Genomic DNA, 57,671 nt, shown 5'->3' with positions numbered 1-57,671 from the left:
ACACTTGTATAACTTGTCTTCCAAGAATCTAACTGCTTATACCAGTCTTGTGTTTTGGTACAAACATCTACATAAAACTGATCCATTGAGGAATATTTTATATTATACTGATTACTCCCCATTTTCCCCCCCCCAATTTATATAATCTTTCTGTATTTATATAACTTGTGAATACAATTGTATCTGTTGTATTCACTTTTATATAATTATAATCATCCCCAGATATTTCGATTGTATGTTTATTTCCATTTTCATCAGTTCCTTTTAAATAATAATGCAAACCAATAATCCCTTTATAGTTTTGCCTTTTTTCTATCCCTATATCATATAATTTAATTTGCTGAGGACCTAAAACTAAATCTAGTACAAAATTTTTAGTATTCCATAAACTAAATAAACAGAAAACTAAGCATACTAGGTATAAAAATATATTCTTTCTTAGTCCTATTTTAAATTTCTTAATTTTCAGAATTAAGTAAACAGATATCCCCCAAAGAATAATGCCATCAATAGCTATATCCACTAATGCTAAATTCCCTGTCTTTGGCATAAATACTCCACTTATAACAAACACTAAAAATGCTGATATATAAACCCAATCCAATTTTTTGATTTTTTTAAAATCCATTGGAATTCCTCCACAGCTTAAATAGCTTATCGTCAACTTTTATTATCTCTGTACCAACCTTGTTGATGGTACTTATATCTTTTAGTACAAGTTTTTTATATTCCTTAATTATATTTTGTAATATATTATAATCATCTACAAACTGTGAAAAAGCTATTGATTTTTCCCCTTGAGACTTCCATGATGTTATGGTACTATCTATTGCATTGCCTACTGTGGTCATCTTTGATGTAGTTTGTATAAATATAAGTTCATTTATTCCTATCAATCCCATACTTCCACCATTTCCTTTCAATTAAATAACTTTGCAATTTCATTAGCCAAACTATTAATTAAAGAACCCAAATATAGAATATCCCCTCTAAGCTGCTTATTTTGATTCTCTATACGGGTTATTTCATCACATAAAGCATCCAAATGACTGTCTATTGACTTTACATATGCACTATAAGAGCTTACAATATTTCCACTAATATTATTTTTAGTTTTATTTGCTTTATTACCTGTCCAATTATGTGAATAACTAGAAGATTCTACATAAGATTTAATGTTTTTATATCTGTCATTAGCATAGCTCTTTTGATTGGCCAATGTAGATTTCACATTATAAAGTCTATTTAACTTAGCTACATTATTATCATATGCTCTTTGCTTATTGCTCCTAGATGACTGATAGTTATACTTTTGGTTTTGTTTTTGCCAAATCAATTCACTATTGTCTTTAGCCATTCAAACCACTCCTAGCATTCTTAATTTCTAAGGTATTTCCCCTTTCAAAACCTGATTTTTCAAACCATTCATTTATGTTTTCTATCATAAGTTTGTCATCATCATCTGAAAATCCAGTGAAAATAATTTTCTTTATATCCTCATGATTAAAATACATAATCTGATCTCCAATTATTCCTTGTGGATAAAAGCTTCCTCCATAATCAAAAAACATAGGTGGATTCATATTCGCTGCAACCATCCCCCTTGCATTCACTATAATTTTTTGCACTCCACCATTCAAAATCACAATGCTGCCTAAAGGCAAGTATTCTATTTTATTTGTTTCCATATACTCCTCCTAATTTCATACCATTTACTTATTTTTATTACAATATCAAGCTTGAGTTTCTTCAGATTTCATTATTTAACCCACTTTATTTATATTAAACACATAAGTGTAATCTTTCTTAAATTTGTGTAAGTAATAGTCTAAAATTGGACTATTACTTACAATATTCTTTTCTTCAGCTTCTAAATTTCGAATAAGAAGCTATGTTTATTTTTATCAGTCCCATTACTTTCTAAATTGTGAAGCAATAGAGTTATCTGTTTCTTCAACAATTTGAGCAGTAGATTTAAGAGCAGTTGAAATCTCATCAATAAGTTCCTTAGCTTTTACAAAACCTGGACGTAATTCCCCAAATCTTGCAGCATAGGCTTGGCTTGCATTACCTTCCCACTCTCCTTGAAGATTTCTTAACAATGCATCCATCTTTGTAATAATAGATTGAAGATTGTTTGCCTGAGTTGTGTACTCAGATGCTCTTGACCTCATCTTTTCAGGGGTCATTCTAATTTGGTTTGCCATAATAAATTCCTCCCTTTTATATTATATATATCAATTGGTTTCCCAACTTGATAGCATAAAATTATTTATTATGATGTACTACTTTTATCTTTGTAACAGTGCTATCTTTTATGTAGTAAGCATCACCTAACTGTAATTTCTTTCTATTTGCTTTTATTTCTTCATAAGTCACATCAAAAACTTTTAACATATCTAAATCATCTAGAAGCAATAAATGTTGCTCTTGTTTTATCATTCTAAGTGGTTCTGGTGCATCATATGAAACAGGTGCATTTTCATAGTTAGAATAAATTACACAAACATTTAAATCTTTAAATCTTGTAACCATTTCTGTATACTGTCTCATAGCATCCATATCTTCGAATATTTTTTTAGCTACATCATTATTTTGAATAATTAAAACCAATAATTCATCCTGTAAAAAAGTTTCTTCAGATATAAGCATTTCAGAATATCTTTTATCTAAGATTTCATACCACTCATTAAGTTTTTCAATAATTCTATCAGCATTTAATGAATATTCCTCTACTATGTCAATATTCTTGAATTCTGCATATTTTCTAGATATATCATCAAAAATACAAACTCTAACAGGATATTCTTTACTTTGTTTACTGAAATTGTCTATCATATATTTAACAAAATTAGCATGTCCTTTATTTGATTTACCACAAATTCCAAGTGCTCCAAGATGAGCAAAATCAAGGTAGAATGGTTTAACTTCTTCATAAGTAATACCAATTGGAAGTCTATAGTTATCCCTTGTTGCTCTATACTCTCCTATCAGCCCTTCTTCTGAAAGAATATTAGGGATAGTAGGAATTTTTTTAGCTTCTATTTTTATAGTTGAAGTATTAATTTCATTAATAAATGCTTTTATACTATGAACACGTTCTATTTCTTTTTCACCTTCAAATGCCAAATAAGTCTGACATTCCAAAATTCTTTTATCAATTTCAACAATGCAACGTCCTGGATTATCATCTGGTTGAATGGATACCTGTTCAAGTAAATTTGAATATTCATTAGTGTCATTACAATGCATTACTATACGATTTGAAAAGTTAGACATATATCTATAGCCTATCCCAGATGTTTGAGAATTGGCTATAATCGCTGTAATTCCAACTGACAGTCCATCACGAATTATAGTAAGTAGGGTATCGTCATTTTCTAAATATAATTCAATTAATCCAGTTAAGTTATCTATAATAAGATAAATCTGTGCTAAATCTGAATATCCTGCTTCCTTGTATGCAGAAAAAGAACTTACTCCAACAGAAACTAACTTTTCTTTTCTTGTTGATATTTCCTCATATAACAATTTGAATAGGTTCTTTAACTTTTCATCTTCTGATGAGCAAACAACCCCCCCCACATGTTTTAATTGTTCAAAGTTTTTCAATACCATACTACCAAAATCTATAATATAAATATTTGCCTCAGCTGGCGAATTCATAATAGCTATTTCCTTGATCACACACTGTAACAGATTTGTTTTCCCAGTTTGTGCTGATCCTATTATTAAGGTATTCTTACTGTTCATATCCATTAATGTTTTCCCTTGATATTGTGCATCTGGATCATCATAAATACCTATATCTATAAACTTATTATTATTATTTATAATACTTGGACAATTAATAACAGTATTTAAATCATCTAAACATATATTGGAAAGAGATTTAATTCCATTCATGTTGCAATAATTAGATATATAGTCAACAATTGCTTCCAATTGAGTTTTAGACTTTAATTCCTTTTTATTCTTCTTACTTACAAAAACACATTTTTTTCTTCCACTTTTCTGTAATTCATAAATTGAAAATTCTCTGAAATTATTCTCATCCATTCCTTCAGAATAACCACTATATGCAGATTGAAATAATTCAAATATTTCATTATTTCCAACTTGTAAATAAGCTCTTCCAGGTTCCTTTATCTCAGCTGCAAGAGGAGATTTAAGGACTTCATTACTATCTTCTTTATTTTGAACCTTTAAGCAAAGCTTAAATCTAGAATTACTCCAAATTTGTTCATCAACTTGTCCAGATGGTTTCTGCGTAGCTAATATTAGATGAACACCTAAACTTCTACCTATACGTGCCGCAGAAATTAATTCCTTCATAAACTCTGGTTGTTCTGCTTTTAACTCTGCAAATTCATCTACTATAATAATTAAGTGTGGTAAAGGTTCATCTACTTCTTGAGCTTTATATTTCTTTATATATTTATCAATATGATTTACTTCTGATTCCGAGAATAATCTTTGTCTCTTTTTCAACTCAGCCTTAATTGATTTTAGTGAACGATCTATTGCCTTTCCATCAATATTTGTAATAGCACCTAGAAGATGAGGCATTGTTTTAAACTGATTAACCATACCTCCACCTTTAAAGTCTATGATTACAAATGCTACTTCGTAAGGATGGTACAAAGTTGACATTGATAAAATATATGTCTGTAAAATTTCAGATTTACCTGAACCTGTAGTCCCAGCAACAAGCCCATGAGGGCCGTGAGCTTTATCATGTAAATCAAGTAAAATCATTCCTGATTTCGATACTCCTATGGGCGCTGCCATAGATTTAAATACAGTAGACTTATTCCATCGTTTTAATAAATCTAAATCTTCTACGGACAAAATTCTAAGCATTTTAAATAGAGAAATGTTTTTAGTCAAAGAACTCTCCAATGTTATTTCTTCTGTATAAACTGGAGCTAATATTTCAACAACCTTATTTCCAATTTTGTCATCAACTGTTGGATATTCAAATTTTATTATGTTGTAATCTAGCACATTTATTAACTCTGCATTTTTATTATCCAAAATACTTATAATTGAATCACATCCTATAGGAATATTAAATTTATTATCTGCAAAGAATATAAAAGTAACACCAAGTTCATTTGCCTTGCCTATAAATTTGGATATAGGATGGCTATTAAAGCCACAGTTATCATAAAAAAATATAACTAAGTATTCATTAAATTCTTGGTTCTGTTCTCTTAATGATAATTCTTTATACAAATATTCAAAAATTAAATTTTTACTTTCTGTATCACAAGAAATATTCCTCATACTTGTCTCTGAATTGTGTACATGAGGAAGAAATCTCAACCAGTCAATTCTTGATGTACGTTCCTCTTCTACAATAAAAAACATTTTTACGTCTGTATAAAAATGCCTAGAAACTATGTCAATTACTATATTTTTTAGCAAAGAAAATCTATTTTCTTCATTTCCTACAATTCCAACTGCATTATTAGCCACTAAATCACATACTACAGGAGCCTGTTTTACCATTTTATATTCATTAAAAAGATTTTCTGGCTGATTATGAAGATCATCTTCAATTTCTAATCTTTCTTGTTTTTTATAGTCAATTTGTCTTTTTGCCTTAATATCCCCTGTTCCAATACGAATATTTAGAAAATCCTTATCATTTAACGTTCTCTCAAATAAATCGCTTGAGAAAGATTTTATCCTTTCAAGTTCTAAATCCTGTGAAATAAATATTTTTTCCAATTCATTTCGCTCACACTCTCGTATTCTTTCAATTTCAGTACGTTTCTTTTTTATATAAGAGTTATATTTAGCAATTCTCTCCTTACATTCTTTCTTATAATCTTTATTTCCTTGCATAACACCTAATATAGAGGTAACTATAGCCATTACCCCTGATACAATACTAAAAATAATCATTACTCCTCCCATAAATGCCATTGCACCTGAAGCAATTATCATTCCAATAGATGGCATCAAACTAATGAATAGATTATTTTTAGGTTTTTGAGGTTTGGATGGTGGATCTAATATTTCAATTTTAGTATCATCAACAACACTCTTAATTCTTGTATTTCTTATAAATCTAGGATAACAATTTTGATTTTGTTCATCTAAATAAGAAATGTCATTTATCATACAATCTTTTCTGATTTCAGTATAAATATGATTATCTTTATAATAAAATATAAAATCCGATATAGAGAAAAAATCCCCATTATATATTATAAAATTACTTTCTTCTCTATTACCATTATGATAAACACCATATGTGCTGTTTCTTACACATAATTGTAGAGTTTCACCATTGTTAACAACCAGAACATTATCATTTTTTACATATCTACTTTTTATGATAATGTTGCTACTATTGGATGTTCCTATGGTTAATTGATTAATATTACACATATTAATCTTTCGTTCAAAATGCCTTTGTCTATTTTCAAAATCAATAAGAAAATCCACAAAAAAAACATCATTATTTGATTCTCTATATTTTACAATAAAGCGTTCTCCATGCTGTAATGACTTTGTCATTAATTTTCTTACATCACCTACTGTAAAATATAGATTATCAGAACAAGTTACAGTCCATTCCTCTTCAGTTCTTATGAAAAAAAGCTCTATTGGTTCAAAGAATAAATCTTTATGTAACCTGGTATCACATTCGATTCCTGTACCAACTCGAATTGACTCCTTTTCAGAAGAAAGCTCAATTTCTTTATATAAATTTTTGTTGGAAATTATTATTTTATATTTATTTTCCATTTAGCTTCTCCTACTCTGTAAAATTTATAATACTGCCATTTCTTATTCCGTATTCATCAAGTGTTTTATTTCCTCTAAGTAATGCTATTGGTCTTTCTGCCTTTAAATAGCAGTTCTTAATATCAGAAACATCTATTTTTAAATCATATGCTGAATTCAAAGCTGTTACCAATTCATTTGCAGTTATAAAGAGTGGAATCTCTAAATCAACGCTAAAATCCTTCTTTGTTATATTGAAAATCACTATTGCTTTATCCTTTTCCATAGAAACCTCCTTAAATCACAAGAAATGCAGTTTTTTGAATTCCAGTATCCTTTGATAAATCCTCACAATTTAACTGATCATAATTATCGAAGTGTTCAATATACTCATTTACAATAAATTTTAATGGTATATTTGAAGTAACAATTGCATTATTTTCATTTTTATTAAAGTTATTGCATACGAATATATACTTATCTGAATTCGTTCCATTTATATTGTCAACAAGTATATTAGTTGCAAAAATCGATGTACTTGTTTGTTCATTAACTACAATCACTTTATCGGATATATTTAATAGTTTCGCATTATCCTCATCAAAAGCAGTATCTGCATCTATTACTATATAATCATAATCATTTGACTTCTTTGCGGAAGTTACAATTTTCTCATATATTGAATAAGTAAGTCCTAACGACATAAGTGCTGCTTTAAAAGGAGGAAGATAACTGAAAGTCTCCTTTCTTAAAACATGTTTTATATCTGAATAAATATTTTCATTTCCTCTTACAAGCTTTGCATATATATCAGCTGAGGATATTACACTTTGATTTTTAAGAATTCTATGAAAGCTTTGTAATCTTCCAGCATTAATGTAAAGTACCTTCTTATAGTTCTTTGTTAAACTAGCACTTATGCCTAATGATACTGTTGTTTTTCCAACACCACCACAAGCTGAGCAAACAAGAACTACTTGTGATTCTTTCTTTACTATTTCATTTATGTTTAATTTTCTTGCACTTTTTGCAGTAATCTTATTGAAGATTTCCTTTATACTTGTGTATTTAAATAATCTATTAATATTTAATTCATCTGTTTTACCTTCCTCATATTGTTCCATCATAAGAAATAGATTACTAATGTTATGTTTTTTTAAAGATGAATCATAAAATTCTTCAGACACTATTAAAATATCTGCACTTTGAGGTTCTAAAAATAAGTTTTTAAAGTATTCTTCGTCTGTAATAATTTCTAAATCAACTTTATTAAAAAATTCCTCCAGGAACTTTAGCTGAAGGGGGATTATGTAGCTTAAGTCCGTATCAGCTATAATAATTCTTGGTTTTGCCATTTTCTACACCATCCTAATCTATAATAATTTGAAAATCACTATTTGCTAAACGAATCACATCCCCACTTTTAATTGGATGGGGCTGATTAGGCAACAATTTTAATCTATTAACATAAGTACCATTTGCACTATTTAAATCTATCACCATAAATTCACCATTATCATTTATTATTTTGCAATGAACTCTACTGATTGCTTTATTAAAGGTAATTACTCCATCTGCCATGGAAGGATTTTTACCTAAGATATATTCATTTTTATCTACTAATATTTCAACTGATGTAGGTGCATTTATTGCCACAATACGTATATTTTTATTAATTGAGTCATTATTTATCTTCCCCTTCTGTTTTGTGGATGTTACTTTTATACCTTTAGTTAAATCGTATAGATCTTCCAAAGAATAAGTTCCATTAGATAAATCTATAGAAAATTGCATTGCTTTTTTATTTGAAAGAGAAGGCAATTTATTTATCAGCTTAATTAAGCTTGTCCTTAATTCATTTTCAAATTCATCATAATTATTAAATACCCTAGTACTTATTGGAATATACACCAAACTAACCTTTAATGTACTTACATCAATGAAAATTTTTTCAAAAGAAATATCGATATTCTGGCAAGATAAAAAGCCGTTATTTTTCACTTCAATAATACTAGCAAAAAGATTGGATGCAATTGCCATAAAAGTATCAGTATTAATAGAAGCTAGCATGGAACCAAAGTTTTTCAAATTACCTGTCATATAGAAAAACTGTATTTTTCCATTATATAAAGTCTTCATACACTTAATGAATCCACTGTTTATTTGACTTTGTAAAACTTTATAGTCAGTCATCAAAAATTCACTATTATCATTTAGTATATATGCAAAATTAGCACCACAATCTAACTCAGTAATCACTTTATTTTTTAGTAGTCTATTCATCTTTTATCCACCCCTTATATACCTATTTATCACAAATAATACCTAACTAATTCAAGATATTATTTCTAACAAATAGACTAGACATGGAGCTGTCACTTTAGTTATTTTTTTATATTCTTTATTAATTTTTTGTGTGACAACACCATGCTTAAGTCCTATTTATAAAATTATTTATTTACCTTCTTCAACTTGATGTTTTCTTTTACCGTAAATTGAATACCAAATCCCTGCTGCTATTACTAAAGATCCAACAATTGAACTCCAAAATAAAAGCTTATTTGCATACCATCTTACAAAGGTATTTGTAGATACTGTTACTACTTTTCTAAACTCATATGCACTTGTAAAATCCTCCGCCTCTGTGTCAGTAATGTTTCCAGCCATATCTTCTATAACGATACGCACTTCTTTTTTAGCATTACTTTCAGTAATTACGAAATCACCTGAATAATTATTCATATCAGCTGAAAAGTCAGTAATTGTATCACCTTGTTGTTTACCTTCAACATATACATTAATTGACTTTAATCCAATAGCATCAAATGCTGTATATTTTACTGTTACTTCCTTAGCATTTATAATATCTTTTTCAAGACCTACAACACTTGTTAATTCAGGTGCAGTACTGTCAACTCTAAAGGTAATTGACTTATCTTTATAGTTTGTATTTTCAGGAGAATTTCCTGTAGCATCTTTAGAAGCTATTGCTACCTTATAAACCCCATCTTTAGAGAAGTTTTCTTTGTTAATTGTATATTGATACTGGAACCAGCCACTACCACCAACCTCAGCTTGATTACTTATTTCCGGAGAAATATTGTACTTAACTCCTTCTATTGGATTTCCATCACGAGTAATCTGAATTGCAAGTGAGTCACCTACTAAACGGTCTGCATTATACTCAGTAATTACTAAGTCATTTTCAATCACTTTAATATATGCTCCACCATTTGCAATTAATGATACAAGATAATCACTGTATTCATATACGGAACCAAATCTATTTGCAGTAAATGTTACTGTTTTTTCACTTTCATTTCCTGCTTTATCATTAACCTTTACATATAATGTGTAGATACCATCATTTTTTTGTTCTTTCTTGAATGTGTCATTTGCTCCTGAAGCACCTTGTCCACTAACATTTAAGTTTTTTATAAACTCCTTAGTAACATCTACATTCTTCTCACCCATACGAGTTCTTGTTAATCTAACTTCGTAATTATTGTAATTAATATCAGAGAAGTTAATTACAGGAATAATATCTTCCTTATATGCTCTTCCATTTTCAACTCCTGTAATTTGTGGTTCAGAAATATTTGTATCAATAGTGAAATCTTTAGCTGCTACAGAACCACCATAATTTGTTTCTAAGCTATTATTCCCAGCCATGTCCTTCATCTTAATATCAAAGGTATAGTCACCATCAGTGTTATAGAAAATCGTTGCTGTATGAATATCCCCACTACTATTCCACTTTGCAGAAGGTATAGGTATTGTTGCTCCATTTTTAGTAGCCTTTTGTGTAAACTCAACTCTTCTTACATCAAAATTGTGTTCCTTAACTACAATAGTTGCAGTACGATTAGCCTTAAAATACTTCTCGTTTTGTGCACTATTGTTATCATAGGTTACAGAAACTTCAGGAGAAGTTTTATCAATAGTAAACTCATTACTATTAGTAGTTCCAATTTCGTAATTTTCTCCCAAACACTTATTATCTGCTAAATCTGAGTACTCAATTTTAAAAGTATAATCACCATCTGCTTTATAGTTTATTGTTGCAGTATGTGTAGTATTATCTTGATTTCCACTTCCTGCTGATTCCTTCCATTCACTAATTATAGGTATTGTTCCATCTGTATTAGTAATTGCAATTTTTACATCTTCAGCCCTAAAGTTTCTCTCTGTTACTACAACTGTTGCTACACGATCTTCTTTATAATATTTTTCACTATCTCTATTATTGTTGTTATATTTAATATCTATAGTAGGAGCAGTTGTATCTATCTTAATTGAGACCTTATTCCTTGAGGAGTTTAATGAATTATCTTCAGAGTAAACTTCAATAACAACATCATTACTATTATTCTTTTTGCTATCAACAGTTATTTCTCCAGTCCAAGTCTTTAATAATTCATCATGACTTGGATTTTCATTTGTAAATGAGTATAAAATACCACTTTGTGTCTCTTTTCCCATATTCAAAACTTTATAAGATACTTTTTTTAGTCCTGAGTATGTTCCACCAACTAATGGATCATCAACTTTTATAGCAACTTTTACATTATCTTTATATATACCATTAATTGGCTTTTGTGGTGTTACAATAATTTCTGGTGCAATAGCCTCTTCACGTGGAGATGTATTATCAGCAATAATCCCATCTGTGCTAATATAGGTAGTATTTCCAGCCTTGTCTGTAATTTTTAAATATACTGTAGCTTGCTCATTAGGAACCACATCTAATCCATCAAAGGTTTTCCAATCTGTTATTTCTTTTAGCTTTGTTTCGCTAAGTGCTTTTGCTTCATTAGTTTTATAATATTTAACACTATCAATAAGAGATGTTTCATCATTAGAAGCACCTGTAAGTGTAACCTTTTTTCCTGTCCAGAATCCAAAGGTTAGAGAATCAACTAATTCACTCCATGTTACTTCGCGTCCCTCTTCTGAAACTGCTTTAACTGTTCCAGTTGGTTTGTTTTTATCTACCGTAAACTTATATGGAGCAACAGAGTTAGCTGTATCTATAGAACTATTAACATTATCAGCTTCATCTGTATAAGAAATTTTAAAAGTATAGTTTGCATCTTTTAAATATTTGATAGTTGCTGTATGAGTTGCCATATCTGCATTAGTTCCTTCTGTTGTTGTCCAGTTGCTTATATCTTTTGAGGCATCAAGTGCAACTTCATTTCCCTTTGAATCAACAGCTGTAATAACTATTCCCGCTGTAGCTTTATTTTCATTAAAGTGATGTGTTCTTTCTGTAATAGCAATTGTAGCTATACGGCTTTCATTAAAATAAGTGTTACCATTGTTATCTTTATTATTGTTATAAGTTACTTTTATTTTAGGTGCAGTTACATCAATATCTAATGGTATTGACTTTGTTTCTTCATTTCCTGCATTATCTATAGTCTTTACGTACACAACAACATTACAACTATTGTTTTTTTCTGCATTTACTTTAATACTTCCATTCCATTCTTTAAGTAATTCTTCCTGAGTAGGGTTAGTATTAGTAAATTTATATAAGTTTCCTTCTTGAGTAGGTTTAGCTGTATCATTGTCTTTTACTATCCAATAGTCAACTGTCTTAATACCTGAATATGGACTTTCATCTATAACATTAATTGCTACATTTACATCTTTATTATAAGAATTATTTATATTTGGCTTATCTGGAGTAATAGTAATATTACTTTTAACTTTATCTACTATATATCCATCAGAACTTATATATATATAATTTCCAGAATAATCAGTAATTTTCAAATAGATAACAAACTGTTCATCATCTGTAATACTAAAATCCTTGTATGAATCAAAGCTCTCCTTATCTAATTCTTCTGCTGTCATAGCAATAGTATTGCTTGTTTTATAGTATTCAATTTTAGTAGGACTTGTAGCATCCTCTGATGTTGCCTTAACTTCTACATTTGAATTATTGTACAATCCAAATGTAAGTGCAGTTAATAACTTATCCCATATATTTGTATCAACTGATATTGTCCCTGTTGGATTAGTTTTATCCACAGTAAATTTAAATGGAGTTGTTCCAATAGACTTTATTTCACTCATTTCATTATCTGCTTTGTTTGTATAATTAAATGACCATATATAGTTTCCATCCTCTGAAAATGTAATTGTTGCAGTATGAATATTTTCATTGCTACTCCAACTACTAATCATACTTTTCGTATCTAACTCAACTATTTTACCTTTTGCATCTACTGCATTAATTTTAATTCCTGATGTAGCAATATCTTTATCAAAGGCAGATGCTCTATCTGTAATCTTAATGGTTGCAACTCTATTTGCTCCAAAATATCCTCTACCTTCTTCTACTTTATTAGCTGTATCAGTAAAAGATAAATTAACTTCTGGTTTATCAATATTTATGGAAAGATGAATAGATTTTTCTGATTTTACCCCTGCATTATCATAAGAAACTACAGTAACTTTAATATTATCTCCATTATTTTTTGAAGCATCAACCTTAATACTTCCAGTCCACTCTTTCTTAAGCTTATCTTGAGTAGGATTTATCTCATCAAATTTATATAAATTTCCACTTTGAGTAACTACTCTATTATTTTCTACAAAATAATCAATAGTTTTTATACCTGAATATGCCTTGTCCTGAATAACACTATCACTTACCTGTATTCCAACATTAACATCTTTATTGTATAATCCATTTTTATTTGGTGTATCGGGATTTAGTGTAATATTACTTGCTGTATTATCAACAATAATACCATCAGTACTGATGTATAATGCATTTCCTGCATAGTCTGTAACTCTTGCATAAACTACAAACTGTTCATCAGGATTAACAGTATAATTTTCAGTTACAAAATTACCTTCATCATAAAGTTTGCTTAATTCTTCCTTTGATAAAGCTGTTTCTTTATTAGACTTATAGTACTTAATATCATATAAAGGAGATATTGAATCTTCTCCTTTTGCTTCTACTGAAACAGACGTATTTTTCCATATTCCAAAGGTCAATACTGAAACTAACTTGTTCCATGAATATTTTTCTAATTCAATAGAACCAACTGGAGCTACTTTATCAATAGCAAACTTATAAATTGAATCACCTACTTGTGTAATAGCATCGTTTGTTAAATCAGCCTTATTTTTATAAGAAAACTTCCAGTCATAATTTGCATCTTCCTTAAAAGTGAGAATTGCTGTATGTGTATCACCATTATGTGTCCAATAACTTAACATTTCTGACTTTGAAATAGCAATATCATTCCCCTTTTTATCTTTAGCTGTAATACTTAGTCCATTTAATGTAGCATTTTCATCAAAGCTTGTTTTTCTATCTACGATAGTGATAGTTGCTTTTCTAACTACATTGTAGTATCCAGCTGTAGCCTCTGGATTAAGTATTCCATCAATACTTACACTTACCGTAGGTTTTGTAGTATTAATTTTAAGCTTTTTCACTTCAGTCTTTATATTTCCTGAAGCATCTGTTACTGTTACAGTGATTTCTACATTATCACTATTATTTTTGTTTGAATCCACCATAATATTACCATTATATGTGGCTTCTTTATTGACATTTATGATCTCATGTTGAGTTTCAGTTCCATCACTTTTCACCCAATATTCCACTGTTTTAATGCCTGAATAATCATCTGGATCTATAGCTGCAATTCCAACCTTTATATCCTTATTGTAATAGCCATTACTATTTGCTTCATCTGGAGTTAACATAACTTTAGGCTCAATTTTATCAATAATGTTAATTATTTTTTTATTAAGTTTAATTGTTTCTTCATTTCCCCATCTTCCAGTCCTCACTTGTAGTCCTTCAATTGTAGAGGTTGAGGAAATTTCTTTTTCTCTTGTCCAGCCTTCATATCTAGATTTTCCTGCAAACTTAATATTTACCCTATCATAAATAGGTAATGCTTTTATGCTTAATACCGAATCCTTGGAATAAGCATATACTTCATTACCGTCTTTATCCGTATATGAATTTACCAGTTCTCCTTTAGTCGGTTTAATATATACCTTTTCTTTCCAATCTCCCTCTACCACTGGTACCTTCTCAAAAACAACTTCAATTTCTGTATTTTCAGTAATATTTTTTAATGTAATTATTGCACTACCATCATCCTTTTCAGCATATAAATCTTCAGCTTTTTTATCTAATTCTATACCTGTAGTATTTGTTTCTGTTTTTATTATTATTTTACCAATTCTATATAAATCATTTTCTGGAATTAAAATTATTTTCGTCTCTTGTCCATAATCAACAGAACTATTTTCTATACTAACAGTTCCATTACCAGTCTTAGAAGCTGTTACCTTATAAGTATTAAGTGCAAAGGTAATCTCATATGTGTAATCTTTATTTACATTTGTGATAGTATCTTTATACTCCTTATTATTTTCCGTATATTCTTGAAGCTCACCATTTTTTATAACATTTGATACACGATAATTAGCGTTTGGAGTAGCTGTTACTGAAATATCTTTTCCTTCGGTTACAACAACTTTTCCACCTATAGAAGCTGGATCTGTATCTACTGTTCCTTTTTCACTATCATATGTTACCTTGATTGTATATAGTTTTGTAAAGGTAGCACTAATATTAATATTACTACTTACAACAATATCCTTAGAAAAGGTAGAACCATCACTTATTGTTTCTGTGCTTCCATTAATTAAAATACTTTCAATTCGGTATCCATCATCTGGTGTAACTAATATCTTAACTGATTCTCCTTTTTCTATAACCTCTTTGTCAACTTTATTTCCATTAAGTTTAATTGTTCCACCATCACCTGAAGATGCTATAACATTAAAATCTGTAGCAAACTCAACAACAATTTTAGTATCTTCTGTAATCTTCAATGAGTCATTTATATATGATTCATATTTTTTAACAGTAATACTGTTCTCTCCAATTTTTAAAGATTTGATATAAGTTATTCCGCCATCAATATCAACTGGTATAATTTCAAGCTTTATTGTACTATCTTTTGTTACAGTAGTATCCTCACCTTCAACTTCATTGATTTTAACGTCCCCACTTCCAATTTTTGTAACAGATAAATTAGCTGTTAAAGGGATACTTTTAGTTAGAACTACATCTATATTCCCATTTACCTCTGAAACAGTCACATCATTAGTTTCTACTTTTTTATACCCAGTTTTTGAAACAACATAACTAATACTAATTGTACTTCCATCAGTATTATTAATTGCTTCTTTGTACTTGTCCATATTTTTAACAACTATATAGCCATTTTCATCTGTTTTATCACCCCCTGTTTCCACAACTGAAAAACCATCCTTAATAGTATAAGTAACATCCGCCCCACTAACTACAATACCATCTGAATCCTCTACGCAAATGGTGAATTTATCTGGATTACTATTACTTTGTGCAAAAACAGTTACAGGCATTAAACCTACTACCATTGCTAAGACAAGCAAAATAGCTAAAAGTCGTTCTGTGATTTTGAGCTTTCCCATCTTTTTTTATACCCCTTTTTTACTTAATCATAATTTTAAATTGTGCGACAGCACTATTTTTATACCTCTTACTATTATGAAATAAATTCATCTGTGTGAATAAACATTACCTCATTAAGTATTTTAAACTCAGTACTACTAGTTACTTTCTCTAAATGTTTCTCTATATCCTTATTTAGTAAAACAGTGGTGTTATTATCTAATAAAGCAGTAGTATCATTATCAAGTATCTCTGTTTCTTTTTCACTTAATAATGCTGTTAAATTATTATCTTCCAAAATATTAGCATTAATTTCATTTTGCCTTAAAATATCTGTTTCTGGTTGTTCTTTATATTCTTTTAAATCAATTTTTTTAAGCTTTTCTGAAAATTTCATTTCATCTGTTAATTTTCCTCTTCCTAAGTTCACAAAACTTGGTTTAAATGACTTTTTACCTATCTTTTCATTATTCTCTCTCATTTTAGCAATTGATTTTTTTGCTGTTCTACCTGATAAGTCGCCAATAATATTGAGTATTCCAAACTTAATCCACAATATAATAGCAATTAACAAGAATATCGCTGCTAATACAAAAGAAACTGTCGAAATTATCGATAATATCCTTGCCATAAATTATCTTCTCTCCTTTGCATTATTATAAGTTCTTTCTATTGCATCCTTATACTCATTATAGTTATCAAGTATCTCATTTTTTAATTTTTTAGATTGCTCCTTTTGTACTGATAATGAAGAAGTATTATTATATACCTTGTCCATTAATGAAACTATGATTTCTTTATCTACATTTACTGATTCTAAATTTGTTCTTTGATCGTATAATAACATGAAAGTTCCATTATATAATGTAAGCTGATCATAAGCTCCTGCTTCTTTTATAGTGTGTATTGATTCTTCTATTGCCCCTAAAAGCTTTAAGTATTTTTCTTTGGAAGCCTCTTCCACATTCGTAGAACTTAATATATAGTCCTTATAAAATGAACATATTTGGTAATAACAATTAGATAGGTTTTTATATTGAAAGCTATTAGGTATATTTTCATTTTCATAGTTTGTAGAAAAGAATGGATATGCTTTTTGTACTCTATTTGAAAAACTATAACTTCCATCATCATTAGTATAATAATTGAAATACATCATACCAATTCTATAATTTAATTCAGCTAGCTCAACACTTTTTACATCAAATCCATCTTTATTAGCATTATAAAGTGCTAAAAATTCATCATTTTCTTGTTTTCCGAAATTCCCCTCATTTTCGTAAGCATCAAGCATATACATATAGGCTCGCGTATCATATGGATAAATTTCTATTGCCTTTTTATAGCTGGATATTTTTTCTGAAAGAGATGTTGAAGAAACTAATGATACCAATGCATCATAATTATTATTATTTAAATTCACTTCTAATATCTTAAATAAAAAACCTGAAAGCACCATTAATACGCATAATGTTGCTACTGTAATAAATAATTTAAGCTTTCTCTTTTGACTTTTCTTAAAATCTTTTGTAATCAAATTAGGATGTTCTAAGTCATACATCAATTCTGAACAGTTTTGATATCTATTATCTGGATCAATTGCAGTACACTTATCAATAATAGCTTCAATTCCATCTGATAATTCAGGATTCCATTGACGAACTGAAGCATATATATAATCATCGGGTCTCGGATCCATACCTGTAAGTAAGTGATGCAATGTCATACCTAATGTAAAAATATCAGACCTTGCATCTGTTTGCCTTGAACCGTAATGTTCAGGTGATGCATATCCTTTTGTTCCAAGAACTGTGGTATCAGCCAAGTTTTGTTCCTTATACTCACGAGCTATACCAAAGTCAATTAATTTTATATTTCCTTCTGGTTTTAGCATAATATTAGCTGGTTTCATATCTCTATAAATAATAGGTGGTTTTTGAGAATGTAGATATCCAAGTGCATCACATAATTGTTTTGCCCACTCAATTACCACTTCTTCTGAGTTAGCTCCATATTCTTGAAGAATTTTATCAAGAGATTCACCTTCAATGTAATCCATAACAACATAGATTGTTGTACCATTATCAATAATATCTACAATTCTAGGCAACGCAGGGTGATCTAGCCTTTTCATAAGATTAGCTTCAGCAATTAAACTATTTATTACTATTTCATCATTTTTGCCATTACCCTTTTTTCTTATTTCCTTTACTGCCCACTGCTTGTTTAGTCTATTATCCATAGCTAGATAAACAACAGACATTCCACCCTTACCAATTTCTTTAAGTATTTCATATTTTCCATCAACAACAGAACCAATCTCCGTCATTATTACTTACCTCACTCTATTTTTATTAAAACAACTGATATATTATCTCGTTCTTTTCTAAACTTAACTAAGTCTATCATTTTTCTCACATTTTCGTACATTATATTTTTATTTCTAAGTTTTAAAGGTTTTAGCGATTCAAAAATCTCATCTTCTGTTATCTTATGTCTAAATCCATCAGAACATAGCATATATATACCCTTCTCTGTTAATCCATATATTATTTGTGGATTAACAACTCTTGATGCTCCTATACATTGTAATAATATATTTTTTCTTTTATCTATTTTAGCTTCTTCCTCAGTCATTCTTCCTAGTGTTATTTCTCTGGCTACTACTGTTTGATCTTCTGTAAGCTGATTCAGAGAAGATCCAATATAATATACTCTAGAATCTCCTACATGGACTATCAAACATTGCTTATCTACAAATAAGATTCCAGAAAAGGTAGTTCCTAAATTTATTCCAGCAGATTTACCATACTCTAAAATCCTTAAGTTTAAATCTTTGATCATTAATTCAATCTTTCCAGCAATAACTTTCATATCAAGAAAATTCAATTCATTAGCTAGCTCATTATCAAACCATTCTGAAAATGAACGAATTACTGTTGCACTTGCCAACTCTCCTTTTGCTAATCCCCCCATTCCATCACAGACAATTGCAAGTAAAACCTCACCAGTTAATGTAGATGCATGCTTTATAAGAATACTATCTTGATTTGTATCTTTACTTGTTCCTATATCAGTATCTGCTATGGCCGTAAAGTGCATTCTCTCACTCCTCTATAATATTTTTATTCAAATAACCTTTTTATATATGAAAAATAAATTCTTCATTTGCTAATTTAAGAACATCCCCATCATGTATTTCTGTTTCTGATTTTATAACTAAAACTTTATCATTTATATATGTATGATTGGTGGAATTTTGATCACACACAAAATAACTCTTACCTCTTGTAATAATATCTGCATGACTTCTGCTTACCGCATTATTATTTGTTATGAAATAGTCAACATAGCTTTTTTCTTTACCTAATCTAAAAACAGGCTTATTTATGCTTATTATTTCACCATTACACTTTCTTTCTAAGTATGGAAAACGAACATTTTCTTGTTGTAAATTAATATTACATCCCTCATTTTCCACAAGAAGCATAGTTCCTTCATTATCATGAAAATTTTCTTCAAACTCATCTTCGTAAGAATAAAGAAATCTTGTTTCATTATATTCATTTAAAAGACCTGTTTCTTCATCATTTATTAAAATACTAGTTTCCTCATTAAAATACTCTATCTTAGGTTCATAGTAATCTTTTGGCTTGTCTTTAATAAAAGCACTTACATTAGCCGATTGTTTTTTAATCTGTTTTGCTATATCCTTATCTTCTTTTGAAATATATGCCTCAATATCAGATATATTAAAATAATTTAATGATCTTATAAAGCTTACATATTTAGCAACGAAATCAACGTCTTGATTAGGCATTAATTTTACAGCATAAGCTATTGACTCCATAAATCCAATTACATTTAAAAAAATATGATTTGATATAACTGGGATATAGATAAACTGTATTTCCTTGGTATTTTCATTAATATAAACATATCTTAAATCAAGAATCAAATTATTTAAAAATAAGTTATTATCTTCAACTTTCTTTATAGCATCAACTATTTGTGCCATTATAAAAAAAAATTCATACTTAGTTACTGGTTTTTTCAAGTGTTCAATTAGTGAAACTCCAGCAGGACCAAAGTAATCAATTATATATCTTTTTCTGTGTTTAGGTTTAAGAAGTCCCCTTATATTTTTCTTTTCTAATATATCTAGTTCTCGTTCACTAATTACTTCATTTGATGAAATTTTCACTTTTACAGTAAGCTCACTATTTTTGACTTTTGCTTTGAATTTCATCTTGACATCCTCCCATAATTTTAAAAGTTATCAATAGATTTTATTTATTTCTTTTTATTTCGCTAAAGGAAACTATTACCTTTTTTATTTAAAAATACCATATTTTCAATATATTATATAAAAGTATAAAATTAACCAGACAGCTTGTCAATACTTATATCTTGTAATATTTGTAATTAATATCAAAATAATCATATACCCTATAAGTCTACTAATAGTATCCAATTTAATAATGTTTTTATTATTTTATGAAAATTATCAATTATGATATTCTAAGTAGTTATTTTATGAATTTCTCTATAAATATTTAAGCTTAATATTATACCCATACATATAATAATTATTAAACAAAGTATCTTACCTAAATCTCCTAATCCTAATACAATTCGCATATCATCTTGTAAAAACACTCTTCTTTTATGAAATATTATTGCTAGAGTAGAAATAATCAAAGACATTAGACATATACTCTTCAAAATAAAATTCGAATACCATATCCAAAACCTCTTTGTTCTAATATTCATGGATACAATTATAGGCAATAACATTCCACCAAATCCTATTAATAGGTTCTCAATATATCCAGTACTATTACTTATGTACATAATGTTAGGTAGTGGAAATAATCTTATTTCTAATATTTTTTTCCCAAGTAAAATAGCAATAACTGAGTGCCCTAACTCGTGTAATAATGGATAGATAATAATAGAAATAAACAAAGCTATAAAAAAAATTTTTATAGTTTCAATAACATCTCTCAAAATAAACACCTCCTCCTAATAATATTGCCATTATTGGAAAAGTTTATTAGTAAGAAAATGATTAATATATTATAGAGATCATTATTACTTTAGAATATTAATTATTTTTACTAATATTTTATTAATAGCTACAGTTATCACATGAAATACAATATTATATAATTAATTTTGACATCTCTACAAAATATATGTATAATATATGATGTACACGAACTATAAATTTATATTTATAAAAATTATTCGGACATAGTGAGGTAAAAATGGATAACGTTTTTGATTATGAAGACATACAACTAATACCAGCAAAATGTATTGTAAACAGTCGTTCTGAATGTGATACATCTATAACTTTTGGAGGAAGAACTTTTAAGTTACCTGTAGTTCCAGCAAATATGCAAACTATTATAGATGAAAAAGTAGCAGTTTATTTAGCAGAAAATGGATACTTTTATATAATGCATCGTTTCAAGCCAGAAAGCAGAATACAATTTATTAAAGATATGAGAGAGAAAAATTTATTTTCTTCTATAAGTGTTGGAGTTAAAGAGGAAGAATATTCATTTATTGAACAATTAAAAGCTGAAAATCTTTCACCTGAATACATAACAATTGATATTGCTCATGGACATTCTAATGCTGTTATTAATATGATTCAGCACATCAAAAAACATTTACCTGAAAGTTTTGTTATTGCAGGAAATGTAGGAACACCTGAAGCAGTAAGAGAATTAGAAAATGCTGGTGCAGATGCTACAAAGGTAGGAATAGGACCTGGAAAAGTATGTATCACAAAAATTAAAACTGGATTTGGTACTGGTGGCTGGCAATTAGCTGCACTTCGTTGGTGTGCAAAAGCTGCAACTAAGCCAATTATTGCAGATGGAGGTATTCGTACTCATGGGGATATAGCTAAGTCAATTAGATTTGGTGCATCTATGGTTATGATAGGTTCACTATTTGCTGGACATGAAGAATCTCCTGGAGAAACTGTTGAAAGAGATGGAAAGCTTTATAAAGAATACTTTGGTTCTGCTTCAGAATTCCAAAAAGGCGAAAGAAAAAATGTTGAAGGAAAGAAGATGTATGTTGAATATAAAGGTTCATTAAAAGATACCTTAGTAGAAATGCAGCAAGACCTTCAATCATCTATTTCTTATGCAGGAGGCAAGAAACTGGACGCAATAAGAACTGTTGATTACGTAGTTGTTAAAAATTCAATTTTTAATGGCGATAGAATATATTAGAATCACGCAAAAAACAAATCTACTGCTAATCTTTATATTAGTAGTAGATTTATTTTATTCTTTTCTAATATTATCAATTATATTTATATCTCTATTATACTAACTCTTTAACATCAATAAATGGATTTCTATATCTATTCTTCTTTAAAGTTTTATTACCAATATTTATTGCTTCTTTAGGGCATATATTTATGCAAGCCATACAATCCGTACATTTTCCAAGCCATATTGGCTTATTGTTGACCATTTCAATATTATCTACTGGACAAATTGATTTACACATTTTACATCCTATACATTTATCGTTAACATTAAATCCTTTATCTTTATTTTTAAATAAATTTTTCCACCCATTATATAATATTCTCTTACTTGCTTTGTAATCAACTGTTTTTACTTCTTTACCTTTAATAACTTCAATAAAATCATCTAATATATTTTCATTTAATTTTATTGCTTTAAGAGCTCTTTCCTTTGTTGGATTTTTTCCTGCTCGTGTATAATTAGAAATATATTTTACACAAAGATAATTGCTAAGGTTGCCATTCTCCCCTAAAAGTTCATTTATATGAGAAAAGCTTACTTTAGCCTCTCCTCCTCCAGTAACCCCTACTGCAAAAATATATGTTTTATCCTTTATATTTAATTTAGATATAAAGTCTTCTACCACTATAGGTAATGAACCGCAATGAATTGGATAAACAAAACCTATTACACTATCTTCTACGTTAAAATCCTTATTTTTTAAAGCCTTTGGGATAGAAATTAACTCACAATCCTCTATCTTATCTTTAAATTTTTTAGCTACATATAATGAATTTCCTGTGGCTGTAAAATAATAAATTCTCATTTTTTATTCTCCTTTTAAATTTATATTAAATATATTTTCTAATTTCACCTTTATATCTATATTAAAATAATAATCTAAGAACTCCATTATAAATAGTTACTAGCTCTATTAACTTTATTTTATACTTTCATTTAATACTTCATATGTATATTCTATTATTTCACCACAAGATATTCCTTTTTTCTTTAATTCAATACATTCAAGTGTTCCATATTTTTCTTTTACTTTATTAACAATATCTTTTGTATATTTTCTTGACTCATTAGTATCGGTTGCTTCCTCTCTTCCCTTTATAGCTCCAAGAGAAATAAGAGCACCTGCTATAGCGCCACAAGTACCTCCAACTGCCATACCTGTTCCAAATGGAGTTGCAACTTGAACTGGGATGTTTAAATTATGTTCTTCATTAAATGTTTTTACTATAGATTCTGCACAATTGTATCCTTGATCTCTAAACTCTAATACTTTCTTCATTTATGTATCCCACCTTCTATAATTATTATTTTAATATTATATCACTTATTTAATGGTATGTACCACTATAGAAAATCTTATATTACTAGTAAAAAACTAGTCTATGTCTTCATTAATATCTAAGAAAGTCTTTTAATTTATAAAGTCATATAATAAAAAATTAAACCCCAGAAATGCTATATAAACAATTCTGAGGTTTATTTTATTATAATAATTTAATCAAATTTAGTATAACGTTTCATCATACTTCTATATCTAAATCTTGCCATTTGATTCTTTGCTTTTACATCTTCTTCGCTTCCTGTGTAACAACATCTTAAGCAATAATATTCTTTCTTTTCCTTGTCATAAAACATGTCTATATCCAAATCTCTCATAAAGCAAGATGGACATCTATAATTTAGTTTTCCTTTTGTAGATTGAGCCATGTTCTCATCACCTGTCCTTTCTTTAATTCTTTTTTAAGACCTAAAGTAAACATAGGACTAAATGCATATCCTTCTCTATAATATCCTTCCATGTCTTTTCCATCAGGAGTAACTGTTACCTTAGTTTCAATTTCAGGGATAATTGCACAAACTTCATTGGCTGATTGAAGTTCTGCTTCTCTGCACTTATATGAATATTTTATTTCTTCAATTTTTTCTTCATTTTTAACTGTAAGAACAACATTACTCATATCTTCTGGATATTCAGTTGTTCCATAGCATGCTGTCATATATTCATTAAATTCAACCTGTGCATCAGGATTACTACTATTTGTTACCTCACGGATAATTTCTATTTTAGAGCTTCCTTCTTCAAATATAAAAGTAGAAGTTATTTCAATAGTTAAATCTGAAAATTCAATAGTTACAGGATCCATAGTCACAATATGTTTCTTTCCATCTTCACTATAATTGCCCTTCGTTCTACATAAACAAAGGTCTACTTCTTCTCCTTTGTAACTTACCTTTAAGCTCTTTACTGTTCCTTCACCAGCATAGTGTGTAAAATATCCTGCTCTATAATTGGCTTGAATTAAGAATGGATAACTTGCATCTTGAACATGCTTTGTCCCAATTCCAACTGGCCATTCAAGTTTTGCTACATAAGGACGTAAATCAATAATTGCTCCTCCTTGATTCATATCAAGACAAGTTCTCATGTATGGATCTGCATACCAGAAATATTGTTTATCTGAACCATATAGAATATCCTTCCACATTGCACATTCTGGTTGCTCATAAGTATGAGTTGCTCTATAATGCTCAGCAAATTCACTCATAGTAAGGTCTTCAAGTTCTCCTTCTTTTTTAAGCTTTCCGTAATATGCCATTCCATCCTCATAACTCTTTAGAAGCAATTCATATGGAGCTTCCCAACGTCCCATTTTATTCATCCAACCAGGTCCCACAAACATCATGTTATATGCATAACCTCTGTTATATTTTTCTAAGCTTCTATATTGATCAATTAAATTATATAAATATGGATACTCTCCGTCTTGATAAATCATACCTCTTAGTACATTTTGAGGATGAGTTCCAAAATTTGATCCATTTCCATCAAAGCATGCCATTAAGTCTCTTGAAAGATGTGGTATTGCAACTATACCGCAGTCTTCTTCTTCATTAGCTGCTGGAGCATGAGTGTTTTGTTTTGAAGGAATCCATGGATTCCAAGGACCTCCATCAAATAATGTGTACCAAGAATTATTACAAGTTCTATAAGCCTTAGGCCCTTCCTCCCAACAAGTTGCAACAGCTGATTTTACTGATGGATACTCAGCTTTAATATAATTCATAAGTTCTGCATCTATATAATAGCTTCCTGTAGATTCTGGATAAAACCCAAATCTTTCATAGAACTTTTCAAATACATCTTTTACTATTGCTTTTTTATCTTCCATTGAGAACATCCAAATACAAAAATCTTTAGTTTTGTATTTTTTTCTAAACTCTTCACATGGTAATCCTAATAAAGTTAGAGAAATTTCATCACCATATTTTTCATGATGTTCCTTTGCTAAATTTACTGCTTCATCATTAAACAAACTAGCATACGTCATTTGTATTGTTGTTTTTATTCCATTTTTATGTGCAATTTCTTGTTGTGTCTTAAATATATCTAGACTTTCTGTTAATAGAGATTCTCTAGATATATCTTCTTCCTTTCCATGTCCCGTTACCTTTTCAGCATATTCTGGAACCATTTCAGGTCTGTGAATAACATTTAAAATTAATTTACTCATAGTTTACCTCTCCAAACTTCTATTTTCCTATAGTTGCTTCTTCATATCTTAGTGCAAAATAAAGGGCCCAATCCTGGTCATTTGCCCATGGATCGTAATAATGTCCTTTTTTCCCATTAACCATTTCTGGATACACAATTGCACAGGAAGCACTTCCATCTGTTCCAAACAAACTTAAGCATCCTCTAAAAGAAGCCTTTGCTTTTTCTTTATATTTTTCATTACCCATAATTTTGCTATACTGTATAAAGTCCATTCCTGTTAATGAACTCCAATAATGTGGGTATGTATCTCCGTAATTTCTATACTTTCCAAACCATCTACCGTCCCAATGTCTTATAGCAACTTCATATTGATTATAGTCTGGTTGCTCTCCATTAAATAATTCAAGAACTGCCATTTGTTTTTCAGCCTCTTCTAAAAATCCTTTATCTTTTGTAATCTCATAAGCCTGAATAAGACAACTAACAGCAGGAGCCACTATACTTTGTTCATAACGTACTTCAAATGGTGGATAATGCAATCCATTTTCTAAAATATGAAGAGCATGTGCTGTAAAATCTTTTTCAAATGCCTCTGCCTCTTCTTTCATATTTTCTAGTTTAAGATAGTTTAATAATTCTATTGCTGGAATTGCAATTCCATAAAACTTTCCTCCACCTTCCTTATAATAACGCTCCATTGTACGGAAGGAATCACCTAAGTATTTTTTATCTTTAAACAAACGATATAACTCTAATTGAAATACAGACATCCAGGGATAATTGTATAACCTATGCCAATCTAAATTTCGATTTACATCATTGTACACAAATCCAGTCTTATCATCATAAAGTTCTCTATAAATATAACTTATATATTTCTCAAGGCTCTTAAGAAAAGCTGCATTTTCTTTCTTTTGCAAGTATCTTGCAAGAAGTATTCCCATACAAATTCTCTCACGTCCTCCATTATGATCATCTAAATGACTGTAATATTGCTTTTTCTCTTCATTATCATAAATTAAATAAGCTCCATCTAGAAAACTTCCTTCTTTATGATACTGTTGTTTTTCCACAATAAAACTGCATCTTTCCTCTATCATTTCGTGTAAAGGTTTACGACCAAGAAAGTTTACATGTGTAGTTCTTTCTGCAAATTTTATTTCAATTTTAATTTCCTCTGCAGAATTTACTAGATATTCACAGGTAACTATAGTAGTATATCCCTCATATCTTAATACAAATGGAATTTCTCTGTTCTTATATTTAATTTCAATTTCTTCTTCTTTGAAAACTCCAGCTGCAACTACATCAAACTTTATAGTTTCTCCTATAAAATAAGTAAATTGCTTTGAATTTACTACAGGGAAACCATGAGTTTCCATAAGTTTTTTTCTAAAATCTTCTTTATCTAAAAACCAGAAAAGCTCCCATTCTACTTCAACAGTTTCTTCAGGTTGTAAAATAGGTAAGTCTGGATGTAGAATAAAATCTCCTCTGTCATTGCTTTCTTCACTCAAGTCACGTTCTACACTATAAGATACAATACTTCCTTTTATAACCTTCATTCCTAAGTGAGGAGCTCTACCTCCCATTTGCATAGCCATAACATAAGAGGCTTCTTCTCCACAAAAAATATGAGCATGGCATTTTTCTTCTATACAAATATCTGTATCTTCATAGTTATCATTAAAAGTTGTGTAAATTCCAATATCAGTTCTTTTAAAACCAATAGGAAATTCTGTAGTATTTTTAAAACTATATTTTTCTCTTAAGTTTCCATCCTCTGTGAATTTTCTCTCTATTGAAAACTTAATTCCTTCAGGACAAAAAGTAGTTCCCCACTTTTCTTTTCCTTCTATCCAGTTCATATTAGTTACATCACTTTTATGTCCTAAAAAAATAAGTTTATTTTCTTCATCTAACTTTATTATAAATTTTTCATTTACTAACTCTTTCATTTTCCTTATCCTTTCACTGATCCATTCATAACTCCGCCTATAATATATCTTTGCATAAACAGATAGAATACAACTAGCGGAAGAACACCAAGTACCATCATTGGGAATAAGCTAGTCCAATCTGTAGAGAACTGTCCAATATTTCTATATACTTCTTGAAGAATTACGTTATTTTCACGTGATTGTAAGAAATAAAGTGGTCCCATAAAATCGTTCCAAATTGTAAGTGTATTTAAAATTGCAACCGTTGCAATTGTTGGCTTCATTAGTGGGAATGTAATAGTCCAAAACGTTCTAAAGGTTCCGCATCCATCAATTTTAGCTGCTTCCTCTAATTCAATTGGAATTGTATTTACAAAACTCTTAATTAAGAATGTTGCAAAAGGTATATTAATTGCAATATTTATTAAAATTACACCAAGTAGTGAGTTCATAAGATGCATTTGTTGAATTACTTTATATAATCCAAGAATGGACATCTGATATGGGAACATCATTCCTGATAAAATAAGAAGAAAAACGCTTTGTGCAACTTTATGTTTTCCTTTTCTATTAAGTACATATCCACACATAGAAGAAACTATAATAAGGCCTACTACTGAACAACCTGTTATAATTAATGTGTTTTTAAATGCTCTTGGATATTGCATTTTTTGAAATGCATTCACATATCCACTAAAATCTATATGTGATGGCAATGCCATAGGTGCTACTGCTGCTTCAGTTGATGTTTTAAATGTAGTAACAACTAAATAATAAATAGGAATAATCACTATTATTGAAAGAAAACCTAATGCTATATATTTTGCTGTATTTGCTATTATTTTTTTATTTTTCTTTTTCATCGTCATTGTCCAAGCCTCCTCTCCCATTTTCCAAATACTCCAAGCATGATACATGCAACAATCATACTAACAATTAGAAATACAATACCAAATGCTGATGCATATCCATAATTACCTTCTGAGAATTTAGCAAACATCAAAGTAAGAATTGTATCTGTTTTATGTGCTGGTCCCCCACCGGTCATAGATAGTACTATATCAAACACCTTTAACCCTGCTATTGTTCCATTAATTAAATTTATTTTGATTGCTGGAGCTAATCCTGGAATAGTAATATGCCAGAACTGCTTTAAAGTACCTGCTCCATCAATAGATGCAGCTTCATATAAGTCATCACTTATGCTTTGAAGATTTCCAAGGTATATAACCATAGACCATCCAAACCATTGCCATACTTGAGTTAATATGATAACTGCAAGTGCAATTTTACCATTTCCTAAAAAGTTCACTTTATCAAATCCAAGATTAACTAATACTTGATTTACAAATCCAAAATCACTTGCTGAAAGTAAGTACTTCCATAAGTATCCTACAACCAAAGTACTTAATACTGCTGGACAAAAGAATAATGCACGAAAAAAGTTTCTTCCTCTAAACTTCTTATTAAGTAAAACTGCAACAGGTAAAGCAATGAAGCTTTGAAGAATTACTGTTGAAAATGCATAAATCAATGAGTTCTTAATACCTATAAAAAGTGTTGTGTCTCCCAATATAGCTTTATAATTGGTTAAACCAATAAATGGAATATCCTGTGAATAGTTAGTCCAGTTATAAAAGCTGTATCTTCCGGTAAAAATCAATGGGATTATGAAAAATGTAACAAATAATACTACAGCCGGAAGTGCCATTAGTATATATGGCAGATTACTTTTTATTTTTAATTTCCTATTCATAGTACCTCCTTTGGAATAAAAAGTCTGGCATCATTGTCAGACTTTTTATTTCATATTCCTAATTTTTATATCTTATTGCATCTGCTCTACTATCTAAAGCTTTTACAAAATCGTCTACAGTTAAGTCTCCTGTTACAAGACCTTGAAGTTGTGATAATAATTCATCAACTAAAGTTTGAGCTGGCATATTTACTCCCCAACGTTCCCAGCTACATGCTACATTTCCTGCTTCTAAAACAGGTTTTACTGCTTCGTATTCAGCTGGCATATCTACTTTTACGCCTTCTTTGTAACTAAAGCTTCCTTCGTTTGCATCTGCAAATGCTTGTTGTATTTCTACAGAAGCAAGTGCTGCCATAACTGCCTCTGAACCTTCTTCATTTTTAGTATTTACATTAATACCAAAACTTGCTGCTGGTCCACCAAGCATATACTTAACATCTGCTGTTTTTCCAAGATGAGGCATCATACCTACGTTCATGTTTGCATCCTTTAGATTTGCATAATACCAAGGTCCTGCATTAAACATTGCTGTTTTTCCAGAAATAAAGTTGCTTAATGCTTGCTCATTAGAAGTACCAACCATTTCAGGTGTGATATATCCTTTTTCAATTAATATACTCCAATCCTTAACATATTTGTTTAGAGTACCATCCATCTTCTTTTCTCCATAAGAGAACTCTTCATCAAACTTCTTACCTTCTTCACTTGTTTGATAGAATGTATTTTCTATATATCCCATTAATGAGTGCATAGCTTGGTCACCATCTGCTAGTCCAAATCCAAGTGGCTGAACTCCAGCAGCTTTTAACTTGTCACAAACAGCTACAAATTCATCAAAGGTTTGAGGTAATTCAGTAATATTGTTCTTTTCAAAAATCTCTTTGTTATACCAAAGTCCTGAGAACCATCCATATGAAGGGATACCATATACTTTTCCATCTTCGGAAGTAGATAATGTTAATCCTGCTTCATTTATTCCATTTAGATACTCAGCTCCTGTAAGATCCTTTAAGTTACCTGCTTTAATTCTTGCTGGGAAGTTTGTTCCATCTGTCAAAATATCTGGACCTTCTCCTGCTGCTAGCTGGGTACTTATTACATTGTTGTATTCATCAAGATTGATATAAGTGTACTCAACAGTGTATTTACCATCTAGCATCTTATTTACTTTTTCAAGTACAGGCGCCATATTTTCTTCTGTGTACCATCCAGTCATTGTAACTGTAGTACCACCTTTTCCCTCTTCTTTATTAGAGGTACCTCCATTACTACCATTACCACATCCAGCAAGCATAGTTGTTGCTAATGCCGCACTAACTAAAGCGCTTATTATTTTTTTCTTCATAATACTTTTCCCCTTTCACTCTTATACATTATGTTAAGTTATATAAACATTATTCTTTTCTATAGCTGAAAAGAATAATGAGCAATACTATAAAATACCTTTATACGTTTTCAATGAACTTTCTATACGTTTTCTTTGATTTATTCTATACTTATATTTTAAGTTTATTTCTGTACTCCTTCTATCCAAATCTTTATAGAAATATATCAATTTTTTTATATTTCATATTTAAATTTTTATATTAATTTTATAATTAACAACACAAATCACTTATTTCAATATAAAATTTACTAAAAAAATGAGCCTTTAAACTGAAGAAGCTTATCAGTTTAAAGGCTTTTAATTTTATCACATTATTTTTCTTAAATGCTCAACTCGAAACCTTATAATTGCAGTTGTTCCGAATTTATCTGCCCGTATTTTTAGTCCACTTTCACTTCCATATAATAATTTAATTCTCTTTTGTACATTACTAGTCCCATACCCAAACTTATCTTCAGGTAACTCAGCTTCTCCTATTTTATCGTATAACTCTGTTCCATTATCATGAACTTTCATCTGAAGCCACTCTCCATCTTTTTCAATGGCTATTTCAATTTTTCCTTTTTCTCCCCATAGCTGATCAATACCATGCTCAATTGCATTTTCCACTAAAGGTTGCAAAATAAAAAGCGGCACTTCTTTCTTTAGCAATTTCTCATCAATATCGTACTTTACAGTAAAAGAATTTTCATGAGAAATAAGCTGCAAATTAATATAGGCTTTAATATTTTCTATTTCTATAAAAAGCTTATCAATATTTTTCCCTTTATTTAAAGCCGTTCTATAAAAATTAGCTAACTCAGTTGCTATAACATAAATTTTTTCCTGCCCATTTTCTAGTGCAATCCAATTAATTGCTGACAAATTGTTATATAAAAAATGTGGATTCATTTTTGATTGTAATAAGTCTAATTCTAAGTTTTGTCTTTCAATTTCTTTTGTATAAACTTCTCTAATTAACTGCTTAATCTTATTAAGTAAATTTTGTATGCTGGTTACCAAAATATTAATTTCTGTAGTCTCTGATAAATTAATAGAAACATCAAGATTTCCTTTTTGTACTTCTTCTATTTGTTCAACTAAAGAAGATAAATCTCTAGTCAATCGTCTCGGGAAATAATGTATTAAGAACCAAACTAATATTAAGACTATAAGTATAACTAAAATAGATGTTCCTAAACTTATTCTCATATAGTCCTCATAGTAGCTTTCATCAATTTCATATGAAATCTTCCAATCACTAACTCCCAAATCATCTCCAGTTCTGAATCTAGGATTTTCATCCCATTGTGAATCTATATAATTATAAAATGATTCTTTCTTATCTTTAACCTCTATTTTGATTGGGATATTTTGAAATATACGAAAACTATCTAAAAACATATCATTTTTTATTTCTACTTTAATAACTCCAATTGGACTTGGAGGATATGCAGCCATTATTTTTCTTCCTAAAAACACTTTATCTCCTTCACGCCACCAATAACTGCCTTCGGATTTAACTACATTTTTATACCACTCCTCATTTTCTACATCAGATGATACTTTAACAAAATCCGTTAAAACATAAAATTCTTTATCTGTATATATAGTTAATGATTTATAGTATCTATTTACCATAAGAACGTTATAAATTAATTCTCTAATATTTTTAGATGATCTACTTATATCTAAATAATTTTGTCTATTAATTAAAAGAAAATCCCTTAAATCATAATTTGCAGCTAAGTACCGTAGTGAATCATCACAAACTTCAATTCTATTTTTCATATCCATAGTACTTTGTTTAACTAAATTCATACTTTCATTTAACATTTGTTTTTCGATAAATTGAAAAGATGAATAAAACATAAAAGCCCCAAGAAATAAAACTGGTATAACAACCACCACTATAAATGACCTTTTTAATTGCTCACGAAAAGATTTTACTTTATTATTCATTATCAAAATACTTCTCCCTGTACTTAGCAGGACTACACCCTACATTATTTTTAAATAATGATATAAAGTATGATGGATTCATATATCCTACCTTTTTTGAAACATCAGCAATCTTCATATTTGTAGTTTTAAGTAAGTCTTTTGCCTTTTCCATTCTATATTGAGAAATATACTTTGCAAGATTTTGGTTTGTCTCCGTTTTAAAAAGAGTACTTAAATATGCCGCTGACATCTCCATATCTTCTGCAATTTGTGAAACATTTAAATTGTAATCGCTAAATCTTTCATGAACAATGCTTTTTGCTAGAACAATAAGTCTATTTTCATCACCTTGCTTATTTCCATATTTAGATAAAGTATCTATTAAACTAAAAATAGATTCTTTTAATTGCATAATAGAACTAGCTCCATATATCTCCTCAACTATCTCCATCATTCGTTCTTCACTATGAAGAATTTCACAGCATTTTTTTATAGCTTCCGAAAAATTATATTTTATATAAAGAGAAGTAAAGCCTTCTGATTCTTCTACATACTCAAAAGCTTTTTTAAACTCATCACTCATCCCCTGATAATCTTTCAACTTAGCAAATGTTAGTATTCTTTCAAAATACAAAGAAAGCATTTCGCTTGTTTTCCTAATTACACCGTTTTCATTGTGGATAAAAAACATACTTTTAGACACAAAAAATTGGTAGTCTAAATGATTGGACATTTTTATATACTCTTCTTTTAATTTTTTAATACCTTTACAAGAATTACCTGCTACAATATACACCTCTGATTGATACTTATTTTTCGATATTTTAATAAAAGTTTTGCAGATTTCTGAAATCTGCTTGGAAGTTAAATCTTTATTTCTTATTAAAATTAAAAACTGAGTATCACTTTTATTAATAAATAAAGTATCTTGTCCAACTAAATTTAATATATCTTGTTCATAATTTTCCCAGTAATTAAATATTAAAGATGAATATAAAGATATTATAATTGGACAAAAAGTTTCTTCTTGTGTTCTTTCTTCAAGTTCGTTAAACTTTTCTTCTCCATATTCCAGCTCTAAGTATCTTAAAATTTTTTGTGCATACTTTTCATCTTCAATAGATTTTAAAGTTTTCTTTAACTGTTCATTTCTAACTTTTTGCGTGCTTTTTTCCTTACATATTTCCATAACCTTATTAAAAAGCTTTTCAAACTTCTCTAATTTAATTGGCTTTAAAAGGTACTGAAGAACACCTAATTGAATGGCATTTTGCGCATATTCAAATTCTCCATAAGCACTATATATAATACAAATTGGATTTAATCCTCTTTTATTTACCTGCTCAATAAGTTCAATTCCTGTCATAAAAGGCATCTTAATATCTGTAAGCAAAATATCAATATCCTCTTTTTCCATTATCTCTAAAGCAATCTTCCCATTTGGAGCTTGTCTCACTTCTAATGGATATTGATACTTGCTAATTAGTCTCTGTAAGCCCATTCTCTCATTATTCTCATCATCAACAATTAAAATTTTGTACATTGTCTCACTTCCCTCAAGCTTATACTCATATATAAGCATATATTATCATATTAATAAATAACTTTCAAAATTTTTCTATTACAAAATTTGTATTATGTCAATACCTTTTATGAAAAATGTTAAAATTTCTTTTGTACTTCCAACTTTAAAGTGTCTATCTCTTCTTTATTTAAAAATCTCCAAGTCCCAACTTCTAACCCCTTTGAAATTATACTTACTATCCTTATTCGTTCTAGTTTTATAACATTATAGCCAAAGGTTTTGCACATTCTTCTTATTTGCCTATTTAGCCCTTGGGTTAAAATTATACTAAATGTATTGTTATTTATTCTTTTTAATTTACATGGTCTTGTAACTGTACCTAGTATATTAACACCATTTGACATTTTAAAAATAAACTCATCATCAAAATCTTTATCTAATGTTACAATATACTCCTTTTCATGATAACTCTCCGAAGATAATATCATATTTGCAAGGTCTCCATCATTAGTCATAAGTATAATTCCTTCTGAATCTTTATCTAAACGTCCAACGGGAAATACATAATCTTTATAATTTAAAAAATCAATTATATTGTCTTTTATCTCTCTTGATAAAGTACAAATTATTCCTTTTGGCTTATTTAAAACTAAATATATCTTTTCTTTTTCTTTAACTTTCTCTCCATCTAAAAATATATCATCACTTTCTTCAACCCACTGTCCTTGCTCACATAGCTTTCCATTAACTATTATTCTTTTATCTTCAATTAATCTACTTACTTCTTTTCTTGAGCAATATCCATAATTGCTTAATAGTTTATTTATCCTCAAAGTCAAATATCCTCTCTATTTTAGAAAATTATTCTTATACCACAATATCTTATTTCAATTTTAACTATAAAATATTTAGTATAATATAAATTAATGAAATTACCTAATCATAATAACATATTTTACTTATGTATATATATAAGACTTTTCAGTAGAAATTTATAAATGTAATAAGCTAGTATAACTTTTTAAGTAAATACTAGCTTATCCTATTAGTTTTTATATCCTTACTTCATTCTTCAGCAATATCAATAATTGCTCAATATTAAAAAGCTCCTGATCCTCCACCGCCACCGCCTGAAAAATCACTACCACTAAAGAAAGTAGTACTATTATTGTCTATTGTTGAGCTAGGTGGATTTACTGTATTATAGGCTTCATCAGTAATGCTATTAAACATTGCTATATAGAAAAAATAATTATTCATATACATATAATTGAAATTATTAAATGAATCAATATTAAAGCTTGCTTTATCTATTATTAAATTAACAATCTCATTTAAATCATTCTCACTAATTTCCAAAGCTAATGCATAAATTATTGTTAAATCACTTAACGAATCACCATCTATATTATCAATTTTGTATATATTTTTTAAGTAATTCTTATAGGAAATCCACCTTTTCTTTTCATTATACCAACTATTTTCAAGTACATTTTTGTCTTTAATTTTAATATAAAAACCTATTTTTTCTCCATCTTCTTTTACCTTAGAAATCCATTTCTCTAGATTTTTTATAAATTTATTTGCATTTCTTTTTGAAGAAACTATATTTTTTATTTCTTTCATAGAGAATTTTCCATTAGTTTCATATTCTTCAAACCAATCTATTATATATTGTAAATGACTATATTCTTGATTTTTGTTATAATCTGTTCTAGTAAATACTAAATCATTCTTTTTTTTACTAGACTTATTATTTATCTCTTCAATTGTATAATAGCCTTTATTCGCTAAATAGAATAATGTTGCAATTAGCATATTATTAGATACATTTTTTTCATCTATTAATAAATTCACTAATCCAGGTGGCATATCTGATGGTGGCTCCATAATAAACTCTTCATTAGTAAATATATATTTTGATCTATACTCATTAACTTCCTTATTAAATTTACTTTTATTTAAAGCAAAAATCAAAACACCTACACCTGCTCCTATAAAAATAAATACTGCTAAAATTCCAAATCCTTCATCATTTCCTTGCTCTTTATAATAATCTGTATACCCAAAATTATAATCTTCACTATTATCATCAATTGCTAATTCTTCTGCCATTGATAAGTAATCTTTTTGAAACTTCATATTTATGCCTATTAAGGTTGTTAAGTCTTTAAAGTTAATAACAATAGATTGTTCTGTATTATTTGTTATAATTTCACCGTCACCATAAATATCATAAGTTAAATTATTAATATCAAAATTTTCATCTTTTAATGAAATTTTAACTGTTCCCTCTTTAACAGACTCTATATTTTCTACATCATAAAAATTCCAATATAATTGAGAATAATCAGTGTACTTTTTAGCTGCGCCCTTTATAGTATAATTTAAATTAAACTTTTTACTTTCATTATTACTTTTACTAAAAATTTTAATCTGAGCAGAATTATAATCTCTATTTATCTGATAAGTATTATTTTCATCATTATAATCTTCTGTAATATTTATAATATTACCTGAATTATCAATAATTGAAATTCCATTTACTAAATAGTCATTTGCCCCATCTAAATTTAAATTTCTATAAATCCCATTAAAATCACCATTAAACCTATATTCAATTATTTCATTTATAACTACATCACCATTATCAAGAATCTGTGCTTCAATATTTAATTTATCAACAAAATATTCTTTAGTATTTGCGTATACACTTTTAGGTGCTATTAAAATAAATATTACCGAAAAAATTATTAATACTTTTTTCATCATTTTCTCACTCACCCTTTATTAAATTTATAATTTAGTTCTAAAGCAATAATTTTAAAGGTTTCTATATTTACAGAAACTCAAATTAACTTTCTAATATCTCAACAAACTTCGTAGATGCTAGTGAAAGTGGAACGCTCTTCAAATGACAAACACCAATACTTCTACTTGGAATTTCTTCTAAAGTATTAACTTCATATAACAAACCTTTTTCTAAATAATCCTTTGAGAACTCCTTTACTACACAAGCTATCCCTAAATTTATTTTCGCAAACTCTAGCAATAAATCAAAGGATCCAAGCTCAAATTCAGGTGAAATTTTAATCCCATTTGATAACATGAACTTTTCTACATACTTTCTTGAATTTGAACTAGGTTCTAGAAATATTAAAGGATACTTAACTAATTCCTCTAGAGAAATTTTTTTCTCTGATAAATCCTTATATTTTTCACCACAAACAAAAATGTCTCTAACTTCTCCACATGGTATTACTTCTAAAGATGGATCAGTAATTGGAAGGTTACAAATTGAAATATCAATCTCTCCTGATTTAATTAATGCACAAAGTTCTAGTGTGGTTCCATTTATAATTTTAAACTTTAGATTAGGATATTTATTGTGGAATATTTCTAAATATGGAAGTAAAAAATACTTGGATATAGTATCTCCTACTCCAATTTTCAACTCTCCTACAGTTAAATCTTTAAATTCTAATATTTTTTCTTCTCCTGCATTTATTAAATTAATTGCAGAATTTATATATTCAAATAAAAGACTTCCTTCATTAGTTAAGGACACCCCTTTTGTTGTTCTATTAAAAAGCCTAATATCTAATTCCCTTTCTAATTGCATTACAGCCTGACTTACCGCTGGTTGTGTCATATAAAGTTCCTTTGATGCTTTTGAAAAACTTCTACTTTTTGCTACTTGGCAAAATACTCTATATAAATCTAATTTAGTAACCATATAAGTGCTCCTTATATCATATATTCAATCTATTTATTTTACTTATATCATTTATTGGTGTATATTACAAGAGTATGAAATATTTGAAACGAATTTTTTAATTGATAGGAGAGATTGTTTTGGAAAGAGTTGTTGGTACAGTTGTTAGAGGTCTTCGTTGCCCAATCATTAAAGAAGGGGATAGCATTGAAGATATAGTTGTAGAAAGCGTACTTAAAGCTTCAGAAACTGAAGGTTTTACTATAAATGATAAGGATATAGTTACTGTAACTGAATCAATAGTTGCACGTGCTCAAGGTAATTATGCTTCCATAGATAATATTGCTACAGATATTAAAGCTAAATTTGGTGACGATACTATTGGTGTAATATTCCCAATATTAAGCCGTAACCGTTTTGCAATCTGCCTTCGTGGAATAGCAAAAGGAGCTAAAAAAATAGTATTAATGTTAAGTTACCCATCTGATGAAGTTGGAAACCACTTAGTTGATTTAGATATGTTAGATGATAAGGGAGTTAATCCTTGGACAGATGTTTTAACAGAACAAGAATTCCGTAATTTATTTGGATATAACAAACATCCTTTCACAGGTGTTGATTATATTGATTATTATAAATCTTTAGTAGAAGAATATGGTGTTGAGTGTGAAGTAATATTCTCAAACAATCCTAAAACTATCTTAAATTATACAAAGAGTGTTCTTACTTGTGATATACATACAAGATTCAGAACTAAGAAAATCCTAAAAGCAAATGGCGGAGAAAAAATTTATAGCCTTGATAATATCTTATGTGAATCTATTGATGGAAGTGGATGTAATGAAGCTTATGGATTATTAGGTTCAAATAAATCAACAGAAGAAACTATTAAGCTTTTCCCTCGTAACTGTCAACCAGTAGTTGATAATATACAAGCTATTCTTAAAGAAAAGACTGGAAAAAATGTTGAAGTTATGATTTATGGAGATGGAGCTTTCAAAGATCCAGTAGGTAAGATTTGGGAACTTGCTGATCCAGTTGTTTCACCAGCATATACATCAGGCTTAAATGGTACTCCAAACGAAATAAAATTAAAATATCTTGCTGATAATAACTTCGCTGACTTAAAGGGTGAAGAACTTAAAAATGCAATATCAGAATATATAAAGAATAAGGAATCAGATTTAGTTGGAGCTATGGAATCTCAAGGTACTACTCCAAGAAGACTTACTGACCTTATAGGTTCATTATCTGACTTAACATCAGGAAGTGGAGATAAGGGAACTCCAATTATATTCATCCAAGGTTATTTCGATAACTATACAAAGTAGAAGTATTTAAAAGTCATCTAATTTGCTTTAATGCCATTAGATGGCTTTTTTATTATGTATAAGTTTCTTTAATTTAATTACTATATCTTCTGTTACATTTCTAAGCTAGTACTTTTTAAGTATAAGTTTAATATAATGAATATAATAAATTTATATGAGGTTAAAAATGAATTTTAACGGATGGGATAATCTCGAAGACTTATTTAGAGCTTGTGGTTATACTAGCTCTTCTAACGATAACAATGATAATAATAATAATAATAATAATAATAATAATAATGGCTATGGATGTAATGACATACCAAATGGATTCCAAACTCTTCATCCAGAACTTTTCATAATTATAGGTGAAATACTTGGAAATATAGTAGCTGGAACCCTTCCTTTTAATGTACAAAATGCAATTGGAAACTGGCTACAATTAGTTGGTCAGGCTATTTTAACCTATAATGCTCAACAACAATATTTTCAAGCAGGTCCAGGTAGATATTATGAAGCTAGAAATTATAATATTGTTAACCCTTTTTGTAGTTCTTCTCCTCCAAGTACAGCTGCCTATACAGCAAACCCTAAAAATGTATCAAAAACATCAAAGACTTCTAACTCAAAAAGTAATTCAAATAGAATAGACGAATTAGAAAAACAAGTTGAAGAATTAACAAATGAAATAAATCAAATCAGAATATTGCTACAAAAAAAATAAGCTAGTAACTTATATGAAAATAGTTTCTAGCTTATTAAACTTAATTATTTTATTAAACACATATTTTCAAATCTTCATTAATTGTAATTATATCAGTTTGCCTAATTATCTTAACTGGGCATTTTTCAGCACACTTTCCACAGTTTGTACATTTACTATAATCTATTTTAGCAAGATTGTTTTCAACAGTTATAGCCTTACTTTCACATACTCTTGTACATAATGTACATCCTATGCACCCTGCATCACATACAGTCTTAACATCCTTGCCCCTATCATTAGACATACATTGTACTCTATAATCTGCACTATATGGAATTAACTCTATAAGACTATTCGGACATGTACTTACACACTTTCCACAAGCAACGCATTTTTCTTTATCTACTACCGCTATTCCATCAACTATATGAATAGCATCAAATAAACATTCTTTTACACAAGAACCATAACCCAAACAACCATAAGAGCATGCCTTATCTCCTCCCCCAGGAGCAATTACAGCCTTACGACAATCTTCTATTCCATAATAGTTATATTTTTTCTTAGTTTTATCACAAGTTCCACCACATCTTACAAAGGCTACTTGTTTTTCCTTTTCTTCTAAAGTAACTCCCATAACTTCACTTATTTTATTTGCCACATTAAGACCACCAACTGGACAGCTATTAATCTCAGCTTTTCCCGCTGCTATAGCACTAGCTAATCCATCACAGCCTGGATATCCACATCCTCCACAGTTGTTACCAGGAAGTAGTTCTCTAACCTGTAATTCTTTTTCATTTACTTCTACTTGTAACTTTTCTCCTGCAATTCCAAGAAGAATCCCTATAATAAGTGCAGTTCCACCTAAGACTGATGTTGCTATAATAATCTCTCCCATATTAAGTCCTCCTTATAATCCAGCAAAGCCCATAAAAGCAATTGCCATAAGACCTGCTGAAATTAATACTATTGGCATTCCTTTAAAGGATTCTGGTATATCATTATGTTCTATTCTTTCTCTTATTCCAGCAAGGATTAAAATTGCAACTAAGTATCCTACAGAAGTACCAAAGCCTGATATTATGCTAAAAATAAAACTTTGTAGGTTACTAGTATATTGAACTTGAACATTTGTAAGAGCAACTCCAAGTACAGCACAATTTGTAGTTATTAAAGGTAGGTATACTCCAAGAGCTTTATAAAGACTTGGAATGTATTTTTTTAGAACCATTTCAACTAACTGAACTAAGGCTGCAATTACTACTATAAATACTATAGTCTTCATATATTCAAGATTAAATTTTACAAGTATAAAATTATATATAAGATTTGTTACTGCTGAAGAAATAGTTATAACAAAGATAACTGCGCCTCCCATTCCAACTGCTGTTTCTGTCTTTTTGGAAACTCCTAAGAAGGAACAAAGACCTAAGAATTGACTAAGTAACACGTTGTTTATAAATATTGTAGTTATTAAAACTAAAATTAAATTTTGTATCATAATTATCTTCCTCCTTCATCAATTCCTTTAACTATTTCTATCTTTGGACTACAGCCTTGAACAGTACATCCACTGCAACCTGTGCTACAATGATCTAATGATGTATCTTTTTTATTACTAGCACTAGGTGCATTAAACTTATTTTGCAATGCTGTTAAAATTGCTATTACAAAGAAGGCTCCAGGAGCAAGTACAAATATTGATATTGGTTCATAAGAGCTTGGAAGCACTGTAAATCCAAATAGTTGTCCACTTCCTATTAATTCCCTTGCTGCACCAATAACTAAAAGTCCAACTGTAAAACCAAGTCCCATTCCAATCCCATCGAAAACAGATGATACAACATCATTTTTAGCAGCATAAGCTTCTGCTCTTCCAAGAATTATACAGTTAACAACTATAAGTGGAATATAAATACCAAGTGATTTATATAAACTTTCATAAAAATATGCTTCAAGTAACATTTCTACTACTGTAACAAAGGAAGCAACTATAACTATATAAGCAGGCATTCTAACCTTATCAGGGATTACCTTTCTAAGCATTGATATAAGCATATTAGACATTACAAGAACTGCTGTTGTTGCAAGACCCATTCCAATTCCATTAATAGCTGCTGTAGTTACCGCCATAGTAGGACACATACCAAGCATCATTACAAAAGTAGGATTTTCTTTAATTACTCCATTATAAATACGTTCTGTACATTTATTCATTTATTAAAAATCCCCCTTACCTAAAATATATTCTTGTGCATAGGTTAATGCTGAATTTACAGCTTCTGTTACTGCAGAAGTAGTAATGGTAGCTCCACTTATAGCATTTATCTCATCTTCAGATGATGCCCCTGCCTTAGTGTATTTTATTTCTTTAACATTTTTACCTGCAAATTGTGATTTAAATTCATCTTCCTTTGCCTTCATACCAAGGCCTACTGTTTCACTAATTGAAAGTATTTCAAAACCTTTAATTCTACCATCTTTATCAAGACCTAAAGAAATTTGAATATTTCCACCATACCCATTTGGAGAAGTAGCATTTATTATATAGCCTATAGCTTCATTATTTGCTTTTGCAATTAATGCTTCATCAACTTTAGTACCATTGAATCCCCTATCCTTTAGGAATTCTTCTGATGAATTACACTTTTCAGTTAATGTTTCATTTATATCAAAGGTTTCTGCTTCCTTAAACATTGCTCTATAAGCTTTATTTTTTTCTTCAGTTCTAGCATAGGCAATAGGTTCTAATGTAACTTTATTAACTGCTGCTAATATAAATCCTGCCACAACAGTTATAATTAAAAGTATTACTGTGTCTTTTATGATGGTACTTTTTTTATTAGACATTTACTCCTGCCTCCTTTCCAAAAGCCTTTGGAAGAGTATATTTTTCAATAAGAGGAACAAGAATATTAGATAATATAATAGCATAAGAAACTCCCTCTGCTGAACTTCCATAAACTCTAAAGACTGCTGTAATAAAGCCTAATAATACTCCAAATATGATTTTTCCTTTTGAAGTTATTGGACATGTAACATAATCTGTTGCCATAAAGAAGGCACCTAACATTAAGCCGCCACCAAAAACATTTCCTATAAGGTATTCTATGTTAAATCCTTTTCCACCTAAAAGATTCATTAATATGATAAATACAATAAAAGATCCTATATATGTCATAGGAATTTTAAGAGATATTATTCTTTTTCTAAGAAGATAAATTGCTCCTATTAATATGGCTATAACCGAAGTTTCTCCTATTGTTCCACCTGTTGTTCCAAGAAACATACTTAATAAGTTATAATCTCCTCCATTTTTAACTGCTGAAAGTATAGTTGCAGATGAAACTCCATCTACCATAGCATATCCATTTATAGATGCATGTCCATTCATTATAATTCCTTTAATTGTTCTATCTGCTGCAATTCCAAAGTCAGTCATAATCCTTGAAAAAGATATAAGTAAAAAACATCTTGCAGCTAAGGCAGGATTCATGAAATTTTGTCCAAGCCCCCCAAAAAGCTGCTTTACAATTATAATTGCAAAAACTCCACCTACTATTGGTACCCAAAAAGGAATAGTTGATGGCATATTATAAGCTAATAAAAGTCCAGTTACTAAAGCACTACAATCACTTATTGTAATCTTTTTATTCATTCTTTTTTGAAAGATATATTCAGTTATTATGCAAGTAGCAACACTTATTAATATTATTAATAAAGCATTTAACCCAAAGTTATATACTCCAAATAACCCTGCTGGTATTAATGCAATTGCAACATCAGCCATTATACTTTTAGTGCTTTCTTTACTTCTCACATGAGGTGATGCTGAAACATTATATAATTCACTCATTTTGATCTTCCTTTCCCCATAATTATTTTTGCTGCTTAAATTAAAATTCCATTTTATTTTTTTCTTCTACTATCTAAAACACTTTTTCTGCTTTGTTTAAAAGCTTGAGTAAGTCTTCTTTTAGCTGGACAAACATAAGTACAACTTCCACACTCATAACATTCCATACCATTAAGTGCTATAAATGATTCATTATCTAGACCATCTACATTTTCTATTATTTTTTGTGGGATTAGACTACTAGGACATACCTCTACACATCTTCCACAACGAATACAAGCGGTAGGCTCATTTTCTGCAACTTCATCTCTTGTAAAAGCCAAAAGTGCAGATGATGTTTTAGTAACTGGAATATCAAGACTAAATATTGCAGTTCCCATCATAGGACCTCCTGAAATAATCTTTTCAGGCCTTTCTTTAAAGCCACCAGCTTCCTCTACCAATTCAGAATAGCTTGTACCTATCTTAACCTGAAAGTTTCTAGGTTCATTAATAGCATCTCCTGTTACAGTTATTATTTTTCTCATAAGAGGTGTTGATTCACAAACAGCCATATAAATTGCAACTACAGTATCAACATTATCAACTACACATCCTGCATCTGCTGGAAGCATAGATGAATTAATTTTTCTTCCTGTAGTCGCGAAAATTAATTTACGTTCTGATCCTTGTGGATATTTGGTCTTAAGAACTGATACTGAAATATTTTTTTCACCTTCTACAGCCTTACGAAGAACCTTTATAGCATCTGGTTTATTATCTTCAATTGCAATTATGCCTTTAGCATTTGGGAATAAACTTAGAATTACCTTAAGTCCCCCAACAATTTTTTCTGGCATTTCAAGCATAACTCTATAATCTGAAGTTAAATAAGGCTCACACTCTACAGCATTTACTATTACGTAATCTATAGCATTATCATCTTTCGGAGTAAGCTTAACATGATTTGGAAATCCAGCTCCCCCTAATCCTACAATGCCAGCTTCTTTAACATAATTTCTTATTTCCTCTTTAGAAAGCTTTGTGTAATCTCTATATTTACCAATACCTTCTACAGCTTTGTATTCGTTATCATTTTCAATGACAATTGATATAGCTTTATTTCCTGAAACCGTAAGTCTTGGTTCAATAGCTTTTACTATTCCAGATACTGAAGATATGATATTTGCAGAAATAAACCCTGTAGCCTCCCCTATTTTTTGTCCTGCCAAAACTTTATCGCCTACAGATACTATTGGTTTTGCTGGTGCTCCTATATGCTGAGACATAGGATAAACTAAATTTCCTTTAGGCAAGATCTCCTTTATTTGTGTATTCTTAGACATGTCTTTACCATCTTTTGGATGAATTCCACCCTTAAATGTACCTAATTTCATAAACTCAACCCTTTACTGTTAATTTTTACTAATATTTAAATTATATTCCTTATATCTTAATATGATAATAACAAGCAAAATACTAGCCAATTTCTCAATTTCATTTTTGTATATAAATGTTATTTTTTTATAAATATCTATATATTATATCTATTTTTCTTTTAGTAAATTTTTTTTTTAAGAAAAGTTTATTATATTGATACATAATTTCTAATATGAGAACTTTCAAATTTAGGCGTATTCTTAATTTTAAATTTTTTTTATCATATCAATAATAATTTGATTTAATTTTATAAATATTAAAAATTTTCTAAATATAATAAGCTAATATCCATCCTATATGAATATTAGCTCTATAAATCTTATATTATTTTCAAAATATCTACTTGCTAATTCTAATAACTCATTATGATAAAACTTTAAATACTAAATTAGAAAAATACTTAGCTGCAACAATTAGTGCATCTTCATTCAAATCATAGGCTGGGTGATGCCAATCCTTTTCTCCATTAACACCCATCCAAATAAAAAATCCTGGTATTTTAGTTTGATATAAAGCAAAATCTTCTCCACCAGCACTTTCTTTTGCTTCTACCACATTATATCCTAATTCTATTGCAGCTTCAGCAACTACTTTTTTGTACTTTTTATCATTATATACCCCTGGCAAATATGGATACCATTTAAAATCTATTTTTGCTCCAGAAGCTTTTGCAATTCCATCTGCTTTTCTTCTCATTAAATCTGGAATACTCCTTCGAACATCTTTTTGAAAAGTTCTTACGGTACCTTCAAGTTCAACTTTTTCTGGTATTACATTCCATGTATTTCCTCCTTGAAATTTAGTTACACTTATAGCCGCATTACTAAAAGGACTTAAACTCCGACTTACAATGGTTTGTAACCCTGTAACAATTTCACTTGCTACTATAATAGGATCTATAGTTTTTTCTGGGATACCAGCATGTCCGCCAATCCCAATAACATCAATTTCAAACCTATCTACACTTGCCATAAGGGAACCTTCCTTTACTCCTATTGTACCAACAGGAAGATCTGGCTTATTATGCATTCCAAATATAGCTTCCACATTCTCAAGAGCTCCCGATTCAACAATAATATTAGCTCCCTTTGCATTTTCCTCTGCTGGCTGAAATATAATTCGAACTTTTCCATGTAATTTAGACTTATTTTCATTTATAAGAATAGCTGCTCCTAAGATTGCTGCAGTATGAAAATCATGTCCACATGCATGCATTACTCCAAAGTTTTTAGATGTAAAATCTAAATTAGTTCCCTCTACAATTGGAAGGGCATCAATATCAGCTCTTAAAGCAATAATTGGTCCTTCATATCCACCTTCAATTTCAGCTACAACGCCAACCTTTAAAGGTAAATCTAAAATTTTTATATTATAATCACTTAACCATCTTTTAATTCTCTTAGTAGTTTCATACTCCTTCATAGATAACTCTGGATTTTCATGTAGTTCACGTCTATATTTAATTAATGTATTAATTAATTCATTTTTATTTATCGATACTTCCATTTTCTGTCTCCTCTCTTGTTCTAAAGCTCCATATAACTTTTTATTATAAATTTTAACTATTAGAACTATATTTACTATTGCTTAATTTATACTATTCTCACCTACTATTAAAATTACCTTCTCTATTAAGGTTAAAACTAAAATATGGTATAAAAATAAGCTAGCAACCACCAATACATAGCTACTAGCTTTATAACTCTATTTTAATTTTGATAATTTATATCTTGATTTGTTAAATAAGGAAACAATTTAACTTCCCTTCCATTTAAATCTTCCTTATTCATATCAATAGCATTTATCCTATTATTATTGTAGGTCTTATAATAATAAATACCTTTTTCTTGATTCATACAAGAAGAATATAAAGTAAAGTCTTCTTTTCCTTCTGCTGTCATTGCTCCACCTTTTACCATAGCTACATAATCTAGCATATGTAAAAATTGACTAGTAGCACTTTCATCATCGACTTCTGGCATCCTAGACTTAATAAAAGCTATTCTTATAAATCTTGAAACTGAAGCAAAATCACCTGGAATTCCTCTAGTTCCAGCTCCTACTCCTAATGGCTTTAACTCTTGATTACACCATCTTGTTTCCCTTGGATGTTTTTCTGTAAGACCTATGTATTCATTTAAATTAGTTAAATGCCAATCAAAGGTTGGATTGTTAGCAAGTACTCCTACAGTATTATCATAAATTGCAAATTTATTCTTAGTTTTTTCTACAACTATTGATTTTCCAGTTTTATCAACTATCATCCAGTGAAGAGTTGGAACAGGATAATTTTCATTTAATGGTACATCTACTAACTCTATATTATTAATAGCTTCTTTAACTTCATCTACTGTTTCATGATTAAATAAAACCCAAAGTATAAAGTCATAAGGTGCAATATTTACTTTTCCTTCCACTGGTTCTTTTTCATAATAAGCATATCCTGCAAAATTTAATCCTGCACAAGCTAACCCCTTTTCGTTCATTCCATCAGCCATGGCTGCATGATTATCTATAACACTTCCCATACCAATAATAGCGTATTTTCCACCAGTCATACTTTCTGTTACTTTGTTTTCATACCTATAATTTCTTGGAATAACTATAACAGATTGATTAAAGTTATACTCTAAGTCCATATTTCTTCCAAAAAAGTTATTACCATTATTTGATTTAATACTTAATGCTGTGCACATATTATCACCTACTTTTATAATTTTTTACTTTTTCTTATATTATATTAGTTTACTTATTGTATGTAAAAATGCAAATTAAATACTTTTATACTTTCCTATATATAAAAATAAGTGGAGTATTCAAAAACTCCACTATAAATCTATCTATACTTTATATTAACAAATACATTTTCTTATAAACATTTTTGCATTATAAATATCCTTATCATCGGGATGCTTACTAGCTTCTTCATGATTTTTTAGTTGCTCTTTAACATGCTCATCCCCTTGATTATTTTTTAGCATTTCTTTATATCTTTCAGTTAACTTTTCATTTATTTTTCCTTGGCATAGAAAATGTCCTAATATCTTATTATTTTCTGGTACTAACTCTTCTATTCTCTTCTTTATACTATCATAATAAGGACCATTTTCCTTTGCTCCTAAAGTACCAAATAATATTATATTTTTATTATTAACTTTTTCTAATATTTCTTTTATTTTATCATCGCAAATTCCTTTATTTACCCAGTATCCTACTGCAATGAAATCATAATTTTCAATATTAAAGTCTTCATTAGATTTATAAATATCCTTTTCAATATTAATTTCTTCATACATTGCTTCTGCAATTTTTTTAGTGTTTCCTGTTAATGATGAATATACTACTAATGCTTTCATAACTTATATCTCCTTTTAATCTATTATATTTTTAAAAGCTTTTTTAAATAAACTTCTTAATAATTCTACTTCTTCATTAGAAAAATCTTTTAAAAACCTTTCTTCCCACTTTGGAAATAAATCTACCATTTCTTCCATAACTAACTTACACTTTTCAGTTGGATATACATTAAAAGATTTTTTATCATCCTCATTTACTTGCTTTTCAACATAATCAAAACTAATAAGTTTTTGAATTGCTCTAGTTGTATGAGATTTATCTACATTCATAAATTTACTTATTTCATTTAATTTGCTTCCTGGCTTTTTATAGATGTAAATTAAATAATAATATAATCCATTTGTTAAGTTATATTCCTTAAGCTTTTCTTCACAATAACTTTGAAAATCTTTATAAAATAAACATATATATTGAGATATATTTGATTTTTCAAATATACTTTTATTATTAAACATACTTCACTTCCTTTCTTTATCATAAAAGTGATACTATAATTTTTGTTATTCTATTACATTTTCTTTAAATAATAAATTAATAGTTGACTATATCAACTATTATATTACTTTTGTTGATATAGTCAACTAAAAAATATTAATTTTATATAAAAAAATAGGTAAGCTATTTATATACATAATAACTTACCTATTTCTCGATTATATTTTCTTTGGTTTTGGTGTTATATTACCTAATATAACATTAGTGTTAGCACCTGTTGCACTTGGGATATTAGAAGGATTTCCATGTATTGTTTCATTTCCTAAAATAGCAAAAGCAATTGCTTCTTTAGCATCAGAAGAATATCCTACATCCTCCTGAGTTAATACTTCTATTCCATCTAATCCATTTTTAATAAATTCTATTAAAGTTTTATTGTGTGCTCCGCCACCACCAATTATAACTTTTCTTAAATTTGTTTTTGGTATTATATGCTTCTTATAACTGTATATTATTGATTCAGCTGTAAATGCTGTTAATGTCGCTATTATATCCTCTTTTGGTAAATCTGAATATTCTTCTAATAATAAACATACATAATCCTCACCAAATTCTTCTCTTCCAGTTGATTTAGGAGGAACTAAACTAATATATGGATGAGACATTAGTTTATCTAGCATTTTCTTATTAACTTTTCCTCTACTAGCTATTTGACCACCTTTATCATATTTAACTCCAAATAACCTTTGACAAGCTTCATCTATCATCATGTTTCCAGGTCCTGTATCAAAAGCATATATTTTTCTCATATCTTTTTTTCCCGGAATTACTGTTACATTTCCAATACCACCTATATTTTGAAGTGCTATATCTTCCCCTCTTCCTCCATATAAAATAAATTCACTATATGGAACTAAAGGAGCACCTTCTCCACCTGCAGCAATATCCATAGTTCTAAAATTAGAAACTACTTTTACATTGTTTTCAAAAGCTATTATAGATGGTTCTCCAATTTGAAGTGTTGAAGGGATGTAAGTACCTATAGACTTTGGGATATGATAAACAGTTTGCCCATGTGTAGCTACAAACTCTAACTCTTCTGTTTTTATGTTAGCTTCTTTACAAATACTTTTAACAGCATCACTAAATAAATAACCTAATTTAAAGTTTAAACTACATATTAATGCTGATGATGATTCATTTTGTAGACATGCTTTTTTTATCTCTTCTTTTATACTTTCTGGTATTTCATAAGTATTAAAAGCTATAACTTCAACCTTAGTATCTAAACCTGTTCCTATTATATCAACTAAAACTGCATCAACTCCATCTAATGATGTTCCTGACATTAAACCTACACTATACATAAACTCACTCCTTTTTTGCCAATATACAAGCGCCTACATCCGGTGTATATTTCGGATGTAAAAATTCAATATTTGAATTTAAATATTTCTTTATTGGATCAATTATTAAATTTCCACATTTGAAAACTCCACCTACATACGATGCTTTTATTTTTATATCCTTTGAAAAATCTTCTGCTAGAGTATTAATCAACATTGCTAATTCTTTTCCTGCTTCATTTAAAATATTTATCGCTGCTTTATCACCTTCTGCTGCTGCTTCAGTACATATTTGTGCCAGCTTAGCAATTTGTCCCCTATCACTTTTTATTTCAGTATATATATATTTTATTAATTGATAACTATCTTTTAGCTCCAATTTTTCTTTCAAAAGATAATATATTTTACTCTTTTCTTTCCTACCATCTGCTTGTTTAGAGAATTCTTCTATAGTTTTTTTACCAATCCAATAAGCTGATCCCTCATCTCCAATTGAATATCCCCATCCACCAACTCTACGAGTTTTTTCTTTATTTACTGAATATCCAATAGAACCTGTACCTGAAATAATTGCAATTCCATCTTCTAACCCTAAAGCTGCAGCATGAGCTATTTGCACATCATTTAGAAGTTTATATGGTACACCATCAAAAATCCTCTTTACAATTTTCTCCAATCTCTTTGCATCACTTTCTACTTTTCCATATCCAGCAAGTCCTAAACATACCCCCTTTATATGTTTTATATTTAACTTAGTTGATTCAAGTATATCTCTTAGTCCTTCATTCAAAACTTTTTCTGTTCCATCAAATCCAATTTGATTATAATGACAAGTTCCTTTTTCTGTTGTAAATATAATTTCATTTTCTTCATTTATTAAAGTAAATTTTGTTTTAGTTCCACCGCCATCTATTCCAATATAAAACATATTTACACCCCTATTCTTTTTATATAATCTATTTTAACTGTCTTACAATTTTTTTCGTTTCTAAAATACACTTTTCTACTTTGTCAAATTCATCTTTTATAATTCCTAAATATAATAAATCCATTACTGCCAAAGTAGATAGTCTTGATGTCATTGCTCCAACTCTTAACTCTTCTTCTTCACAAGGTATATATAAAGGGTAATCAGCTAATTTTGAAACTGAATTATTATTAAACTTGGTTATAGATATTGTTGTAGCCCCTTGTTTTTTTGCCTTATCCATAGCAACCTTTACCTCTTTTGTTTCTCCACTATAACTTAAACCTATTGCCACATCTTTAGGTCCAAGATGCACAGCTGTAAGAACTTGTGTGTGTGAATCTTGATTATAAAAAGTCATTTTGTTAATTCTCGATAGCTTTGACTGAAAATCAATAGCTACTAACCCTGATGCACCTACCCCATATAAAAATATCTTTTCGCAATTTTTCAAAGCTTTTATTGCTTCTTTTAAAACATCTAAATTTATTAATTTATATGTTTCATTTAATGCTTTTATATTTATAGCTTCCGCTTTTTTTACCATTACTTCTATTGAATCATTTTCTTTTATTATTGTATTAAATGTTTCATGATTATCAATATTACTTTGTTTTGCTAAGTCAACCTTTAATGTAGTAAACCCTTTATATCCCAATTTTTTAGAAAACCTTACCACAGCAGCTGCTGATGTATTTACTCTTTCCCCTAACTCCTGTGCATTTAAATTTATAACATCATTTGGATTCTCTAATATATAGTTTGCTAACCTTATCTCTGTATCGGTATAGCAACCCATTCCTTCTTTTATTTTAAATATACAACTCATTAAAACTCCCCCTATTAATTAAAGGGGAGTGTATCCCCTTTATGTTACTTAATTTCTCTAAAGCTAAATTTTTGCCATGGTTTTATATAATCAATTAAAAATAATTCTTCTTCTCTAATTCTTCCAACTACATTTGATTTACCGCTATTTCTCATATCTTGTACAGCAATTTGTACTTCTCCTGCATAATGACCATATTCACTACTTTCAATAACAATATCTCCTCTTCTTATAATTTCAGGAGCATTGAATAGTGCAAAGTTATGTCCTTTATATTTTACTCTGCTTTGTGTTGACCTTATTAAATTATCTGAAAAATCACCTCTATTAAAATGCATTTCTTCAAATAAAATTTTTCTTTCTACTTCTGGAGTTTTCTCGTTTAATATTATATCAAATGTCACCATATTTTTCTTCATATTTGATAATGCTTCTAATTCTTTATCCGATGGATAACAATTTGAAATAATAATATCATCTATATTTCCTAATGCTATTAAATGTTTTGCTTGAATCTCAATTGGTAGTTCTCTATGCATTTCTAGAGTTGGTAGCCCATCTGTTACAGGCCATGGTCCAAATGTTCCTTCTTTTGTACTTGTGATAAATGCTGCCGTTCTTAAACCATATTTTTTAAATCTATTTGTACAAGCTTTAAAATGCTCTAAGTTTAAACCGCTATATTTATGCGGATAAAAGTTATGACAAGCAATTAAATTTTCTTTATTGGGCATATAATCCATAATTGTATCAATATAATTTGTATTATTACTCATATTAATTTCTATTTTTAGATTTTGTGGATTAAATGTCATTAAAGATTCTTCTAATCCTGAATATCCTGCATCAAGTCTTAACCCATCTGCACCAATTTCATCAAAAAAAGTTAAATCTTTATAGCTAATTCCTAAATCATCAAAAACTCTTGGACTAACATCTACAATAACTTCAAAATTCTTACTATGAGCATAATCATTTATTCTTTTAAACTTTTCTTTTATAATTTCTTTAGTTTCATTTACAGATAAAAGACATGAAAATATTCTACTAAAACCACATTCAGCAGCTTTATCTATATAATCAAAAATTTCCTTTTCAGTTGTTTTTTCTACATATACTGATATTCCTAACTTACCCATATTAAATGCCTCCTTGAAATATTTTTCTATATTAATATATAATTTTAAAACTTCTTTTAAGTCCTTCTTCTACGACCTTGCTATCATGATTTCCTTCTATGAAATAACTTTGTATATTAATATTATTTTCTTTACAATAATCAACAAATTTATAACAATTAGAAATATCTACAATTTCATCTTGCAAGCCGTGGATTAAAATATATTTGTTTTTATTTAAGTTATCTACATTTCTAAACCAACTATTATCCATCCATACTTCTTCATTAAATGGTATTCCAAAAGCACACATTTTTCTGACGCTACAGTCTTGTGGTGGCACCGGATTCCAGATTGCTGGTGAAATTAATATTATATTTTCAAATAAATCTGGATACCTTAATGATAACCTTAGAGCTCCGAAGGCTCCCATTGACACCCCACCTAATGTAATACTATTAAATTTAATATTTTTCTTCAGAAATGGAATAAGATCATTTATTATAGCCTTCTCTACCTTCTCTAAATAGTATGAATTGAATCCATTAGGTAAAATTACTATTTTATCCTCATAATTATTCATTATTTCTTTTAATGGTACTCTATCAACTAAAGTTCTATTATTCCCGTTAGTTCCATGTAATAATATAACTAAATCATACACTTTTTCTTTAATATAATTATCCGGATAATAAGCTGTAAAACACCAATCCATTCCTAACTCTGTTGAATATATAAAATTAGTTTCAATCATGATATATTCTCCTTCGTAATTTAATATTTATGCTTTATAGTAAGACCGCTTTGTTTATTTTTGGTATAAAAAAGAGGACTAAATTTGTCCTCTTTCAATTTAGAAATCTAAGCTGCTTGGCTTTCTTCCCCTTGCTCTTCAGCTAATAACTTTCTATCGTAAATCTTAAAGAATGGATAGTAAATTATTACTGAAACTATTACTAATATTACAGCTAATAAAGCTGCTGACCAACTACCACCTGTAGCCATGAAAGCAAATAGTGGTGCAGGTAATGTCCAAGGTGCTGCTATATGCATTGCTGGTACAAGACCAGATACTGTTGCTGCCCAAGCTATTACAATATTAACTATTGGAGCTATTATAAATGGTATTATTAATATTGGATTTAATACTATTGGTGCACCAAACATAATTGGCTCATTTATATTAAATATAGCAGGTATTACTGTAGTCTTACCTAGCATCTTACCATATTGAGATTTAGCTCTTAAAGCTAATAATATTGCTAATCCTAATGTTGCACCTGCTCCTCCTATCATAACAAAACCTTGGAAGAATTGCTCTGGGAATATGTGTGGTGCTACATTTCCTGCAGCAACTTCTGCTGCATTATTATCTAATAATGTTAACCATAATGGTCTTGCTAAAGATCCTACTATACTCATTCCATGTATACCGAATGACCAGAAGAATCCAATTAAAGTTGCAATGAATATTGCTGATGGAAGTGTATCTGTAGCACTTACTAATGGAGCTACAATTTTACCAATCATTCCGTGCCAATCAACACCTAAGAAATAAGTAAATATTGCAAAAAATCCTATTACTATTGCTGCTGGTGTTAAAGCTTCAAAACTTCTTGAAACTGATGCTGGAACTTGCTCTGGCATCTTTATTACTATGTTCTTAGTCTTAGTAAATCTTAATACTTCTACTGCAAATATTGAAGCTAAAATTGCAACGAACATACCACCACCGCCAAGGTTAGCCATAGGCATTGCCCATCCCATACCTTCTACAGCTTGTGGAACTAATGTTAATAAGAATGATGTAGCTGCTAATGTTCCTCCAGTAACTCCATCAAGGTTATAAGATTTAGCTAAACTATATCCAATTCCCCAGGCTGCATATAAAGACATTATATACATTGTCATTCTATATGGTAAAAGCATTGTTACTGCATTTGCACTTAACCAAGTTTTAATTGCTGATCCTTCTGGAAATGGGAAAAATGCAACTACTAAGAATATACTACCAACAATTATAAGTGGTAAAGTTGAAATAATACCGTCTCTTACAGCTCTTAAGTGACGTTGTTCGGCTAATTTAGCCATTGGTGTCGAAAGTTTTTCATCTAAAAATGCACTAAACTTTTCTAACATTTGTATCCCCCTATCATTTGTGTTTAAATTTTTCTATTTGTATATATTGTTAATTTTATTTATTAGCTAATAACTCATTAACTTGTTTAAGTAGTTTTGGTCCACCTAATGGGCTATAAGCTTGAGGTTGAATTAATGCACATGGTACATTTGCTGAAGTAGCAAATTCTTTTAAATAATCAAATCTATGTCTAACTTGAGGAGCTACCATCGCTACATCATATCCCTTTTTTACTTCTTCTTCAAACTCTTGAGTGCTTACTGCAAGTACTTCCATTTCCACTCCATTTTTTTCTGCTTCCTTCTTTAATGCATTTACTGCAATAGCACTTGACATTCCTTGTGAACAAACAAATAAAACTTTCATTTCAAAATCCTCCTAAACCTTTTTTCAATCGTTTTCTTAATCGTTTTCTTCTTTAATGTAAATATCTATGCTTCTATAATATATCATATTGCAAACATTTGCAATATTTTTTTAAAAATTTTATATTTTTTTTGAAATTATATTTTAAATATATGTATTTAAATACATCCAGAAGAATGAAATACATCCGAAGGCTAACCCAAATCCTAGGTAAGTAATCCAAAATTTATTACATAACCCTCTTTTAGTTTCAACAAAAAATCTTACATATGCTAATATGAATCCCAATATTAAAGTATTACCAATAACAACACCTACTTTATAGCTTACCCCAATGAAAGATACTATATAAGGAAATACAACTGTTGATACTATTGCTCCTAAAAGTATCATTAGTGAGCTTTTTAATGAGAATCCAGGTATATTGTAATCTGTTTTATTTTGTGGGTTAGTTTGTTTTACATTTTTTTTTGCCATAATTACCTCCTTAATATAGGAATGAGTTAGACTAATCTTATTAACTCAGCTCTAAACACTGAATTTTCCTAATTATTTCATAAAACTCTATAGCTTTCCATCCATTCTTTTGTACATTTTAATCATGCACTCAATTAAATTTTTAGCTTCAATAGCAGTCATTAAGTGATCTTGTGCGTGAACAAATAATATTGAAACTTCATTTTTTTCACCTGCTGCTTCTGATTGAATTAACTCAGTTTGAACATTATGTATTGCTAATAATTCTTCATCTGCTTGTCTTAATAAATTTTCTGCCTCTTGGTAGTTTCCTTTTTCTGCTTCTGCTAATGCTTCATAAGCCATTCCTTTAGCAGTTCCACCTCTGCTAATTAATTCAAATACAATTGCTTCCATATCTACTTTTGCCATTTCTATTACTCCTTTTTACTTTTTATTATATTATTTTATTGAATTTAACGCCTTAGCGATTACACCTTCATTATCTGATAATATTTTCTTACTTTCTTCTATATCTTTTCCTGATAAAATCATAAAAATTCCTAGCTTTACATTTCTTCCACTTTTCTCAAAGAATTCTTCTGCTACCTCTTCACTACAATTTGTTGCTTCTTTAATAATATTCTTAGCTCTTACAATTAGTTTTTCATTTGTTGGCCTAACATCAACCATTAAATTACCATAAACTTTACCAAGCTTAATCATAGTTCCAGTAGAAAGCATATTTAACACTAGCTTTTGAGCTGTTCCTGATTTCAATCTAGTTGATCCTGTTACCACTTCAGCTCCTACTACTGGTGCAATTGAAATCTTTGATACTTTTGAAACTTCTGAGTCTCCATTGCAAGTTATAGAAATAGATGCAGCTCCTATTCTATTTGCATACTCTAATGCACCTATAACATATGGTGTTCTTCCAGATGCTGCAAGACCAACAACAACATCGTTTTCATTGAGACTTTTAGATTTTAAATCTTCTATAGCTAATTCTTTAGAGTCTTCTGCACCTTCTTTTGCTCTAAATATAGCTTCGTATCCACCAGCAATTAATCCTTGAACTAACTCTT

Annotated in this window: 52 protein-coding genes (2 of these 52 only partly in view); 3 read left to right on the top strand and 49 right to left on the bottom strand. The window is 29.2% G+C overall.

Annotated elements, in window-relative coordinates:
* The 16 genes from BN6774_RS06215 to BN6774_RS06140 all read right to left on the bottom strand — a co-directional run.
* Positions 1-122, bottom strand: partial view of a T7SS effector LXG polymorphic toxin gene (locus BN6774_RS06215; RefSeq protein WP_066891386.1) — the 5' end (the start) only. Its footprint begins 1,939 nt before the window's first position; the window shows 122 of its 2,061 coding nt (coding positions 1-122); its start codon is at positions 120-122; its stop codon lies off the left edge, out of view.
* On the bottom strand, positions 98-628 hold the full coding sequence (locus BN6774_RS06210; RefSeq protein ID WP_066891384.1) for a hypothetical protein: 531 nt from the start codon (positions 626-628) through the stop codon (positions 98-100). The genes BN6774_RS06215 and BN6774_RS06210 overlap by 25 nt, the downstream gene beginning before the upstream one ends.
* Positions 618-902: a P-loop NTPase family protein gene (locus tag BN6774_RS06205; protein ID WP_066891382.1), complete on the bottom strand. Its 285-nt coding sequence runs from the start codon at positions 900-902 to the stop codon at positions 618-620. The genes BN6774_RS06210 and BN6774_RS06205 overlap by 11 nt, the downstream gene beginning before the upstream one ends.
* A gap of 17 nt (positions 903-919) precedes the next feature.
* Complete coding sequence (locus BN6774_RS06200) at positions 920-1,357, bottom strand: YwqH-like family protein (protein WP_066891379.1); 438 nt, start codon at positions 1,355-1,357, stop codon at positions 920-922.
* On the bottom strand, positions 1,350-1,688 hold the full coding sequence (locus BN6774_RS06195; RefSeq protein WP_066891376.1) for a DUF4176 domain-containing protein: 339 nt from the start codon (positions 1,686-1,688) through the stop codon (positions 1,350-1,352). The genes BN6774_RS06200 and BN6774_RS06195 overlap by 8 nt, the downstream gene beginning before the upstream one ends.
* A 225-nt stretch (positions 1,689-1,913) precedes the next feature.
* Complete coding sequence (locus BN6774_RS06190) at positions 1,914-2,207, bottom strand: WXG100 family type VII secretion target (protein ID WP_066891373.1); 294 nt, start codon at positions 2,205-2,207, stop codon at positions 1,914-1,916.
* Positions 2,208-2,268: 61 nt separating this feature from the next.
* Positions 2,269-6,762, bottom strand: a complete 4,494-nt coding sequence (essC, locus tag BN6774_RS18090) for a type VII secretion protein EssC (protein WP_084766914.1) — start codon at positions 6,760-6,762, stop codon at positions 2,269-2,271.
* A 10-nt stretch (positions 6,763-6,772) separates the two neighbouring features.
* Complete coding sequence (locus BN6774_RS06180) at positions 6,773-7,027, bottom strand: EsaB/YukD family protein (protein ID WP_066891370.1); 255 nt, start codon at positions 7,025-7,027, stop codon at positions 6,773-6,775.
* A gap of 10 nt (positions 7,028-7,037) precedes the next feature.
* The gene (locus BN6774_RS06175) at positions 7,038-8,096 is read right to left on the bottom strand and encodes an AAA family ATPase (RefSeq protein ID WP_066891367.1); all 1,059 of its coding nucleotides are present in this window, start codon (positions 8,094-8,096) and stop codon (positions 7,038-7,040) included.
* A gap of 13 nt (positions 8,097-8,109) precedes the next feature.
* Complete coding sequence (locus BN6774_RS06170; RefSeq protein WP_066891364.1) at positions 8,110-9,024, bottom strand: FHA domain-containing protein; 915 nt, start codon at positions 9,022-9,024, stop codon at positions 8,110-8,112.
* A 171-nt stretch (positions 9,025-9,195) separates the two neighbouring features.
* The gene (locus BN6774_RS06165; protein ID WP_066891361.1) at positions 9,196-16,251 is read right to left on the bottom strand and encodes an InlB B-repeat-containing protein; all 7,056 of its coding nucleotides are present in this window, start codon (positions 16,249-16,251) and stop codon (positions 9,196-9,198) included.
* Between the two features lie 74 nt (positions 16,252-16,325).
* Positions 16,326-16,862, bottom strand: coding sequence for a hypothetical protein (locus BN6774_RS06160; protein WP_066891358.1), 537 nt, complete (start codon positions 16,860-16,862; stop codon positions 16,326-16,328).
* A 3-nt stretch (positions 16,863-16,865) separates the two neighbouring features.
* A complete protein-coding gene (locus BN6774_RS06155) occupies positions 16,866-18,560 on the bottom strand; it encodes a serine/threonine protein kinase (RefSeq protein ID WP_066891355.1) in 1,695 nt (564 codons plus the stop codon).
* Between the two features lie 11 nt (positions 18,561-18,571).
* Positions 18,572-19,333, bottom strand: coding sequence for a PP2C family protein-serine/threonine phosphatase (locus BN6774_RS06150; protein WP_066891352.1), 762 nt, complete (start codon positions 19,331-19,333; stop codon positions 18,572-18,574).
* A 40-nt stretch (positions 19,334-19,373) separates the two neighbouring features.
* Positions 19,374-20,480: an FHA domain-containing protein gene (locus tag BN6774_RS06145; RefSeq protein WP_066891349.1), complete on the bottom strand. Its 1,107-nt coding sequence runs from the start codon at positions 20,478-20,480 to the stop codon at positions 19,374-19,376.
* A 272-nt stretch (positions 20,481-20,752) separates the two neighbouring features.
* On the bottom strand, positions 20,753-21,241 hold the full coding sequence (locus BN6774_RS06140) for a hypothetical protein (RefSeq protein ID WP_066891346.1): 489 nt from the start codon (positions 21,239-21,241) through the stop codon (positions 20,753-20,755).
* 260 nt (positions 21,242-21,501) lie between these two features.
* Here BN6774_RS06140 and guaC point away from each other — a divergent pair, with 260 nt between their 5' ends.
* Complete coding sequence (guaC, locus tag BN6774_RS06135; RefSeq protein WP_066891343.1) at positions 21,502-22,485, top strand: GMP reductase; 984 nt, start codon at positions 21,502-21,504, stop codon at positions 22,483-22,485.
* A 94-nt stretch (positions 22,486-22,579) separates the two neighbouring features.
* Here guaC and BN6774_RS06130 read toward each other — a convergent pair whose 3' ends face one another.
* The 13 genes from BN6774_RS06130 to BN6774_RS06070 all read right to left on the bottom strand — a co-directional run bounded on the left by BN6774_RS06130 (position 22,580) and on the right by BN6774_RS06070 (position 38,296).
* Positions 22,580-23,335, bottom strand: coding sequence for an EFR1 family ferrodoxin (locus BN6774_RS06130; protein ID WP_066891341.1), 756 nt, complete (start codon positions 23,333-23,335; stop codon positions 22,580-22,582).
* Positions 23,336-23,449: 114 nt separating this feature from the next.
* Positions 23,450-23,809, bottom strand: coding sequence for a C-GCAxxG-C-C family (seleno)protein (locus BN6774_RS06125; RefSeq protein WP_066891337.1), 360 nt, complete (start codon positions 23,807-23,809; stop codon positions 23,450-23,452).
* A 215-nt stretch (positions 23,810-24,024) separates the two neighbouring features.
* Positions 24,025-24,237 carry a hypothetical protein gene (locus tag BN6774_RS06120; protein ID WP_066891333.1) on the bottom strand — a complete coding sequence of 71 codons (213 nt, stop codon included), beginning with the start codon at positions 24,235-24,237 and terminating at the stop codon, positions 24,025-24,027.
* Positions 24,210-26,042, bottom strand: a complete 1,833-nt coding sequence (locus BN6774_RS06115; protein WP_066891330.1) for a hypothetical protein — start codon at positions 26,040-26,042, stop codon at positions 24,210-24,212. Before BN6774_RS06115 ends, BN6774_RS06120 begins: the two co-directional genes overlap by 28 nt.
* A gap of 19 nt (positions 26,043-26,061) precedes the next feature.
* On the bottom strand, positions 26,062-27,984 hold the full coding sequence (locus BN6774_RS06110) for a hypothetical protein (RefSeq protein WP_066891328.1): 1,923 nt from the start codon (positions 27,982-27,984) through the stop codon (positions 26,062-26,064).
* 5 nt (positions 27,985-27,989) lie between these two features.
* A complete protein-coding gene (locus tag BN6774_RS06105; protein ID WP_106404262.1) occupies positions 27,990-28,835 on the bottom strand; it encodes a carbohydrate ABC transporter permease in 846 nt (281 codons plus the stop codon).
* A complete protein-coding gene (locus BN6774_RS06100) occupies positions 28,832-29,722 on the bottom strand; it encodes a carbohydrate ABC transporter permease (RefSeq protein WP_066891321.1) in 891 nt (296 codons plus the stop codon). The genes BN6774_RS06105 and BN6774_RS06100 overlap by 4 nt, the downstream gene beginning before the upstream one ends.
* A 58-nt stretch (positions 29,723-29,780) precedes the next feature.
* The gene (locus BN6774_RS06095) at positions 29,781-31,070 is read right to left on the bottom strand and encodes an ABC transporter substrate-binding protein (protein WP_066891318.1); all 1,290 of its coding nucleotides are present in this window, start codon (positions 31,068-31,070) and stop codon (positions 29,781-29,783) included.
* Between the two features lie 348 nt (positions 31,071-31,418).
* Positions 31,419-33,053 (bottom strand): sensor histidine kinase, encoded by a 1,635-nt coding sequence (locus BN6774_RS06090; RefSeq protein ID WP_159426817.1) that lies wholly within the window; start codon positions 33,051-33,053, stop codon positions 31,419-31,421.
* Positions 33,046-34,578 (bottom strand): response regulator transcription factor, encoded by a 1,533-nt coding sequence (locus BN6774_RS06085; protein ID WP_066891312.1) that lies wholly within the window; start codon positions 34,576-34,578, stop codon positions 33,046-33,048. Before BN6774_RS06085 ends, BN6774_RS06090 begins: the two co-directional genes overlap by 8 nt.
* A 119-nt stretch (positions 34,579-34,697) precedes the next feature.
* Positions 34,698-35,393 carry a pseudouridine synthase gene (locus BN6774_RS06080; protein WP_066891310.1) on the bottom strand — a complete coding sequence of 232 codons (696 nt, stop codon included), beginning with the start codon at positions 35,391-35,393 and terminating at the stop codon, positions 34,698-34,700.
* Between the two features lie 265 nt (positions 35,394-35,658).
* Entirely contained in the window at positions 35,659-37,332 is a 1,674-nt protein-coding gene (locus BN6774_RS06075) for a DUF2207 domain-containing protein (RefSeq protein WP_084766909.1), read from the bottom strand.
* Between the two features lie 82 nt (positions 37,333-37,414).
* Positions 37,415-38,296, bottom strand: coding sequence for a LysR family transcriptional regulator (locus BN6774_RS06070; protein WP_066891308.1), 882 nt, complete (start codon positions 38,294-38,296; stop codon positions 37,415-37,417).
* Positions 38,297-38,415: 119 nt separating this feature from the next.
* On the opposite strand from BN6774_RS06070, the gene BN6774_RS06065 reads away from it, so the two are divergent.
* Positions 38,416-39,606, top strand: a complete 1,191-nt coding sequence (locus BN6774_RS06065; RefSeq protein ID WP_066891306.1) for a coenzyme F420-0:L-glutamate ligase — start codon at positions 38,416-38,418, stop codon at positions 39,604-39,606.
* A gap of 166 nt (positions 39,607-39,772) precedes the next feature.
* Positions 39,773-40,309, top strand: coding sequence for a hypothetical protein (locus BN6774_RS06060; RefSeq protein WP_066891303.1), 537 nt, complete (start codon positions 39,773-39,775; stop codon positions 40,307-40,309).
* 52 nt (positions 40,310-40,361) lie between these two features.
* Here BN6774_RS06060 and BN6774_RS06055 read toward each other — a convergent pair whose 3' ends face one another.
* The 20 genes from BN6774_RS06055 to murQ form a co-directional block, all read right to left on the bottom strand.
* Positions 40,362-41,192, bottom strand: coding sequence for an RnfABCDGE type electron transport complex subunit B (locus BN6774_RS06055; protein ID WP_066891301.1), 831 nt, complete (start codon positions 41,190-41,192; stop codon positions 40,362-40,364).
* A 12-nt stretch (positions 41,193-41,204) separates the two neighbouring features.
* On the bottom strand, positions 41,205-41,795 hold the full coding sequence (locus BN6774_RS06050) for an electron transport complex protein RnfA (RefSeq protein WP_374111497.1): 591 nt from the start codon (positions 41,793-41,795) through the stop codon (positions 41,205-41,207).
* Between the two features lie 2 nt (positions 41,796-41,797).
* Positions 41,798-42,511, bottom strand: a complete 714-nt coding sequence (gene rsxE, locus BN6774_RS06045) for an electron transport complex subunit RsxE (protein WP_066891299.1) — start codon at positions 42,509-42,511, stop codon at positions 41,798-41,800.
* 3 nt (positions 42,512-42,514) lie between these two features.
* Positions 42,515-43,144: an RnfABCDGE type electron transport complex subunit G gene (locus BN6774_RS06040; protein WP_066891297.1), complete on the bottom strand. Its 630-nt coding sequence runs from the start codon at positions 43,142-43,144 to the stop codon at positions 42,515-42,517.
* Positions 43,137-44,150, bottom strand: a complete 1,014-nt coding sequence (locus BN6774_RS06035) for an RnfABCDGE type electron transport complex subunit D (protein ID WP_066891295.1) — start codon at positions 44,148-44,150, stop codon at positions 43,137-43,139. The genes BN6774_RS06040 and BN6774_RS06035 overlap by 8 nt, the downstream gene beginning before the upstream one ends.
* Before the next feature lie 53 nt (positions 44,151-44,203).
* Entirely contained in the window at positions 44,204-45,526 is a 1,323-nt protein-coding gene (rsxC, locus tag BN6774_RS06030) for an electron transport complex subunit RsxC (protein WP_066891293.1), read from the bottom strand.
* Between the two features lie 406 nt (positions 45,527-45,932).
* Positions 45,933-47,075, bottom strand: a complete 1,143-nt coding sequence (locus BN6774_RS06025) for an amidohydrolase (protein WP_066891291.1) — start codon at positions 47,073-47,075, stop codon at positions 45,933-45,935.
* A 203-nt stretch (positions 47,076-47,278) separates the two neighbouring features.
* On the bottom strand, positions 47,279-48,265 hold the full coding sequence (bsh, locus tag BN6774_RS06020; protein WP_066891289.1) for a choloylglycine hydrolase: 987 nt from the start codon (positions 48,263-48,265) through the stop codon (positions 47,279-47,281).
* 156 nt (positions 48,266-48,421) lie between these two features.
* Positions 48,422-48,925, bottom strand: coding sequence for a flavodoxin family protein BilS (gene bilS, locus BN6774_RS06015; RefSeq protein ID WP_066891287.1), 504 nt, complete (start codon positions 48,923-48,925; stop codon positions 48,422-48,424).
* A gap of 15 nt (positions 48,926-48,940) precedes the next feature.
* Positions 48,941-49,381: a bilirubin utilization transcriptional regulator BilQ gene (gene bilQ, locus BN6774_RS06010; protein WP_066891285.1), complete on the bottom strand. Its 441-nt coding sequence runs from the start codon at positions 49,379-49,381 to the stop codon at positions 48,941-48,943.
* Between the two features lie 198 nt (positions 49,382-49,579).
* On the bottom strand, positions 49,580-50,728 hold the full coding sequence (anmK, locus tag BN6774_RS06005; RefSeq protein WP_066891283.1) for an anhydro-N-acetylmuramic acid kinase AnmK: 1,149 nt from the start codon (positions 50,726-50,728) through the stop codon (positions 49,580-49,582).
* 4 nt (positions 50,729-50,732) lie between these two features.
* The gene (locus BN6774_RS06000; RefSeq protein ID WP_066891281.1) at positions 50,733-51,635 is read right to left on the bottom strand and encodes an N-acetylglucosamine kinase; all 903 of its coding nucleotides are present in this window, start codon (positions 51,633-51,635) and stop codon (positions 50,733-50,735) included.
* A 28-nt stretch (positions 51,636-51,663) separates the two neighbouring features.
* Positions 51,664-52,503 (bottom strand): MurR/RpiR family transcriptional regulator, encoded by an 840-nt coding sequence (locus BN6774_RS05995; RefSeq protein ID WP_066891279.1) that lies wholly within the window; start codon positions 52,501-52,503, stop codon positions 51,664-51,666.
* A gap of 44 nt (positions 52,504-52,547) precedes the next feature.
* The gene (locus tag BN6774_RS05990) at positions 52,548-53,642 is read right to left on the bottom strand and encodes a DUF871 domain-containing protein (RefSeq protein ID WP_066891276.1); all 1,095 of its coding nucleotides are present in this window, start codon (positions 53,640-53,642) and stop codon (positions 52,548-52,550) included.
* 31 nt (positions 53,643-53,673) lie between these two features.
* Complete coding sequence (locus BN6774_RS05985) at positions 53,674-54,375, bottom strand: alpha/beta hydrolase (protein ID WP_066891273.1); 702 nt, start codon at positions 54,373-54,375, stop codon at positions 53,674-53,676.
* A 107-nt stretch (positions 54,376-54,482) separates the two neighbouring features.
* Complete coding sequence (locus BN6774_RS05980; protein WP_066891270.1) at positions 54,483-55,760, bottom strand: PTS sugar transporter subunit IIC; 1,278 nt, start codon at positions 55,758-55,760, stop codon at positions 54,483-54,485.
* A 55-nt stretch (positions 55,761-55,815) separates the two neighbouring features.
* Complete coding sequence (locus BN6774_RS05975) at positions 55,816-56,127, bottom strand: PTS sugar transporter subunit IIB (RefSeq protein ID WP_066891267.1); 312 nt, start codon at positions 56,125-56,127, stop codon at positions 55,816-55,818.
* A 144-nt stretch (positions 56,128-56,271) separates the two neighbouring features.
* The gene (locus BN6774_RS05970) at positions 56,272-56,604 is read right to left on the bottom strand and encodes a hypothetical protein (RefSeq protein ID WP_066891264.1); all 333 of its coding nucleotides are present in this window, start codon (positions 56,602-56,604) and stop codon (positions 56,272-56,274) included.
* 87 nt (positions 56,605-56,691) lie between these two features.
* Positions 56,692-57,015: a PTS lactose/cellobiose transporter subunit IIA gene (locus tag BN6774_RS05965; protein WP_066891261.1), complete on the bottom strand. Its 324-nt coding sequence runs from the start codon at positions 57,013-57,015 to the stop codon at positions 56,692-56,694.
* Between the two features lie 30 nt (positions 57,016-57,045).
* Positions 57,046-57,671 carry the 3' portion of an N-acetylmuramic acid 6-phosphate etherase gene (gene murQ, locus BN6774_RS05960; protein ID WP_066891258.1) on the bottom strand. The gene runs 280 nt beyond the window's last position, so 626 of the gene's 906 nt are visible here — the last part of the coding sequence; its start codon lies beyond the right edge, outside the window; its stop codon occupies positions 57,046-57,048.

This window comes from Clostridium nigeriense (assembly GCF_900086595.1).
In the GTDB taxonomy this organism is placed as follows: domain Bacteria; phylum Bacillota; class Clostridia; order Clostridiales; family Clostridiaceae; genus Clostridium; species Clostridium nigeriense.
This window is presented reverse-complemented; position numbering and strand designations above follow the sequence as displayed.

Excerpts from the sequence above, each read along its gene's own strand:
- BN6774_RS06210 (WP_066891384.1), bottom strand. The coding sequence starts at position 628 with ATGGATTTTAAAAAAATCAAAAAATTGGATTGGGTTTATATATCAGCA.
- BN6774_RS06205 (WP_066891382.1), bottom strand. The coding sequence starts at position 902 with ATGGGATTGATAGGAATAAATGAACTTATATTTATACAAACTACATCA.
- BN6774_RS06200 (WP_066891379.1), bottom strand. The coding sequence starts at position 1,357 with ATGGCTAAAGACAATAGTGAATTGATTTGGCAAAAACAAAACCAAAAG.
- BN6774_RS06195 (WP_066891376.1), bottom strand. The coding sequence starts at position 1,688 with ATGGAAACAAATAAAATAGAATACTTGCCTTTAGGCAGCATTGTGATT.
- BN6774_RS06190 (WP_066891373.1), bottom strand. The coding sequence starts at position 2,207 with ATGGCAAACCAAATTAGAATGACCCCTGAAAAGATGAGGTCAAGAGCA.
- essC (WP_084766914.1), bottom strand. The coding sequence starts at position 6,762 with ATGGAAAATAAATATAAAATAATAATTTCCAACAAAAATTTATATAAA.
- BN6774_RS06180 (WP_066891370.1), bottom strand. The coding sequence starts at position 7,027 with ATGGAAAAGGATAAAGCAATAGTGATTTTCAATATAACAAAGAAGGAT.
- BN6774_RS06175 (WP_066891367.1), bottom strand. The coding sequence starts at position 8,096 with ATGGCAAAACCAAGAATTATTATAGCTGATACGGACTTAAGCTACATA.
- BN6774_RS06170 (WP_066891364.1), bottom strand. The coding sequence starts at position 9,024 with ATGAATAGACTACTAAAAAATAAAGTGATTACTGAGTTAGATTGTGGT.
- BN6774_RS06165 (WP_066891361.1), bottom strand. The coding sequence starts at position 16,251 with ATGGGAAAGCTCAAAATCACAGAACGACTTTTAGCTATTTTGCTTGTC.
- BN6774_RS06160 (WP_066891358.1), bottom strand. The coding sequence starts at position 16,862 with ATGGCAAGGATATTATCGATAATTTCGACAGTTTCTTTTGTATTAGCA.
- BN6774_RS06155 (WP_066891355.1), bottom strand. The coding sequence starts at position 18,560 with ATGACGGAGATTGGTTCTGTTGTTGATGGAAAATATGAAATACTTAAA.
- BN6774_RS06150 (WP_066891352.1), bottom strand. The coding sequence starts at position 19,333 with ATGCACTTTACGGCCATAGCAGATACTGATATAGGAACAAGTAAAGAT.
- BN6774_RS06145 (WP_066891349.1), bottom strand. The coding sequence starts at position 20,480 with ATGAAATTCAAAGCAAAAGTCAAAAATAGTGAGCTTACTGTAAAAGTG.
- guaC (WP_066891343.1), top strand. The coding sequence starts at position 21,502 with ATGGATAACGTTTTTGATTATGAAGACATACAACTAATACCAGCAAAA.
- BN6774_RS06130 (WP_066891341.1), bottom strand. The coding sequence starts at position 23,335 with ATGAGAATTTATTATTTTACAGCCACAGGAAATTCATTATATGTAGCT.
- BN6774_RS06125 (WP_066891337.1), bottom strand. The coding sequence starts at position 23,809 with ATGAAGAAAGTATTAGAGTTTAGAGATCAAGGATACAATTGTGCAGAA.
- BN6774_RS06120 (WP_066891333.1), bottom strand. The coding sequence starts at position 24,237 with ATGGCTCAATCTACAAAAGGAAAACTAAATTATAGATGTCCATCTTGC.
- BN6774_RS06115 (WP_066891330.1), bottom strand. The coding sequence starts at position 26,042 with ATGAGTAAATTAATTTTAAATGTTATTCACAGACCTGAAATGGTTCCA.
- BN6774_RS06110 (WP_066891328.1), bottom strand. The coding sequence starts at position 27,984 with ATGAAAGAGTTAGTAAATGAAAAATTTATAATAAAGTTAGATGAAGAA.
- BN6774_RS06105 (WP_106404262.1), bottom strand. The coding sequence starts at position 28,835 with ATGACGATGAAAAAGAAAAATAAAAAAATAATAGCAAATACAGCAAAA.
- BN6774_RS06100 (WP_066891321.1), bottom strand. The coding sequence starts at position 29,722 with ATGAATAGGAAATTAAAAATAAAAAGTAATCTGCCATATATACTAATG.
- BN6774_RS06095 (WP_066891318.1), bottom strand. The coding sequence starts at position 31,070 with ATGAAGAAAAAAATAATAAGCGCTTTAGTTAGTGCGGCATTAGCAACA.
- BN6774_RS06090 (WP_159426817.1), bottom strand. The coding sequence starts at position 33,053 with ATGAATAATAAAGTAAAATCTTTTCGTGAGCAATTAAAAAGGTCATTT.
- BN6774_RS06085 (WP_066891312.1), bottom strand. The coding sequence starts at position 34,578 with ATGTACAAAATTTTAATTGTTGATGATGAGAATAATGAGAGAATGGGC.
- BN6774_RS06075 (WP_084766909.1), bottom strand. The coding sequence starts at position 37,332 with ATGATGAAAAAAGTATTAATAATTTTTTCGGTAATATTTATTTTAATA.
- BN6774_RS06070 (WP_066891308.1), bottom strand. The coding sequence starts at position 38,296 with ATGGTTACTAAATTAGATTTATATAGAGTATTTTGCCAAGTAGCAAAA.
- BN6774_RS06060 (WP_066891303.1), top strand. The coding sequence starts at position 39,773 with ATGAATTTTAACGGATGGGATAATCTCGAAGACTTATTTAGAGCTTGT.
- BN6774_RS06055 (WP_066891301.1), bottom strand. The coding sequence starts at position 41,192 with ATGGGAGAGATTATTATAGCAACATCAGTCTTAGGTGGAACTGCACTT.
- BN6774_RS06050 (WP_374111497.1), bottom strand. The coding sequence starts at position 41,795 with ATGATACAAAATTTAATTTTAGTTTTAATAACTACAATATTTATAAAC.
- rsxE (WP_066891299.1), bottom strand. The coding sequence starts at position 42,511 with ATGAATAAATGTACAGAACGTATTTATAATGGAGTAATTAAAGAAAAT.
- BN6774_RS06040 (WP_066891297.1), bottom strand. The coding sequence starts at position 43,144 with ATGTCTAATAAAAAAAGTACCATCATAAAAGACACAGTAATACTTTTA.
- BN6774_RS06035 (WP_066891295.1), bottom strand. The coding sequence starts at position 44,150 with ATGAGTGAATTATATAATGTTTCAGCATCACCTCATGTGAGAAGTAAA.
- rsxC (WP_066891293.1), bottom strand. The coding sequence starts at position 45,526 with ATGAAATTAGGTACATTTAAGGGTGGAATTCATCCAAAAGATGGTAAA.
- BN6774_RS06025 (WP_066891291.1), bottom strand. The coding sequence starts at position 47,075 with ATGGAAGTATCGATAAATAAAAATGAATTAATTAATACATTAATTAAA.
- bsh (WP_066891289.1), bottom strand. The coding sequence starts at position 48,265 with ATGTGCACAGCATTAAGTATTAAATCAAATAATGGTAATAACTTTTTT.
- bilS (WP_066891287.1), bottom strand. The coding sequence starts at position 48,925 with ATGAAAGCATTAGTAGTATATTCATCATTAACAGGAAACACTAAAAAA.
- bilQ (WP_066891285.1), bottom strand. The coding sequence starts at position 49,381 with ATGTTTAATAATAAAAGTATATTTGAAAAATCAAATATATCTCAATAT.
- anmK (WP_066891283.1), bottom strand. The coding sequence starts at position 50,728 with ATGTATAGTGTAGGTTTAATGTCAGGAACATCATTAGATGGAGTTGAT.
- BN6774_RS06000 (WP_066891281.1), bottom strand. The coding sequence starts at position 51,635 with ATGTTTTATATTGGAATAGATGGCGGTGGAACTAAAACAAAATTTACT.
- BN6774_RS05995 (WP_066891279.1), bottom strand. The coding sequence starts at position 52,503 with ATGAGTTGTATATTTAAAATAAAAGAAGGAATGGGTTGCTATACCGAT.
- BN6774_RS05990 (WP_066891276.1), bottom strand. The coding sequence starts at position 53,642 with ATGGGTAAGTTAGGAATATCAGTATATGTAGAAAAAACAACTGAAAAG.
- BN6774_RS05985 (WP_066891273.1), bottom strand. The coding sequence starts at position 54,375 with ATGATTGAAACTAATTTTATATATTCAACAGAGTTAGGAATGGATTGG.
- BN6774_RS05980 (WP_066891270.1), bottom strand. The coding sequence starts at position 55,760 with ATGTTAGAAAAGTTTAGTGCATTTTTAGATGAAAAACTTTCGACACCA.
- BN6774_RS05975 (WP_066891267.1), bottom strand. The coding sequence starts at position 56,127 with ATGAAAGTTTTATTTGTTTGTTCACAAGGAATGTCAAGTGCTATTGCA.
- BN6774_RS05970 (WP_066891264.1), bottom strand. The coding sequence starts at position 56,604 with ATGGCAAAAAAAAATGTAAAACAAACTAACCCACAAAATAAAACAGAT.
- BN6774_RS05965 (WP_066891261.1), bottom strand. The coding sequence starts at position 57,015 with ATGGCAAAAGTAGATATGGAAGCAATTGTATTTGAATTAATTAGCAGA.